The 55924-nt window shown below is 63.5% G+C and carries 60 protein-coding genes and 1 tRNA gene (2 of these 61 running past the window's edge); 19 read left to right on the forward strand and 42 right to left on the reverse strand.

The window, feature by feature from the left end:
* From hemA to RP6297_RS13130, 6 genes are all read left to right on the forward strand, one after another.
* Positions 1-1185, forward strand: partial view of a glutamyl-tRNA reductase gene (hemA, locus tag RP6297_RS13105; protein WP_009241981.1) — the 3' portion only. The gene continues 123 nt to the left of window position 1, outside the view; the window shows 1185 of its 1308 coding nt (coding positions 124-1308); its start codon lies off the left edge, out of view; it ends in the stop codon at positions 1183-1185.
* A gap of 108 nt (positions 1186-1293) precedes the next feature.
* Positions 1294-2376 (forward strand): peptide chain release factor 1, encoded by a 1083-nt coding sequence (gene prfA, locus RP6297_RS13110; RefSeq protein ID WP_037028146.1) that lies wholly within the window; start codon positions 1294-1296, stop codon positions 2374-2376.
* Between the two features lie 181 nt (positions 2377-2557).
* A complete protein-coding gene (locus RP6297_RS13115; RefSeq protein ID WP_009241979.1) occupies positions 2558-2926 on the forward strand; it encodes a hypothetical protein in 369 nt (122 codons plus the stop codon).
* A 97-nt stretch (positions 2927-3023) separates the two neighbouring features.
* Positions 3024-3926, forward strand: coding sequence for a peptide chain release factor N(5)-glutamine methyltransferase (gene prmC / locus RP6297_RS13120; RefSeq protein WP_009241978.1), 903 nt, complete (start codon positions 3024-3026; stop codon positions 3924-3926).
* Between the two features lie 68 nt (positions 3927-3994).
* Positions 3995-4306 (forward strand): Grx4 family monothiol glutaredoxin, encoded by a 312-nt coding sequence (grxD, locus tag RP6297_RS13125; RefSeq protein ID WP_009241977.1) that lies wholly within the window; start codon positions 3995-3997, stop codon positions 4304-4306.
* 19 nt (positions 4307-4325) lie between these two features.
* Positions 4326-4949: a UbiX family flavin prenyltransferase gene (locus tag RP6297_RS13130; RefSeq protein WP_009241976.1), complete on the forward strand. Its 624-nt coding sequence runs from the start codon at positions 4326-4328 to the stop codon at positions 4947-4949.
* Between the two features lie 22 nt (positions 4950-4971).
* On the opposite strand, the gene RP6297_RS13135 is transcribed toward RP6297_RS13130, so the two are convergent.
* Both RP6297_RS13135 and RP6297_RS13140 read right to left on the reverse strand, forming a co-directional pair.
* Positions 4972-5142, reverse strand: a complete 171-nt coding sequence (locus RP6297_RS13135; protein WP_004634685.1) for a hypothetical protein — start codon at positions 5140-5142, stop codon at positions 4972-4974.
* A 121-nt stretch (positions 5143-5263) separates the two neighbouring features.
* Complete coding sequence (locus tag RP6297_RS13140) at positions 5264-6004, reverse strand: hypothetical protein (protein ID WP_009241975.1); 741 nt, start codon at positions 6002-6004, stop codon at positions 5264-5266.
* Positions 6005-6309: 305 nt separating this feature from the next.
* Between RP6297_RS13140 and RP6297_RS13145 the strand changes: the two genes are divergently transcribed.
* From RP6297_RS13145 to RP6297_RS13165, 5 genes are all read left to right on the forward strand, one after another.
* On the forward strand, positions 6310-7902 hold the full coding sequence (locus RP6297_RS13145) for a glucan biosynthesis protein G (protein ID WP_009241974.1): 1593 nt from the start codon (positions 6310-6312) through the stop codon (positions 7900-7902).
* Entirely contained in the window at positions 7875-10463 is a 2589-nt protein-coding gene (gene mdoH / locus RP6297_RS13150; RefSeq protein ID WP_009241973.1) for a glucans biosynthesis glucosyltransferase MdoH, read from the forward strand. Before RP6297_RS13145 ends, mdoH begins: the two co-directional genes overlap by 28 nt.
* A 190-nt stretch (positions 10464-10653) precedes the next feature.
* Entirely contained in the window at positions 10654-10977 is a 324-nt protein-coding gene (locus tag RP6297_RS13155; RefSeq protein ID WP_009241972.1) for a hypothetical protein, read from the forward strand.
* 162 nt (positions 10978-11139) lie between these two features.
* A complete protein-coding gene (locus tag RP6297_RS13160) occupies positions 11140-11628 on the forward strand; it encodes an aminoacyl-tRNA deacylase (RefSeq protein WP_004634675.1) in 489 nt (162 codons plus the stop codon).
* Between the two features lie 9 nt (positions 11629-11637).
* Positions 11638-11862, forward strand: coding sequence for a CDGSH iron-sulfur domain-containing protein (locus tag RP6297_RS13165; RefSeq protein WP_004634673.1), 225 nt, complete (start codon positions 11638-11640; stop codon positions 11860-11862).
* On the opposite strand, the gene ettA is transcribed toward RP6297_RS13165, so the two are convergent.
* From ettA to RP6297_RS13205, 8 genes are all read right to left on the reverse strand, one after another.
* On the reverse strand, positions 11859-13526 hold the full coding sequence (gene ettA, locus RP6297_RS13170; protein WP_009241971.1) for an energy-dependent translational throttle protein EttA: 1668 nt from the start codon (positions 13524-13526) through the stop codon (positions 11859-11861). The genes RP6297_RS13165 and ettA overlap by 4 nt on opposite strands.
* 148 nt (positions 13527-13674) lie before the next feature.
* On the reverse strand, positions 13675-14043 hold the full coding sequence (locus tag RP6297_RS13175; protein WP_004634669.1) for a cytochrome o ubiquinol oxidase subunit IV: 369 nt from the start codon (positions 14041-14043) through the stop codon (positions 13675-13677).
* Entirely contained in the window at positions 14043-14684 is a 642-nt protein-coding gene (cyoC, locus tag RP6297_RS13180) for a cytochrome o ubiquinol oxidase subunit III (protein WP_009241970.1), read from the reverse strand. The genes RP6297_RS13175 and cyoC overlap by 1 nt, the downstream gene beginning before the upstream one ends.
* A 3-nt stretch (positions 14685-14687) precedes the next feature.
* Positions 14688-16667, reverse strand: coding sequence for a cytochrome o ubiquinol oxidase subunit I (cyoB, locus tag RP6297_RS13185; RefSeq protein WP_009241969.1), 1980 nt, complete (start codon positions 16665-16667; stop codon positions 14688-14690).
* Positions 16668-16676: 9 nt separating this feature from the next.
* Entirely contained in the window at positions 16677-17639 is a 963-nt protein-coding gene (gene cyoA / locus RP6297_RS13190) for a ubiquinol oxidase subunit II (RefSeq protein ID WP_086003206.1), read from the reverse strand.
* Positions 17640-18296: 657 nt separating this feature from the next.
* Entirely contained in the window at positions 18297-19940 is a 1644-nt protein-coding gene (locus RP6297_RS13195; RefSeq protein WP_009241967.1) for an Nramp family divalent metal transporter, read from the reverse strand.
* 46 nt (positions 19941-19986) lie between these two features.
* On the reverse strand, positions 19987-20193 hold the full coding sequence (locus tag RP6297_RS13200) for a hypothetical protein (RefSeq protein WP_009241966.1): 207 nt from the start codon (positions 20191-20193) through the stop codon (positions 19987-19989).
* Positions 20194-20425: 232 nt separating this feature from the next.
* Positions 20426-21877: a carbohydrate porin gene (locus tag RP6297_RS13205; protein WP_009241965.1), complete on the reverse strand. Its 1452-nt coding sequence runs from the start codon at positions 21875-21877 to the stop codon at positions 20426-20428.
* A 661-nt stretch (positions 21878-22538) separates the two neighbouring features.
* On the opposite strand from RP6297_RS13205, the gene RP6297_RS13210 reads away from it, so the two are divergent.
* Entirely contained in the window at positions 22539-22868 is a 330-nt protein-coding gene (locus tag RP6297_RS13210; protein ID WP_009277669.1) for a hypothetical protein, read from the forward strand.
* A gap of 76 nt (positions 22869-22944) precedes the next feature.
* Here RP6297_RS13210 and RP6297_RS13215 read toward each other — a convergent pair.
* The 6 genes from RP6297_RS13215 to petA all read right to left on the reverse strand — a co-directional run bounded on the left by RP6297_RS13215 (position 22945) and on the right by petA (position 27174).
* Positions 22945-23020 (reverse strand) — tRNA-Thr (locus RP6297_RS13215).
* Between the two features lie 29 nt (positions 23021-23049).
* Complete coding sequence (locus RP6297_RS13220; RefSeq protein WP_009241963.1) at positions 23050-23547, reverse strand: ClpXP protease specificity-enhancing factor; 498 nt, start codon at positions 23545-23547, stop codon at positions 23050-23052.
* Between the two features lie 72 nt (positions 23548-23619).
* Positions 23620-24231 carry a glutathione S-transferase N-terminal domain-containing protein gene (locus RP6297_RS13225; RefSeq protein ID WP_004634649.1) on the reverse strand — a complete coding sequence of 204 codons (612 nt, stop codon included), beginning with the start codon at positions 24229-24231 and terminating at the stop codon, positions 23620-23622.
* Between the two features lie 150 nt (positions 24232-24381).
* Entirely contained in the window at positions 24382-25125 is a 744-nt protein-coding gene (locus tag RP6297_RS13230; RefSeq protein ID WP_009241962.1) for a cytochrome c1, read from the reverse strand.
* Positions 25126-25162: 37 nt separating this feature from the next.
* Positions 25163-26566 (reverse strand): cytochrome b, encoded by a 1404-nt coding sequence (locus RP6297_RS13235; RefSeq protein WP_037028792.1) that lies wholly within the window; start codon positions 26564-26566, stop codon positions 25163-25165.
* Positions 26566-27174: a ubiquinol-cytochrome c reductase iron-sulfur subunit gene (gene petA / locus RP6297_RS13240; RefSeq protein ID WP_009241960.1), complete on the reverse strand. Its 609-nt coding sequence runs from the start codon at positions 27172-27174 to the stop codon at positions 26566-26568. Before petA ends, RP6297_RS13235 begins: the two co-directional genes overlap by 1 nt.
* A gap of 245 nt (positions 27175-27419) precedes the next feature.
* On the opposite strand from petA, the gene mscL reads away from it, so the two are divergent.
* Complete coding sequence (mscL, locus tag RP6297_RS13245) at positions 27420-27848, forward strand: large conductance mechanosensitive channel protein MscL (RefSeq protein WP_009241959.1); 429 nt, start codon at positions 27420-27422, stop codon at positions 27846-27848.
* Between the two features lie 12 nt (positions 27849-27860).
* On the opposite strand, the gene RP6297_RS13250 is transcribed toward mscL, so the two are convergent.
* Positions 27861-28607, reverse strand: coding sequence for a Nif3-like dinuclear metal center hexameric protein (locus RP6297_RS13250; protein ID WP_009241958.1), 747 nt, complete (start codon positions 28605-28607; stop codon positions 27861-27863).
* Positions 28608-28626: 19 nt separating this feature from the next.
* On the opposite strand from RP6297_RS13250, the gene RP6297_RS13255 reads away from it, so the two are divergent.
* Complete coding sequence (locus tag RP6297_RS13255; protein ID WP_009241957.1) at positions 28627-29841, forward strand: Do family serine endopeptidase; 1215 nt, start codon at positions 28627-28629, stop codon at positions 29839-29841.
* Between the two features lie 443 nt (positions 29842-30284).
* On the opposite strand, the gene RP6297_RS13260 is transcribed toward RP6297_RS13255, so the two are convergent.
* Both RP6297_RS13260 and RP6297_RS13265 read right to left on the reverse strand, forming a co-directional pair.
* On the reverse strand, positions 30285-31409 hold the full coding sequence (locus RP6297_RS13260) for a porin (protein WP_037028139.1): 1125 nt from the start codon (positions 31407-31409) through the stop codon (positions 30285-30287).
* Positions 31410-31742: 333 nt separating this feature from the next.
* Positions 31743-32885: an ABC transporter substrate-binding protein gene (locus tag RP6297_RS13265; RefSeq protein ID WP_009241955.1), complete on the reverse strand. Its 1143-nt coding sequence runs from the start codon at positions 32883-32885 to the stop codon at positions 31743-31745.
* A 120-nt stretch (positions 32886-33005) separates the two neighbouring features.
* Between RP6297_RS13265 and RP6297_RS13270 the strand changes: the two genes are divergently transcribed.
* From RP6297_RS13270 to RP6297_RS13290, 5 genes are all read left to right on the forward strand, one after another.
* Positions 33006-33707, forward strand: a complete 702-nt coding sequence (locus RP6297_RS13270; protein WP_009241954.1) for a response regulator — start codon at positions 33006-33008, stop codon at positions 33705-33707.
* The gene (locus tag RP6297_RS13275) at positions 33704-35233 is read left to right on the forward strand and encodes a sensor histidine kinase (protein WP_009241953.1); all 1530 of its coding nucleotides are present in this window, start codon (positions 33704-33706) and stop codon (positions 35231-35233) included. Before RP6297_RS13270 ends, RP6297_RS13275 begins: the two co-directional genes overlap by 4 nt.
* Positions 35234-35355: 122 nt before the next feature.
* Entirely contained in the window at positions 35356-36462 is a 1107-nt protein-coding gene (locus RP6297_RS13280) for an ABC transporter substrate-binding protein (protein ID WP_009241952.1), read from the forward strand.
* Positions 36463-36556: 94 nt separating this feature from the next.
* A complete protein-coding gene (locus RP6297_RS13285; RefSeq protein WP_037028138.1) occupies positions 36557-38368 on the forward strand; it encodes an ABC transporter permease in 1812 nt (603 codons plus the stop codon).
* Positions 38361-39446 (forward strand): ABC transporter ATP-binding protein, encoded by a 1086-nt coding sequence (locus RP6297_RS13290; protein ID WP_009241950.1) that lies wholly within the window; start codon positions 38361-38363, stop codon positions 39444-39446. Before RP6297_RS13285 ends, RP6297_RS13290 begins: the two co-directional genes overlap by 8 nt.
* Positions 39447-39533: 87 nt before the next feature.
* Here RP6297_RS13290 and tatC read toward each other — a convergent pair whose 3' ends face one another.
* The 23 genes from tatC to mlaE form a co-directional block, all read right to left on the reverse strand.
* Positions 39534-40337, reverse strand: coding sequence for a twin-arginine translocase subunit TatC (tatC, locus tag RP6297_RS13295; protein WP_009241949.1), 804 nt, complete (start codon positions 40335-40337; stop codon positions 39534-39536).
* Positions 40338-40398: 61 nt separating this feature from the next.
* Positions 40399-40911, reverse strand: coding sequence for a Sec-independent protein translocase protein TatB (gene tatB / locus RP6297_RS13300; protein WP_009241948.1), 513 nt, complete (start codon positions 40909-40911; stop codon positions 40399-40401).
* 20 nt (positions 40912-40931) lie between these two features.
* On the reverse strand, positions 40932-41189 hold the full coding sequence (gene tatA / locus RP6297_RS13305) for a Sec-independent protein translocase subunit TatA (protein ID WP_009241947.1): 258 nt from the start codon (positions 41187-41189) through the stop codon (positions 40932-40934).
* A 62-nt stretch (positions 41190-41251) separates the two neighbouring features.
* Positions 41252-41626, reverse strand: a complete 375-nt coding sequence (locus RP6297_RS13310) for a DUF4870 family protein (protein WP_009241946.1) — start codon at positions 41624-41626, stop codon at positions 41252-41254.
* Positions 41627-41657: 31 nt separating this feature from the next.
* Positions 41658-42032, reverse strand: a complete 375-nt coding sequence (locus RP6297_RS13315) for a phosphoribosyl-ATP diphosphatase (protein WP_009241945.1) — start codon at positions 42030-42032, stop codon at positions 41658-41660.
* Positions 42025-42447, reverse strand: coding sequence for a phosphoribosyl-AMP cyclohydrolase (hisI, locus tag RP6297_RS13320; RefSeq protein WP_009241944.1), 423 nt, complete (start codon positions 42445-42447; stop codon positions 42025-42027). The genes RP6297_RS13315 and hisI overlap by 8 nt, the downstream gene beginning before the upstream one ends.
* Positions 42444-43220, reverse strand: coding sequence for an imidazole glycerol phosphate synthase subunit HisF (hisF, locus tag RP6297_RS13325; protein WP_009241943.1), 777 nt, complete (start codon positions 43218-43220; stop codon positions 42444-42446). The genes hisI and hisF overlap by 4 nt, the downstream gene beginning before the upstream one ends.
* 47 nt (positions 43221-43267) lie before the next feature.
* Complete coding sequence (hisA, locus tag RP6297_RS13330; RefSeq protein ID WP_004634607.1) at positions 43268-44011, reverse strand: 1-(5-phosphoribosyl)-5-[(5-phosphoribosylamino)methylideneamino]imidazole-4-carboxamide isomerase; 744 nt, start codon at positions 44009-44011, stop codon at positions 43268-43270.
* A gap of 73 nt (positions 44012-44084) precedes the next feature.
* Positions 44085-44738 (reverse strand): imidazole glycerol phosphate synthase subunit HisH, encoded by a 654-nt coding sequence (gene hisH, locus RP6297_RS13335; protein WP_009241942.1) that lies wholly within the window; start codon positions 44736-44738, stop codon positions 44085-44087.
* 8 nt (positions 44739-44746) lie between these two features.
* Entirely contained in the window at positions 44747-45370 is a 624-nt protein-coding gene (locus RP6297_RS13340) for a MarC family protein (RefSeq protein ID WP_009241941.1), read from the reverse strand.
* 54 nt (positions 45371-45424) lie between these two features.
* Positions 45425-46015 carry an imidazoleglycerol-phosphate dehydratase HisB gene (hisB, locus tag RP6297_RS13345; protein ID WP_004634601.1) on the reverse strand — a complete coding sequence of 197 codons (591 nt, stop codon included), beginning with the start codon at positions 46013-46015 and terminating at the stop codon, positions 45425-45427.
* Positions 46012-47136 (reverse strand): histidinol-phosphate transaminase, encoded by a 1125-nt coding sequence (hisC, locus tag RP6297_RS13350; protein WP_009241940.1) that lies wholly within the window; start codon positions 47134-47136, stop codon positions 46012-46014. The genes hisB and hisC overlap by 4 nt, the downstream gene beginning before the upstream one ends.
* 16 nt (positions 47137-47152) lie before the next feature.
* Positions 47153-48481, reverse strand: coding sequence for a histidinol dehydrogenase (gene hisD / locus RP6297_RS13355; protein WP_009241939.1), 1329 nt, complete (start codon positions 48479-48481; stop codon positions 47153-47155).
* The gene (gene hisG / locus RP6297_RS13360) at positions 48478-49167 is read right to left on the reverse strand and encodes an ATP phosphoribosyltransferase (RefSeq protein WP_009241938.1); all 690 of its coding nucleotides are present in this window, start codon (positions 49165-49167) and stop codon (positions 48478-48480) included. The genes hisD and hisG overlap by 4 nt, the downstream gene beginning before the upstream one ends.
* A 7-nt stretch (positions 49168-49174) precedes the next feature.
* Positions 49175-50440 (reverse strand): UDP-N-acetylglucosamine 1-carboxyvinyltransferase, encoded by a 1266-nt coding sequence (murA, locus tag RP6297_RS13365; RefSeq protein WP_009241937.1) that lies wholly within the window; start codon positions 50438-50440, stop codon positions 49175-49177.
* 98 nt (positions 50441-50538) lie between these two features.
* Complete coding sequence (locus RP6297_RS13370) at positions 50539-50775, reverse strand: BolA family protein (RefSeq protein WP_009241936.1); 237 nt, start codon at positions 50773-50775, stop codon at positions 50539-50541.
* Positions 50776-50834: 59 nt separating this feature from the next.
* On the reverse strand, positions 50835-51623 hold the full coding sequence (locus tag RP6297_RS13375; protein WP_009241935.1) for an ABC transporter permease: 789 nt from the start codon (positions 51621-51623) through the stop codon (positions 50835-50837).
* The gene (locus tag RP6297_RS13380; RefSeq protein ID WP_009241934.1) at positions 51620-52585 is read right to left on the reverse strand and encodes an ABC transporter ATP-binding protein; all 966 of its coding nucleotides are present in this window, start codon (positions 52583-52585) and stop codon (positions 51620-51622) included. The genes RP6297_RS13375 and RP6297_RS13380 overlap by 4 nt, the downstream gene beginning before the upstream one ends.
* Before the next feature lie 249 nt (positions 52586-52834).
* Entirely contained in the window at positions 52835-53146 is a 312-nt protein-coding gene (locus tag RP6297_RS13385) for an STAS domain-containing protein (protein WP_009241933.1), read from the reverse strand.
* A 73-nt stretch (positions 53147-53219) separates the two neighbouring features.
* Positions 53220-53855 carry an MlaC/ttg2D family ABC transporter substrate-binding protein gene (locus RP6297_RS13390; RefSeq protein WP_009241932.1) on the reverse strand — a complete coding sequence of 212 codons (636 nt, stop codon included), beginning with the start codon at positions 53853-53855 and terminating at the stop codon, positions 53220-53222.
* 152 nt (positions 53856-54007) lie between these two features.
* On the reverse strand, positions 54008-54811 hold the full coding sequence (locus tag RP6297_RS13395; protein ID WP_009241931.1) for an MlaA family lipoprotein: 804 nt from the start codon (positions 54809-54811) through the stop codon (positions 54008-54010).
* A complete protein-coding gene (mlaD, locus tag RP6297_RS13400) occupies positions 54808-55335 on the reverse strand; it encodes an outer membrane lipid asymmetry maintenance protein MlaD (protein ID WP_009241930.1) in 528 nt (175 codons plus the stop codon). The genes RP6297_RS13395 and mlaD overlap by 4 nt, the downstream gene beginning before the upstream one ends.
* 37 nt (positions 55336-55372) lie before the next feature.
* Positions 55373-55924 carry the 3' portion of a lipid asymmetry maintenance ABC transporter permease subunit MlaE gene (mlaE, locus tag RP6297_RS13405; protein ID WP_009241929.1) on the reverse strand. The gene runs 216 nt beyond the window's last position, so only the last 552 of its 768 coding nucleotides appear in the window; the start codon falls outside the window, past its right edge; it ends in the stop codon at positions 55373-55375.

Here is a 55924-nt window from a genome sequence, read left to right on the forward strand (position 1 = left end):
CTCCGAAGCACGGCAGAAGCCGCCATTCTCTCCACCTGCAATCGCACCGAAATCTACTGCGCCACCGACGGCAACCTGCCCGAGCAGACCGCGCACGAGCATGCGATTCGCTGGTTGGCACAGCACCACAACATCGACCCCGGCGAACTTGCGCCCCATGTGTATTCGCTCGGCCAGTCGCTGGCGGTACGCCACGCGTTTCGCGTGGCCAGCGGGCTCGATTCGATGGTGCTGGGCGAGACCCAGATCCTCGGGCAGATGAAAGACGCCGTGCGCACCGCCACCGAGGCGGGCGCCCTGGGCACGTACCTGAATCAGCTGTTCCAGCGCACCTTTGCCGTGGCCAAGGAAGTGCGCGGCACGACAGAGATCGGCGCGCATTCCGTGTCGATGGCCGCTGCCGCCGTGCGCCTGGCGCAGCGCATCTTTGAGTCGATCGCCGATCAGCGCGTCCTGTTCATCGGCGCCGGCGAGATGATCGAGCTGTGCGCCACCCACTTCGCCGCGCAGACGCCACGCGAAGTGGTGATCGCCAACCGCACGCTGGAACGCGGCGAGAAGCTCGCCGAATCGCTGTCGAACCAGGGCCTGAATGCCCGCGCCGTGCGTCTGGCCGAACTGCCGACCAAGCTTGCCGAGTTCGACATCGTTGTGTCGTGCACCGCCAGCACGCTGCCCATCATCGGCCTGGGCGCCGTGGAGCGCGCCATCAAGCAGCGCCGCCACCGCCCGATGTTCATGGTCGACCTGGCGGTGCCGCGCGACATCGAACCCGAGGTTGCACGCCTGTCCGACGTGTTCCTCTACACCGTGGACGACCTTGGCGCCATCGTGCGCGAGGGCAACGCGCTGCGGCAGGCCGCCGTGGCGCAGGCCGAGGCCATCATCGAAACGCGCGTGCTGAACTTCATGCACTGGCTCGATGCGCGCAGCGTGGTGCCGATCATCCGAGATCTGCACGCGCAGGCTGAAACGCTGCGCCAAGGTGAACTGGAACGCGCTCAGCGCATGCTCGCGCGCGGCGACGATCCGGCGCTGGTGCTCGAAGCGCTGTCGCAGGCGCTCACCAAGAAATTCCTCCACGGCCCGACGCATGCCCTGAACCATGCGCAGGGCGAAGGCCGCGAACAGCTCATCGACCTGTTGCCGGCGTTGTTCCGCCAGTCCAGCCACTCCGAGCGCTAGCGGCCAGCGCTTCGCTCGCGCGCCGCCCGCTTTCACTCCGGCACGCAACCTCTGGCGCGGTATCATGCGCCGCCTTCGCTTCCAGCGTTTCCCTCCGCGACTGCCCGAATGAAGCCCAGCATGCTGTCCAAGCTCGACCAACTGGCCGAGCGCATCGTCGAAATCAACGCGCTGCTTGCGCGTGAAGACGCCACCGCCAACCTCGACCAATATCGCAAGCTCACGCGCGAACATGCCGAGCTGGAGCCGGTGGTCGCGCAATTTGCCGCATGGAAGCAGGCGGAGGAAGACATCGCCACCGCGCAGGAGTTAGCGGCCGATCCTGACATGAAGGCGTTTGCCGAAGACGAACTGCGCGCCGCGCGTGAGCGCATGGAATCCCTCGAAGGCGAGCTGCAACGCCTGCTGCTGCCCAAAGACCCGAACGACCATCGCAATATCTTCGTGGAAATCCGTGCCGGTACTGGCGGCGATGAGTCCGCGCTCTTTGCCGGCGACCTGCTGCGGATGTACACACGCTACGCCGAACGGCAGCGCTGGCAGGTGGAGATCGTAAGCGAATCGGCGTCTGACCTGGGCGGCTACAAGGAAGTAATCGCGCGGCTGGTGGGCGAAGGTGCGTACTCGCGCCTGAAGTTTGAATCGGGCGGCCACCGTGTGCAGCGCGTGCCGGCCACGGAGGCACAGGGGCGCATCCACACATCAGCCTGCACCGTGGCGATCATGCCCGAGGCCGACGCGCTGGCCGACATCCAGATCAACCCGGCGGATTTGCGCATTGACACGTTCCGCGCGTCCGGCGCGGGTGGCCAGCACATCAACAAGACGGATTCGGCCGTGCGCATCACCCACCTGCCGACCGGCCTGGTGGTGGAGTGCCAGGACGACCGCAGCCAGCACCGCAACAAGGACCGCGCCATGCAAGTCCTGGCTGCGCGCCTGAAGGACCGCCAGGAGCGCGAGGCGCAAGCCAAGGAAGCCAGCGCGCGCAAGAGCCTGATCGGCTCGGGCGACCGCTCCGACCGCATCCGCACGTACAACTTCCCGCAAGGCCGCGTGACCGATCACCGCATCAACCTGACGCTGTACAAAATCGACGCGATCATGGACGGCGACATCGATGAACTCGTCGGCGCCTTGGCGGCTGAGCACCAGGCAGAACAGCTTGCAGCGCTGGGTGAAGACTCCTGAGCGTTCAATCGTTAAAAAGCGCGCGCTCCGTAACATTCGCTTGCGTTTGATACAGCTTGGCACGATGGCGGGCCGGTCCGGCGTTCCTATAATCGATCTCGATCACGCCAAGTGCATCGCCGGTCGCATCCGGCACGCACTCACCCACAAGCGCGGCAACATCACGATTAGGAGAATCGCAATGCGTACCCAACTGCTGGCCATTACCGTCGCCACCACCCTCGCACTCGGCCTGGCCGCCTGCGGCAAGAAAGACGACGCCACCGACCAGGCGGCCAAGAGCGCGATGGAGCAATCGAAGGACGCCGCCAAACAGGCGCTCGACAACGCCGGCACCGCCGTGACCAAGGCCGCGGACGCTGCCAAGGTGGAACTGTCGCAAGCGGCTTCGGACGCGCAAGTCTCCGCCTCGGGCGCGCTGGCGCAGGCCAAGGAGGCCGCCAAGACCGCGGCCGACAAGACGGCCGACGCGGCCAAGGTTGCTGCAGACAAGACCGCTGACGCCACCAAGGAAGCGGCCAACAAGGTCAAGGACGCGACCAAGCAATAAGCGCTGCTTAACCGCACCGACCCGCTCGCGGGCCCGCGCCACATCGGCCGGGCCCGTGTTATTTTGTGCGCCCGATCTTCGCTGCTGGTCTGTTGCCGTGTCGTCTTCCCCCGTCATTCCGCCCGAAAACCTGGCTCGCGTGTCCGATGCGCTGACGGCGCTGGCACGCGCGGGCTTGCCTGCGCTTGAAGCGCGCATGCTGGTTTCGCATGTGACGGGCCTGTCGCGTGTGCAACTCATCACGCAAGACGCCTGCGCCATCGACGTGGCCGCGCGCGCGCGTATCAGCGAACTCGCGGCGCGCCGCTTGGCCGGCGAGCCGATGGCGTATCTGCTCGGCGAACGTGAATTCTTCGGCCGCACCTTCAAGGTGACGCCCGCCGTGCTGATCCCGCGCCCTGATACCGAATTGCTGGTCGAACAGGCGCTGGACCACCTCGAGGAGTGCGATGCGCCGGCCGTGCTCGACATGGGCACGGGCAGCGGCATCATCGCCATCACGATTGCGCTGGCGCGGCGCGATGCGCGCGTATGGGCCACCGACGCCTCCACCGACGCGCTGGCCGTGGCGATCGACAACGCCAAGGCGCTCGGTGCCACCAACGTCCAGGCTGCGCTGGGCGACTGGTACGGCGCGCTGGCCGGAACCGAGGCGCCACCCGCCTTCGACCTGATCGCCAGCAACCCGCCCTACATCGCCGCCACCGACGCGCACCTCGACCAGGGCGACCTGCGCTTCGAGCCCGCCAGCGCCCTCACCGACCACGATGACGGCCTGCGCCACCTGCGCAGCATCGTCGCCGGGGCGCCGGCGCGGCTTGTCTCCGGGGGATGGCTGCTGGTCGAACACGGCTACGACCAAGGCGAACCTGTGCGTGCGCTGCTGGGCGGCGCGGGATTCGCCAACGTCTTCACCGCGCAAGACCTGGCCGGCCACGACCGGTGCAGCGGTGGGCAATGGCCGGATCAAAACGCCGGTGCGCGTTCCTCGCTAAAATAGAGGGGTTTTCCAATGTGGATGTCAGCTCGGGAACCCGGCTGCCGCCCCTCACCCAATCGAGTCTCCCCATGAGCACCACGCACGAAAAGATCGACCAGATCGTCAAAGGCCACCCCGTCGTCCTCTTCATGAAGGGCACGGCGCAATTCCCGATGTGCGGCTTTTCGGGCCGCGCCATCCAGATCCTGAAGGCCTGCGGCGTGGACCGTCCGCACACCGTCAACGTGCTGGAAGACGATGAAATCCGCCAGGGCATCAAGGACTACGCCAACTGGCCCACCATTCCGCAGCTCTATATCAAGGGCGAGTTCATCGGCGGCTCGGACATCATGATGGAGATGTACCAGAGCGGCGAACTGCAGCCGCTGCTGGCTGCTTGAGCTGCGTTCTCGTTTCAGCGTGACCCAGACCGCGAACTCCACCGCTCAAACGCCCGCCGTGCGCCGCATCATCGTGGCGATCACAGGGGCGTCGGGGGCAATCTACGGCGTGCGGCTGCTGCAGATTCTGCAGAGCCTGCGTGAGTCAGCGGGGGTGGAATCGCACCTGCTGATGTCGCCCGCAGGGCTGATGAACGTGCAGCACGAGCTGCACATGGCACGCGAAGAAGTGGAAGCGCTCGCGCACGTCGTGCATAACGTGCGCGATATCGGCGCGACCATCGCCAGCGGCTCGTTTGCGGCGGAAGCAATGGTGGTGGCACCCTGCTCGATGAAGACGCTGGCGGCCGTTGCGCATGGCCTGTCGGACAATCTCATTGCCCGCGCAGCCGACGTCACGCTTAAGGAGCGCCGCCGCCTCATCCTGATGGTGCGCGAAACGCCGTTGAATCTGGCGCATCTGCGCAACATGACAGCGGTCACGGAGATGGGCGGAATCGTATTTCCACCCGTGCCAGGGTTTTACCAGCGCCCCAAGACGATCGACGACCTGGTCGACCACACCGTGGGGCGCGTATTGGACCTTCTGGGCTTGCCGCAGACGTTGGCACCCGGCTGGCCGGGCTTGCGCTCAACGGACTAAGCGCCAATCAGCCGACCGCCAATCAACGGTGGTGGTAATTGAAGTACACCGACGGCCCACCCCAATAGCCGCCGTAGTAGGCGGGATAAGCCGGTGCCGCATAGACCGGCGCAGGCGCCACAGCCACCGGTGCCGGATACACGGCACAACCCCCAAGCGTCGCGGCCAACAAGGCCAGAGCCACGATTTTCATGATTAGTGTCCTTTGGCCTCGCTAGTGAGGCCGTGTGGACGTTATAAGCCGGCGCGGGCGACGTCGGCGTCATGCGGGTGTAAGCGTTGTAACCGAAGACTACGAGCGTGTGTCCGTAAGTTCACTGCTTAGGCGTTGGTTTGCCGGCGGGTGGCTGCGCTGCCGCGGCGGGAGCCGAAGCCGACACACCAGATGCTGAAGCCGGTTTGGATGCGTTCGGGTCGACTTCGGCACGCATTTGGTCCATGACGGCCCCCGCGCGCGGCGCCCAGAGGAATTCCACTGTGCCGTTCTGCGGCTCTTCCGGAATCGCATACATGGTGATGACCGTCTGATGGGCCGCCCAGCGCGCGCGCAGCGAATCGACCGTCTTGCCGGACTTCAGCTTGAGCGGCGCCTTGCCCTCCTGCGCGGGCTTGCCATAGCGGTCGGACAGGGCCTGGAAGACGCGCTGCTCGGTCTCCACGCCGCGCGTGGGCACGAACATGCCGGCGATGTTGCCGTCCTGGTCGATCAGCACCACGGCCTGCGGGCCATCCATCAGCTCCGGGCGCGATGCCTGCGGTATCCCGAGCGATCGGGTGCGGCCATGCGATTCCAGAGCGTCGGAGCAGTATTCGGCGACGTCCTTGCCGCCATTGGCGCGTACGTCTTCGCATGAGGGCAGCTTGCGCAGCGGCTTGCCGAGCGGAAAGACATCGAGCAGCACCGCCACGTCGCCAGGGTCGCGCACCGCCTTGGCGGGTGCTGCGGCCTTGGGGGCCGCCTTGGCTGCGGGTGCGGCAAACGCCACGGACGCGAGCAACGAGGTCGAGATAGCAAGCGCAGCAGTTGCAGTGGCGCGTCGCGTCCAGCAGGTCATGCGAACTCCAGTGAGAAAAGAGCCGAAAGTGTGCCACGCGGGAATCCGGGCGCACAGGAAAGGGGGTCTGACTGCCGGCAGGCGGCCCGCGTTCCCGTCAACCTAATGGCTGAGCGCCTCGAAACCCCCTGGTTACACGCCATTTGACGCGGATACCGGCCCGATGCCGGCCGGAAACATTATCAAAATGTTGCCGGTTTTGATCTCGTAAAGGTACGGCGGGTAAAATCTCGGCGGCACAGACGAATGACCGGCAGGACCGAAGCGTCACGTTCCTCGGCCCGCCGCATAGACGCGATCTCATTTTGAACATTCCCTCCGCTGTTTCCTCCCGCACGCCGTCAGCCGCCCGCGCTGTATGCGCCCCTTCGGTAGCCCGCTATGCGCGGCTGACCGTCGGCCTGCTGGCGCTGGCTTCGGCGCATGCGGCGCTGGCCTTCGGTTTCAACGATGTGGCCGCACGCGCCAAGCAACTGGCTGCAAAACCGTACCAGGCGCCCGCCGATACCCTGCCCCGCGAACTGCGCGAGCTGCGCTACGACCAGTACCGCGAAATCCGCTTCAAGTCTGACCAGGCTTACTGGCGCCGTGACAAGCTGCCGTTCGAACTCGGCTTCTTCCACGAGGGTTCGTACTACGACCAGCCTGTGAAGATCAACGAGGTGTCGCCCGCCGGCGTGCGCGAAATCCGCTTCGATCCGCGCCTGTTCGACTACGGCCCGGTCAAGCTCGATCCGAAACAGGTGCAGAAGCTCGGCTTTGCCGGCTTCCGCGTGCACTATCCGATGAACACGCCCAAGTACAAGGACGAAGTCATCGTGTTCCTGGGCGCGTCGTACTTCCGCGGCATCGGCAAGGGGCAGGTCTACGGCCTGTCCGCGCGCGGTCTGGCCATCGACACCGCGCTCAATTCGGGCGAGGAATTCCCCCGCTTCACCGATTTCTGGATCGAACGCCCCGCCGCCAACGCCAAGGAGTTGACGATCTACGCGCTGCTGAACTCGCGCCGCGCCACGGGTGCCTACCGCTTCGTCATCAAGCCGGGCAGCGATACGGCGGTCGACGTGAAGGCGCAGGTGTACATGCGCGAAAACGTGAGCAAGCTGGCCATCGCACCGCTCACCAGCATGTTCTTCTTTGGCGAGAATCAGCCGGCGCCTGCGCTGGATTTCCGCCCCGAGGTGCACGACTCCGACGGCCTGTCGGTGCTTTCCGGCACGGGTGAATGGATCTGGCGTCCGCTGACGAACCCCAAGCGCCTGCTGGTCAGCTCGTTCGGGACGACCAATCCGGGCGGCTTCGGCCTGATGCAGCGTGACCGCGCGTTCTCCAGCTACCAGGAAATCGGCGACCGCTATGAACTGCGCCCGAGCGCGTGGGTCGAGCCCGTCGGTAAATGGGGCGCGGGCCGCGTGGAGCTTGTGCAGATCCCGACGCCCGACGAGACGAACGACAATGTGGTCGCCTACTGGGTGCCCGAGAACCCGCCCAAGCCGCATCAGCCGTTCAACCTTGAATACCGCCTGCTGTGGCAGAAGGATGCCGACAAGAAGCCAGCGCTGGCATGGGTTACGCAGACGCGCCGCTCGCACGGCTGGACCACCAAGCGCCCCGACGAGCGCAAGCCCGACGATACGATCGCCTTCGTGGTCGACTTTGAAGGCCCCGCACTGGCCAAGCTGGCGCCGAATACACCGGTTGAGCCGGTGTTCTCGGCAGATGCCAACGGCAAGATCGAATCGATCTTCGGCCAACCCAACACCGCGACCGGCGGCTGGCGCGTGACCGTGCGCCTCAAGCGGGTCGACGACGATAAACCCGTTGAACTGCGTGGCTACCTGCGCAGCGGCGGCACCGGACTCTCCGAGACGTGGAGCTACCTGTTACCTCCGGGCTGAACGTGACGACAGCCCAGACTGGCCGTGCTCCCGGCACGGCCCCCTCCACCAGCCCCGCTACAGCGCAGTCTGTGGCAGACCATTACCTTGAAGCGCTGCCGCTGGCGGCCGATGCGCGTGCTGCGCTGCTGCACAACGCGGGCATCACCGCTGGCGACGACGATGCAGCGGCGCTTGCCAAGCTGCATCGCGCACTGGCCCGGCTCGACCCGGCGCAGACAACCTCGCTTGACGCCGATGCGCCGGCCTACGCCTCCGTAGGCTCGCGTCTGGACGCCGCTTATGGCGCCACACGCGCCAATGCCGCGTCGACCGAGCCTTCTGCCGAACCCGCACCGCCGCTTGAGCACGACAGCCAAGGCCGCATCCATCTGGACACGGGGCCCACCCCTGCGCGTCGCTCGATGGTGCCGTGGCCGTGGGTGCTTGGGCCGATCTGGCGCGCGCGCAAGGCCATCGACCGCTGGATGCACGGCGGCCAGAAGCCGGTGCCGTATGAAGCGCCCGACTCGCCCGACCCGAAAGGCATCTGGCGCTTCGTGGGGGCGCGCCGCCGCCTGACGCTGCTCGCACTGATGATCGCGCAGACCATCGCTGCCACCTGGGCGATGAGCACAGTGCTGCCGTACCACGGCGCCGACTGGCTCGAAGCCATCATCATCGTGCTGTTTGCGGTGCTGTTCTGCTGGGTGTCGGCGGGCTTCTGGACGGCCATCACCGGCTTCCTGCTGCTGGCCTTCCACGGCGACCGCTTCGTCATCTCGCGCCGCGCCACACCCGACGCCACGATTCCCGACGACGCACGCACGGCCATCGTCATGCCGATCTGCAATGAAGACGTGCAGCGCGTCTTCGCGGGGCTGCGCGCGACGTACGAATCGTTGCAGCGCACGGGGCATCTGGAGCACTTCGACTTTTTCGTACTGTCGGACTCCGGCGACCCGGACATCCGCACGGCAGAGGCCGATGCCTGGCTGCACATCTGCCGTGCACTCGATGGTTTCGGTCGCATCTTCTACCGCTGGCGCCGCCACCGCGTGAAGCGCAAGAGCGGCAACATCGACGATTTCTGCCGGCGCTGGGGCGGCCGGTACCGCTACATGATCGTGCTCGACGCCGACAGCGTGATGAGCGGCGATTGCCTGACGCGCCTCGTGCAGTTGATGGAAGGCGCGCCCAGCGCGGGCATCATCCAGACCGCGCCGCGCGCCGCCGGCCGCGACACGCTGTACGCGCGTATCCAGCAATTCGCCACGCGCGTGTACGGGCCGCTGTTTACCGCCGGCCTGCACTACTGGCAACTCGGCGAATCGCACTACTGGGGCCACAACGCCATCATCCGGCTGGACCCGTTCATCAAGCACTGTGCGCTGGCGCCGATTCCTGGCAAGGGCTCGCTTTCCGGCGAGATCATGTCGCACGACTTTGTCGAAGCCGCGCTGATGCGGCGCGCCGGCTGGGCCGTGTGGATCGCCTACGACCTCGACGGCAGCTACGAAGAAATGCCGCCCAACCTGCTCGACGAACTGGGCCGCGACCGCCGCTGGTGCCACGGCAACCTCATGAACTTCCGCCTGTTCGGCGCGCCGGGCTTTCACCGTGTGCACCGCGCGGTGTTCATCACCGGCGTGATGGCGTATTTGTCGGCGCCGCTGTGGTTCCTGTTTCTGATCCTGTCGACAGCCCTGCTGGCCAAGCACACGCTGATCGCGCCGGAATACTTCACGCAGCCCCGCCAGCTCTTCCCGATCTGGCCAGAGTGGCATCCGGAAAAAGCCGCCGCGCTGTTTTCTGCCACCGCCACCGTGCTGTTCCTGCCGAAGATCCTGAGCGTGCTTGTACTGTGGGCGCAGGGGCCGAAACGCTTTGGCGGGGCGATCCACCTGGCGTTGTCGATGGCGATCGAGGCGGCATTCTCGGTGCTGGCGGCGCCGGTGCGCATGCTGTTCCACACGCGCTTTGTGACCGCCGCGTTCCTCGGCTGGAAGGTGCATTGGAAATCGCCCCCGCGCGAAGACGCACAGACGCATTGGGGCGACGCCGTGCGCCGCCACGGTCTGCACACCGTCATCGGCATCGTCTGGGCTGCAATCGTGTATTGGCTGAACCCGAGCTTCCTGTGGTGGCTGTCGCCGGTCGTGGGTGCGCTCATCGTGTCGATCCCGCTGTCGGTGTTCTCCAGCCGCGTGAGCCTGGGCCGCCGCATGCGCCGGCTGCGCCTGTTCATGATCCCCGAGGAAGTGCGCCCGCCGCGTGAGCTGCGCGCCACGCGCAAGCACCTGCGCAATGCGCCGCCGATGCCGGATTTCCGCCAAGCCGTGGTCGACCCCGTCACCAACGCGCTGATGTGCGCGATCGGCACGGCGCGCTTTCCGCACGACCGGCGCCTGATTGCCGTGCGTGAGGCACATGTGCGCCATGCGTTGGAGGTTGGCCCGGACAAGCTCACGGGCAAGCAGAAGCTGGTGTTGCTGTCGGATCCATTCTCCCTGTCGGCGCTGCACCTGGCGGTGTGGTCGTCACCTGCACAGCGTGCGGCCTGGGAAGCTGCACAGGGCTGAACGCGCCACCCCACTTGAAGTGCCGCGCCCCACCAGCGTCTTGCCGGTGGGGCGTTTTACTTCCCGTTACATCCGTAGGATTTGCGTATCACCTGAAGCGCCCGACGGTTCATAGAATGGCATCACGAACTTGATTCACGAAGTCGACGGCACAGTAGCCCCCGGCCTCGCAACCGTAAGGAGAAGCATCATGAAACGCACACTGCTCGCATTCGTTCTGGGTGGCGCCGCGCTGTGCGCCTCGACGGCGGCGCTGGCGCATGTGGATGTCGGCGTGGCGATCGGCGTGCCTGCGCCGGTGTATGTGGCCCCGGCACCTGTGTATGCACCCCCGCCCGTGGTATATCGCCCTGCCCCGGTCTATGCCCCGGCCCCGGTGATCTATGGCGGCTACTATCGTGACCGCGACGACTGGCGTGAGCGCGAATGGCGCCGCCACGAGTGGCGCGAACGCGAATGGCACGAACACGAAGGGCACCACGATCACGGCTGGCACCGCGGCTGGGACCGCTAACGCCTAGCGGCAACAGGCAGCTACATCGGCAACGGGCCGCTCACACGAGCGGCCCGTTGCTTTTGTACGCTCGAATGCCCGCGCAATCTGCAAACCGACCTATGCTGACGTAGTGGCCCCCTGCAATCCCGCCGCCGGCCGCACAGCACACGGGAGGACGCCATGTCGATCTCCAGCACCCTCGACGGCTGCCTGCGCAGCAAGGGCTGCCTGTACGAGGTGATTCGCCATCCGCATACCCATACCAGCACGGAGACCGCGCAGTCTGCACATGTCCCGGGCGACCGTCTGGCCAAGACGCTGCTGCTCGAAGACAAGCTCGGCTATGTCGCGGCCGTGTTGCCATCGACGTATCACCTGCATCTGTCGGAATTGCAAAAGGAAACTGGCCGCCTGGACCTGACACTGGCGGATGAATCCGAGTTGCGCGAAGTCTTTCGGGACTGCGATGCCGGCGCCGTACCACCCGTTGGCATGGCTTACGGCATGCCCACCTACATCGACAGCAGTCTGATGGCCCACGGCGACGTCTACTTCGAAGCCGGCGACCACGAAAATGTCGTGCATATGGACATGGATCAGTTCATGGCTTTAATGCGCGACGCCAAGCCCGGACACTTCGCGTATCGCATGCAGGGCATGCTCTTCTGAGGACCCGCCATGGCAGACGACGTTGTCATCACGGTCCGCAACAACGGGCCGTACCATATCAAGGGAACCTTCCGGGTCGCCACCCAAGGCGGGCGCGAGTTGGCCGTAGAAGAAGGCCAGGCATGGCTGTGCCGCTGCGGGCACTCCTTGAACAAGCCGTTCTGTGACGGGTCGCACAAGCGCGTCGAGTTTGACAGCAACCTCGACGCGCCTGTGCCCGATGCGCCTGCTTAACGCGTAACGGGCTTGTAGCGGATGCGCTTGGGCTTCGCGCCCTCTTCGCCCAGACGCTTCTTTTTGTCGGCTTCGTATTCCTGATAGTTGCCCGGGAAGAACTCGACGTGCGAATCGCCTTCGAACGCGATGATGTGCGTGGCGATGCGATCGAGGAACCAGCGATCGTGCGAGATCACCATCACGCAGCCCGCGAACTCGAGCAGCGCATCTTCCAGCGCACGCAGCGTTTCGACGTCGAGGTCGTTTGACGGCTCATCGAGCAGCAGCACGTTGCCGCCCGAGATCAACGTCTTGGCCAGATGCAGACGCCCGCGCTCACCGCCCGACAGGGTGCCAACATGCTTCTGCTGATCGCCGCCCTTGAAATTGAAGCGGCCGATGTAGGCGCGCGATGGCGTCTCATACCGGCCCACCGTCAGGATGTCCGAGCCGTTCGAAATCTCTTCGAAGACGGTCTTGTCTGCGGAGAGGGCATCGCGGCTCTGGTCAACGTAAGCCAGCTTCACCGTCGGGCCGATCTTGATGGTGCCCGAATCCGGCTGCTCCTTGCCCGTGATCATGCGGAACAGCGTCGACTTGCCGGCGCCGTTCGGGCCAATGATGCCGACGATCGCGCCCGGCGGAATCGTGAAGCTCAGGTTGTCGATCAGCAGGCGATCGCCATAGCTCTTGCTGACGTTCTGAAACTCGATCACTTCATTGCCTAGACGCTCGCCGGCCGGGATGAAGATTTCCTGCGTTTCGTTGCGCTTCTGGTATTCCTGGCTGTTCAGCTCGTCAAAGCGGGCCAGACGCGCCTTCGACTTGGCCTGGCGGCCCTTCGGGTTCTGGCGCACCCATTCCAGTTCTTTCTTCAACGCCTTTTGGCGCGCCGATTCGCTCGACTCTTCCTGCTTCAGGCGCGTCTCTTTCTGATCGAGCCAGGAGCTGTAATTGCCCTTCCAGGGGATGCCATGGCCGCGGTCGAGTTCGAGAATCCACTCGGCGGCGTTGTCGAGGAAGTAGCGGTCGTGGGTGACGGCCACAACGGTGCCAGGAAAGCGCGTGAGGAACTGTTCAAGCCAGTCCACCGATTCCGCATCCAGGTGGTTGGTCGGCTCGTCGAGCAGCAGCATGTCAGGGCGGGAGAGCAGCAGCTTGCACAGGGCAACGCGGCGCTTTTCACCGCCCGAGAGGTGCTCGATCTTGGCATCCCACGGCGGCAGGCGCAGTGCGTCGGCGGCAATTTCGAGCTGCAGTTCGACGTTGTCACCGGAGCCGGCGGCGATGATGGCTTCCAGGCGCGCCTGTTCTTCGGCGAGCTTGTCGAAGTCGGCACCTTCCTCGGCGTATGCCGCGTAGATGGCTTCGAGCTGCTTTTGCGCATCCATCACTTCGCCCAGGCCGCTCTCGACCTCTTCACGCACGGTCTTGGCGGGATCGAGCTGCGGCTCCTGCGGCAGGTAGCCGATGTTCAGGTTGGGCATCGGCGTGGCTTCGCCTTCGATGTCCTTGTCGAGGCCGGCCATGATCTTGAGCACGGTCGACTTGCCCGAGCCGTTCAGGCCCAGCACGCCGATCTTGGCGCCGGGGAAGAAGGACAGCGAGATGTCCTTGAGGATCTGGCGCTTGGGCGGAACGATCTTGCCCACGCGGTTCATGGTGAAAACGTACTGTGACATGGCGGAATTGCGGGGGGAAACGCAGAAATGGGGAATCCGGCGAGTTTAACAAAGCCGGGGCACGGCAAGCCCAGGGCTCAAGGCCGCTCGAGCAAAAGAAAAGGCGCCCACCAGGGGCGCCCTTCCGATGCAGCGGCAGGCTGGCTCGTTACATCGTCATCATGTTGGCGTTCATGTTATGCATGACCCACAGCGAGCCGACAACGACGATCGCCAGGATCAGCAGCGTGAACAGGAAGGCCATCACGTTCCAGCGCTGGGCAGACGAGCCATCCAGGTGCAGGAAATAGATCAGGTGCACGACGATCTGCACGACCGCCAGAGCCATCACCGTCACCAGCACCGTCTGGTGCGAGTAGCCGCCGTCCATCACCATCTTGAACGGGATGGCCGTCAGGATCACCGCCAGCACGAAGCCGATCAGGTAGCCCTTCACGGTGGCATGGCCGGCGCCACCGGCTGCATGACCGTGATCCTCGCCGTGGGCGATGGCGGATGTTGCGTTGGTCTGTTCCATTACATCGCTCCCAGCAGATAGACGACGGTAAACACGCCGATCCACACCACGTCCAAGAAGTGCCAGAACAGGCTCAGGCACGACAGTCGAGTCGATTGGGTCGGAGTCAGGCCTTTGGCACCGATCTGCCACATCAGGACGATGATCCACAGCATGCCGCTCGCCACGTGCAGGCCGTGCGTGCCGACCAGCAGGAAGAACGACGACAGGAATGCGCTGCGGCTCGGGCCTGCGCCTTCAGCAATCAGGTGATGGAACTCGTTGATTTCCATGCCGACGAACGCGGCGCCCAGCACCAGCGTGATGCCGAGCCACAGCATCACTTGATCCTTGCGGCCGTTCTGCAGGCTGATCATCACCATGCCATAGGTGATGGACGACACCAGCAGGATGCCGGTTTCAATCGCCACGTACGACAGGTCAAAGAGCTCCTTGCCCGTCGGGCCACCCGCCGTCGCACCGCGCAGGACGCAGAACGTGGCGAACAGCGACGCGAAGATGATCAAGTCGCTCATCAGGTACACCCAGAAGCCGAAGACCTTGGTGTCTGCGGCATCGTGGTGGTGCGCATGGTCATGCGCGTGGTCGTGGCCGTGCGCGTGACCGTGCGCGGCGTGACCGTCTAGAACATTGGAAGCCATGGTTTAAGCCTGCGAACCGATACGTTGGAAGTAGGCCGACTCGGTCTCGTGAACCTCGTGAGCGGGCACGTAGTAATCGATGTCGTCGTTGTTGCTGCGGAGGATGAAGCTGCCGATCATGCCGACCAGACCCAGCACGGCCATCCACCAGATGTGCCAGATCAGCGCAAAGCCCATCACGATCGAGAACATGCCGATGAAGAAGCCGGCGCCGGTGTTCTTCGGCATGTGGATCTTCTCGTAGCTCGGTGCAACCTGCGTCAGCACCTCGCCGCGCGCCTTCATGTCGGCAAAGGCGTCGATGTCACGGATGACCGGCACGCGAGCGAAGTTGTAGTGCGCCGGCGGCGACGACGTCGCCCACTCCAGCGTGCGGCCGCCCCACGGATCACCGGTCAGATCAGCCAGCGCGTGACGGTTGCGGACGCTCACGAAGATCTGGATGAGCTGCGAAGCGATACCGCAGGCGATGATCGCGGCGCCGATCACGGCGACGATCAGCCACGGCTGCCATGCCGGGTTGTCGGTATGGTTCAGACGACGCGTCATGCCCATGAAGCCCAGCACGTACAGCGGCATGAAGGCGGTGTAGAAGCCCACGAACCAGCACCAGAAGGCGCGCTTGCCCCACTTCTCGTCCAGCTTGAAGCCGAAGGCCTTCGGGAACCAGTACGTGATACCCGCGAGGTAACCGAACACCACGCCACCGATGATGGTGTTGTGGAAGTGAGCGATCAGGAACAGGCTGTTGTGGAGCAGGAAGTCGGCGCCCGGCACAGCCAGCAGCACACCGGTCATGCCGCCGATCACGAAGGTGATCATGAAGCCGATCGTCCACAGCATCATCGAGTTCAGCTCGACGCGGCCGCGGTACATCGTAAACAGCCAGTTGAAGATCTTCACGCCCGTCGGGATCGAGATGATCATCGTCGCGATGCCGAAGAACGCGTTGACGTTCGCCCCCGAGCCCATGGTGAAGAAGTGGTGCAGCCACACCAGGAACGACAGCACGGTGATGGCGGCAGTCGCCCACACCATCGACGTGTAGCCGAACAGCTTCTTGCGCGAGAACGTCGAGACGATTTCCGAGAACATGCCGAAGGCCGGCAGGATCAGGATGTACACCTCGGGGTGGCCCCAGATCCAGATCAGGTTCACGTACAGCATGGCGTTACCGCCGCCGTCGTTCGTGAAGAAGTGCATGTCCAGATAACGGTCGGCACCCAGCAGCGCCAGCGCAACGGTCAGCACCGGAAACGCAGCCACGATCAGGATGTTGGCGCACAGGGCGGTCCAGGTGAAGATCGGCATGCGCATCAGCGTCATCCCCGGCGCGCGCATCTTGAAGATGGTCGCGACGAAGTTCACGCCGGTCAGCAATGTCCCGAGGCCCGATATCTGCAAGGCCCAGATGTAGTAATCGACCCCCACGCCCGGGCTGTAGGCCAGCTCCGACAGCGGCGGGTACGCCAGCCAGCCGGTGCGAGCGAATTCGCCCACGCCCAGCGACACGTTGATCAGCACCACACCTGCAGCAGCCAACCAGAACGACAGCGTGTTCAGGAACGGAAATGCCACGTCGCGCGCGCCAATCTGCAGCGGCACGATCAGGTTGATCAGGCCCGTCATCAACGGCATGGCCATGAAGAAGATCATGATCACGCCGTGCGCGGTAAAGATCTGGTCGTAGTGCTCAGGCGGCAGATAGCCGGCACCGCCGCCCGAGGCAACTGCCAGTTGCGAGCGCATCATGATGGCGTCGGCAAAGCCGCGCAGCAGCATCACGATGGCCAGAATGCAGTACATCACGCCGATCTTCTTGTGGTCGACCGAGGTGATCCACTCATTCCAGAGGTAGGTCCACTTCTTGAGATAGGTGATCAGGCCGAACAGGCCCGCGCCACCCAGCAGAATGGCCGACACCGTCACGACCACGATGGGCTCGTGCAGCGGAATGGCCTCCAGACTCAACTTGCCAAACATCGTCAACTCCTAGGAATTCTTGGCCGCGCTCTTGGGCGCAGGCAGGGCGGACTGCACCGGCAGCGGGCGCGTTGCCGCCTCAGCCGTGGCCGTCGTGCAGTTGGCGCCTTCGAGCGCCTCGTCGAGCGTCAGGACCTTCTCCCCTTCGCCCATCTTGTCCATGTATTTGTGCAGGATGCTGTGATACAGCATCGGGTCGACCGATGCGTACGCCGCGGGCGGCACCTTCTCGCTCGGCTTGGACAGCTCGGCGTAGCCTTCCTTGGTCAGGTTCTGCGACGAGGCGCGCACCTGTTTCACCCAGGCATCGAACTCTTCGTTCGTCATGGCCGTGGCCTTGAACTTCATGCCCGTGAAGCCCGAGCCGCTGTAGTTCGACGACATGCCGTCAAACACGCCCGTCTCGTTGGCGATCAGGTGCAGCTTGGTCTGCATGCCGGCCATGGCATACACCTGGCTACCCAGCTGCGGGATGAAGAACGCGTTCATCACCGTGTCGGACGTGATCTTGAAGTTGATCGGGGTATTGGCCGGGAATGCGAGCTGATTGACCGTCGCGATCTTCAATTCCGGATAGATGAACAGCCACTTCCAGTCGAGCGAAACCGCCTCGACCGTGATGGGCTTCACATCCGATTCGATCGGCTTGTACGGATCGAGCGCGTGCGTGGACTTGTAGGTGATCACGCCCAGCACGATGATGATCAGGCAGGGAATCAGCCACACCACGGCTTCGATGGCGTTGGAGTGCGACCAGTCCGGCTCGTAGCGGGCCTTGGTGTTGGACGCGCGGTACTTCCACGCAAACACCAGCGTCAACACGATCACGGGAATGACCACCAGCAGCATCAGGCCGGTCGCCACCAGGATCAGCGTCTTTTCTTCAGCCGCAATCATCCCCTTCGGGTCCAGGACCGTCAGGTTGCAACCCGCCAGCAGGAGCGGGAGGCTTGCGGCGAGGAGCCGCTTCATATGTGGAACGAGTGTGTTCTTCATGTCTTGCACAATTGCGCCGGCGATGCGCACCAACATCACAGGAGCCCAGCAGCCCGGACAGCGGCCACAAGGGGAGAAACGCGGGAAGTGAGAGAAGACCGAACTACCGGCGCCTCGAGTACAGCTGAGGTGCAGCAGCGGATCTTCGGTCACATCAGGCGCCGGTCAGGGAGAAACTGAACCCAACGCCCTCAGTTGGCGAGGCGGGCTTCGCTCGTGCCGGGCACGGGCGAGGTCGAACTCCGCCGCGTCGCACAAAGCGGCGGACGACAGATCGGGGGCGTGAAAGGTCGGAGCAGGCACTGCGTCATGCGCCCGTCGGGGGAGCGCGATTGGAAGTGGAATGCGGGCGCGATCTTACCGCCAGACGGCGCTTTTGATCGCGCTATCCGCTCAGGCAAATAGAAAACGACGTCGATTGACAAGTGGTTTCCTAGCCGCAGGGCTAGGGTTTACGTGGCTTTGCGGGTAAGCCAATCGAAAGCGCCTGTTGTTGCACTGCGACAATCAGCCACAGTGGCGCGCAGCCGACGTTGTCACCAAATGTGCGCCCAAAGATTGAGCTGATAATAAGAACAATTCTCATCTGAGAGAGGCCTCCGAGGCGGCCTCCCTGTGCTTTTCCCTACGACCTCATTGGGCGAGCAACCCGGCAATCCGCACCAGCACCAGCCCCGCAGCCACCACGAGGTAGCCGCGCAGCACAAACATCCACGTGCGCTTGAGCGGCGTCCAACGGGCAGGCGTGAGCTGCTCGAGCGGCGGCATCGTCCAGTGATTGCGATCCAGCACGCTCACGCGCTGTGGATGGTGCGGCCGGTGCCTGCGTCGCTCGATGCGCCATAGCACCAGCGACATGACCACGGCGATGAGCGAACCGCCGATCAGGATGGCGCCGATCTCGAATTCACCGATCCCCGGAAACAAAACAGCCGCCGTCAGGATGACCGAGAGCATCACCAGCACCGCCACCACAGCGCCGGTGAAGAGGTTCATCGCGCGGCCGTTCGTCCACGGGCCCAGCACGGCCTTGTCGTTGCACAAAAGCAGCAGGAACACTGTCGCGCTTGGCAGCAGCACGCCGGCCAGCGATTGCACTGCATTGGTCAACAAACCGAGCGGCACGCCGGGCGTCAGCACCAATCCTGCGGCCAGCAAGGTCAGCCCGAAGTAGATCGCGTAGAAGCCCTTGGCTTCCGTCGGCTTGCGATGCAGCGAATGCCGTACGGCAAACACATCGCCAATCGCATACGCGGTCGACAAAGACACCGCGCAGGCGCCGATGATGCTGGCGTCCAGCAGCGCAATCGCAAACAGGACACCGGCCCAGCGGCCCGAGTGGCGCTCCAGGCCATGCGCCGTGCCAAGCGCATCGGTGTAGTTGCCGAACTCCGGCGTGCCGTGAAAGGCCTGCGCGCTGAAGGCGATCATCGCCACCGCGCCGGCAATCACGAGGACGATGCCCAGCCACAGATCCGCGCGTTCATAGCGGATGAAACGGGCGGTGATGCGCTTGTCGATCACGTAGCTCTGCTGGAAGAACAATTGCCACGGCGCCACGGTCGTCCCGACGATGGCGATGATCAGCAGCATCACTTCCGCCAAGGGTGTACCGGCCGGTAGAGCAGGCACGAAGAAATCGCGCGCCACCTGCCCCATCGGCGGATGCACCAACAGAAAGATCGGAATGAGCGTGAGACTGCCCGCCACCAGCGCAAGTGCAAAGCGCTCGAACCGTCGGAAGTCACCCGTGGACGCGGCCAACATCACCAGCGCCGCCGCTGCACAAACGCCCCAATGTCGCGGGATGCCGAGGTACTCCAGCGCCAGGCTGATGCCGATGAACTCGGTCACGAGCGTCAGCGCATTCACCAAAAACAGGTCGATGACGGAAAAGCTGCCCCAGAACTTGCCGAAGCGCGCAAAGATCAACCGCGCGTGCCCGACGCGTGTGACGGCACCCAGGCGCAGCACCATCTCCTGGTTCACGTACAGCACGGGGATGAGCAACATGAGCGTCCACAATAGCGTGGTGCCGTAGTTCTGCCCGGCTTGCGTGTACGTGCCGAAGGCTCCGGCGTCGTTGTCGCCGACCATCACGATCAGGCCAGGGCCGAGGATGGCCAGGAGCGTGCGCAAGCGTGCACGCCAGCCGTCACGCGCGCCGGTATCGTGGTGCGCAATGGTGCCGAGCGCACCACGAATGTCGCCCACATGCGCCTCATCAAGCGCGGCATGACGTGGTGGTGCGTCGATGCCAGTAGCAATTTGGGTCATATCGACCTCCGATTTGTTATTGGGTGAGGGATTACCTGTCGTTGGATTACCAGTAGGTGCGCGACAGCCGGATGGCAGCTGCTGCGTAGCCGTGGTTCGAGAGCGATTGGCCACCGTCATCAGCACGGCGGTCCGACGTGGCCGGTGCAGTGTTGGCACGCTCCGGCGCACCAGCGCGGACTTGCACGAACGGCGAGCTGAACGGCAGCGCAATGGTCGAGAAACGACGGGCGGGAATGGTGAATTTGCGCATAACAACTCCTGACCGCATGGGCACAACGCGTGCGCGGCATGCGGCAATCGCCGCGCATGGGTTGTCGTACCCAAGGCGGCCGATTCAGACAATCAAGGAGCGATGCAGACACCGCTGCCTTGCCGGGGCGGCAAGTCAGCAGCAGGGAACAACCGTGCGGCGGACTCGCCTAGTAGGAAAGAAATGTCGGATAAGGTCGACTCGGACTGTCCATATGGGTCCTCCGTAAGTCTTAGAACTCGGCGTGGACGCGCATGCCGTAAAACTTGGCAGGGCCGCGGTCCCGGTTGTAGCCAGGGTTCTGGATCAATTGAAAATCGGGGCTGAGCATAAGGCCCTTGACCGGCTGAAAGCTGTAAAACAATTCGAGTACGCGCTCGTGGCCGTAGTTCAACGCGCCATCCCCCAGGAACGCGCCACTGCCGCCCGCCGCCAGGTAGGCGCGGTGATCCGGGCCCAGCATATTCAGCGAAAATGCCGCACCCACCACATCATTGGGGCGCCCCCACGCCGTGCCCTTGAGCAGACCGCCGAACGACACGTTTCGCCCCGCCTCGGTAAAAGCATAGGTCTCCGTCTTATCGTCCGACCAGTTCAATCGAGTGAAGAGGCCCAAGTTTTCACCCACCTTTTGCTCGAAGGACAAACCCACGCCAACCTTGGCGTGCTCACGCCGCACCAGACTCAAATCGGGCTGGCCCGCAGTGGCTTGACCGAGCGCAAGAGCATCGTCAAAGCGGCCCATACGGGCGAAGTTTCGCCATCCGAGCAGGCGGACTTTGCCCTCCTGGCCGAGCAGCGTGTAGCTCTTCTCCAGTTCGAGCATGTCGCCGTAATGCTTGAGAAGACGCGTGTCGAGCGGCAAGCCGTTGGACTCCACCGGCTGGAGGAAACGGCCCGCGCGCACCGCCCAGCCAAGCTCGCTATCGATGTACTCGAGCGCAAGCCCCCAGCTGTAGCCGCGCGCATCCGCTGCATAGTCGAACGACGGATGCGTCATGAACGACCAGTTCAGGAACTGCGTGCGCGGATCGTGGGCGTACTCCACCGCATCGAACACGTCGAGCACGGGCAAATTGCCCACGGTCAGTACCACGCCACGCTTGTCCACCACGTCGGCGAACTGGTTGAAGTCGGCGTCGACCTTTTCGGTGTCGCCGCCCAGACCCCAGGTCTGGCGCAGGAACACGCGGGCGCGGTAGAGCGTCGGATCGGTACCGGTGACCTTGGCAAGTTCCCCGTTGGTTGGGCCGCCAAGCCCGTGCAGATCGGAGAAAGCCTTGCCCATCACGACTTCTGGATTGAAGTGGACCTCGGCGCCCTTCCACAACCGCATGCCCAGATCGAGCGTGGTGCTGAACGAGTAGCTGATCGCGCGGTCGCCGGTCAGGCTGTTGTCGCCACTGTACGGAGACTTGAACGCGGGCTTGGCTTGCCAAACCCAGGTCGATTGACCGTGGAAACCGAAGCGGTCATCCAGTTCACCGCCAGCAATCGGCAGTGCATCTGCAGCCGGCGCGGAAGCCGGGGCTTCTTGCGCTTGAGCTGCATGGGTGAAAACAGAGAACGAGGTCATCGCGGCCAGCAGGGCCGGACGACGGAACGGACGCAGTGCGGCGGCACGCACCAGAACGAGCGGACGCACTGCGACCCATACGTATTGCAGCATCGAGAGAAACAGCATGAGACCTCCCCCGTTCGTTTCTATGACGAACGTAGGCATGAGCCGACCACGATCCTCCCAGGAAACCACGAACGCGAACGCGCACGCAGCTACATGGCCGTGTCGGTAAAACAATCGAATTGTGGGAATGGGCTTGAACGGAGAACCCGCGCAAGTGCCACTACCCGCCGTGCAATGCGGCTAGGCAGTGGATGGCGCAAAGCGAAAACGATGCGCCGAGACTGTCTAGCCGTTCAGAGTGCGATCGAAGATCGACTAGAACAACTGTCCATGGAGAACATCTCCGTAGTGATGACGGGGCGCAGAGTAACAAAGTGTTCTCGGACTCGGCAAGCGTTTTTTGGAGGGGGTGAAAGGCGCTTTGCGGGCCGGCAACACGCGCATACCCCGCAAACCCACGACTGGTGCGGAATTGGCTTGCGGGCGCCATTTGCAAGCATCTTGGTCACATCAGAAAATACTCCCCCTAAGTACGCTCGTCACCGCACAATGCACGTGCCTTTTTGCGATGTGCTGAACACATGTCGTGGGCATTCGCACCCGGCTGCCGCGCCTGCTTAAATGACCCTGTAGATAGGCTTCCGCGACAGACCGAGCGCACCGCGCTGCTCACGCATCGCACTCGGCCGCACAACACTTCAAACATCGAAAGAGAGGTTGTATGGCGCGCATTGCATCGATGCTCATGGCAGTTGTCGCCCTTGCAAACCTGGCCGGATGCTCGACGACCGGCAGAGAACAAATCCAGAACGGAGGCGAGGCATCCATGGCTGAATACACCCCACCGGCGGGCACATGCCCGGCCGCCTCTGGTCCAGACGACACACTCATCGGCAAATCCGAGCAGGACGCATCGACGCTGCTGAACGGCTGCCTGTGGCGCGTCAGCGAACGGGACGGCAAGGCGTTGCCGGGCACGATGGACTATCGGGGAGAACGCCGTAATCTGGGTATCCAGGACGGCAAGGTGATTTGGGTGCGACGGGGTTGAGGTTTCCCCTCGCGCCGCAAGGCATTGTGGACGGACAAAGAAAAAGCGGCTTCCTTTCGGAAGTCGCTTTTGCATTTGGTGCCGGCTGCAGGACTCGAACCCGCCACCTGATGATTACAAATCAACTGCTCTACCAGATGAGCTAAGCCGGCAAAGAATCACGATTCTAACCTAACACGCGTTACTTGACGACCTTTAGCGCAGGCTTTCCACCGATGCGTGGCACGTTTGGCGGGGTGGGCTCGTCCTCCGGGCCCGTTTCCGCTTCGGCAGGGACGGATGCAGATGCCGATTCCGAATCCACCGCGGCCAGCTTGGGCGGCGGGTTGTTCTCGCGTTCGGTCGCCGCCTGTGTCGTCGGGGTGCTGCGCTCCACCGGGAATGCCATACCTTGACCGTTCTCGCGCGCGTACACGGCGAGCACGTTTTCGATTGGCACCTCGATCTTGCGCGACACACCAGAGAAGCGTGCGTGGAACGTGATCCACTCGTTGCCCATGTCGAGCTGGCTGGTCGCGTCAAAGCTCACGTTCAGCACGATCTCGTCGTTCTTGACGAACTCGCGCGGCACGTTGGTACTGTTGTCGACGAAGACAGCGATGTACGGCGTAAAGCCGTTATCCGTACACCACTCATAGATGGCTCGGATCAGATAGGGCTTGGTGGAGGTTTCCGACATGATGAAATCAGTGACCGTTGGGCTCGGCCGCGCGCAGGCTCAGCCCGGGCACGGCCCGCGACCCGGCGGCGATCAGCGGCGCATGACCTTTTCGGACGGCGTCAGCGCTTCAATATACGCCGGACGGCTGAAGATACGCTCGGCGTATTTCATCAGCGGGGCGGCATTCTTCGAGACCTCAATACCGTAGTGGTCCAGGCGCCACAGCAGCGGCGCGATCGCCACGTCGAGCATCGAGAACTCTTCGCCCAGCATGTACTTGTTCTTCAGGAAGATCGGAGCGAGCTGCGTGAGGCGGTCACGGATGGCCGCACGGGCCTTCTCGTGATTCTTCTCGGCAGCCTTGCCCTTTTCGTTCTCCAGCACGGACACGTGCGTGAACAATTCCTTTTCGAAGTTGAACAGGAATAGGCGGGCGCGGGCGCGTTGCACCGGATCAGCCGGCATCAGCTGCGGGTGCGGGAAGCGCTCGTCGATGTATTCGTTGATGATGTTCGACTCGTACAGAATCAGATCGCGTTCAACCAGGATGGGCACCTGGCCGTACGGGTTCATCACCGCGATATCTTCCGGCTTGTTGAAGAGATCGACGTCGCGAATCTCGAAATCCATGCCCTTTTCGAACAGGACGAGGCGGCAACGCTGCGAGAACGGGCAAGTGGTGCCCGAGTACAAGACCATCATGGTTGTAGTTCCTTGGCGCATGGGCCGGGGGCGGCCCGATGACGGTACAACCGCGGCGACAAACAGCGTCTCCGCGGCACAAACTGCGAAAAGGCAAAGGGCTAGAACCAGTTCCCCACCGGCCTAGCCCTTGCCCGGAAAACACGGATTTTACTTGATGTCCTTCCAATAGGCCGCATTCAGGCGCCAGGCCAGCACGAAGAACACGCCAATGAACAACAGTACCCAGACGCCGAGACGCTTGCGCAGGTTGCCGGCGGGCTCAGCCATCCAGTCCAGATAACTGACCAGATCAGCGACTGCCTGGTCATATTCGACCTTGTTCATCTTGCCCGGCACCGACACCTCGAAGCCGACCAGCTTCTTCTCGGCCTCGCCGTGCTCGGACTTCACTTCGGCGTACTTGGGCACTTGCTGACCCTGCAGCTCCCACAGCACATGCGGCATGCCGACCTTGTCGAAGACAAGGTTGTTCCAGCCGGTCGGACGCGTGTCGTCACGGTAGAACGTGCGCAGGTAGGTGTAGAGCCAGTCGCTGCCACGTGCCCGGGCAATCACCGACAGGTCTGGCGGCACGGCGCCAAACCACTTCTTGGCGTCCTCGCGGTCCATGGCGATGTGCATCGTGTCGCCGACCTTGTCTGATGTGAACAGCAGGTTCTGCTTGATCTGCTCCTCGGTCAAACCGATGTCGCGCAGACGGTTGTAGCGCATGGCGCTGGCGCCGTGGCAGTTCAGGCAATAGTTGACGAACAGCTTGGCGCCGCGCTGCAGCGCAGACGTGTCGCTGGACTGGTTGGGCGCCGGATCGAGCGGGACTCCGCCCTCATTGGCCATCACGGGCGCGGCAAACACGAGACCGGCCAAGGCGAAAATCGCAAGCAGCTTTTTCATTCTTGTGTCCTTCATGGGTCCTTGTGCGCGGGCTCTATCAGTGCGGCGTGAACGTGACGCGCTCAGGCACTGGCTTGAACGTCCCGATCTGGCTCCAGATCGGCATCGCGAGGAAGAACGCGAAGTACAGAATGGTGCCGATCTGCGAGATGATCGAACCAACCGGGCTCGGCGGCTGGATACCCAGGTAACCCAGCACCGCGAAGGCGATCACGAAGAGGATCAGCAGCGTCTTGTGGAAGCCCGGGCGATAGCGGATCGACTTGACCGGCGACTGGTCCAGCCACGGCAGGAAAAAGAAGATCACCACCGAGCCGCCCATCACGACCACGCCCCAGAACTTCGCGTCAATGAAGGCAAAGCCCAGCGCCAGAATCACGGCAACAGCCACCGCCACGCCCTTGACCTTCATGCTCTTGGAACGCACGAACAGCAGCCCCAGCATGATTGCGATGAAGCCCCACAGCCATGGCAGGAAGTCCGACGTGGTCGCGCGCAGCATCGAGTAGAACGGCGTGAAGTACCAGACCGGTGCAATGTGCGGCGGCGTCTTCAATGAGTCTGCCGGGATGAAGTTGTTGGCTTCGAGGAAGTAGCCGCCCATTTCGGGCGCGAAGAACACGATCGCGCTGAAGATGAACAGGAACACCGCCACGCCCACGATGTCGTGCACCGAGTAATACGGGTGGAACGGAATGCCGTCGAGCGGAATGCCGCGCTCGTCCTTCTTGGCCTTGATCTCGACGCCGTCCGGGTTGTTCGAACCCACTTCGTGGAGAGCGATGATGTGCGCCACCACCAGGCCCAGCAGCACCAGCGGCACCGCAATAACGTGGAACGAGAAGAAGCGATTCAGCGTCGCGTCCGACACCACGTAGTCGCCGCGGATCCACAGCGACAGGTCCGGGCCGATCAGCGGGATGGCCGAGAACAAGTTCACGATCACCTGCGCGCCCCAGTACGACATCTGGCCCCATGGCAGCAGATACCCCATGAAGGCCTCGGCCATCAGGCACAGAAAGATCAGACAGCCGAAGATCCAGACCAGCTCGCGGGGCTTACGGTACGAGCCGTACAGCATGCCGCGGAACATGTGCAGATACACGACGATGAAGAACGCCGAAGCGCCGGTCGAGTGCATGTAGCGCACCAGCCAGCCCCACGGCACCTCGCGCATGATGAACTCCACGCTCGCATAGGCGACGGGGATGCCGGCGGCGTTGAGTGTGCCGTCCGGCTTGTAATTCATCACCAGGAAAATGCCCGTGACGATCTGGATCACCAGCACCAGCAGCGCCAGCGACCCGAAGAAATACCAGAAGTTGAAATTCTTCGGCGCGTAGTACTCGGACAGATGCGCCTTCCACAGCTCCGATGCCGGGAAGCGTGCATCGATCCAGCCCAGCAGCCCGGTTGTCTCCACCTTCTTCTCGGCCATGATCAAGCCTCTCCTTTCTCGTCTTTACCGATCACCAGCTTCGTGTCGGACAGGAACATGTACGGCGGAACGTCGAGGTTCTGGGGCGCGGGCTTGTTCTTGAACACGCGGCCAGCCAGGTCGAACGTGGAGCCATGGCACGGGCAGACGAAGCCGGGGTCTCCAGCGAGCTGCACGTTGGCACCTGCGGGAAACGGACCAGACGGGGAGCAGCCGAGATGGGAGCAGATGCCGACCACGACCAGCAGGTCCTTGTGCTCGGCACGGGAGCGGGTTTCGTTCTTGCAATAGTCCGGCGTCTTCATGGTGAAGGGCACGTCGGACTTGGGGTCTGCAACTTCGTTATCGGTCTTCTTGAGCGACTCCAGCATGTCGGGCGTGCGTTTGAGCAGCCAGACGGGCTTGCCGCGCCATTCCACCACCTTCATCTGGCCCGGGGCCAGGTCGCTCACGTCCGCCTCTACGGGCGCGCCCGCTGCACGGGCTTTTTCAGATGGTGCGAATGTGCAAACGAAAGGGGCCGCAACTGCAACCCCTCCCACACCACCAGCCACGGACGTCGCAATCAATAGATTGCGGCGACCCTTGTCCACGTTTTGCTGGTCACTCATTCAAGACCCCAGGGTGAGAAATCAAGATAGATTCGCGTCAACCAAAAATTATACCCGAGCGTACCTGGCCGACGGTAGCGGTCGCGGGGGGCGTCCGTTGCGGATATAGTGGACGCACCGATTGCCCGCCAGCCCAGTCCAGGCAAGGCTTCGGCATGTCTCTTGCAACCTCGCTTTCAACAATTCAGGTCAACCGTTCGCCAGCTTGACCGTTTGTCTCGAATCAAACAATCCGGAGAAAACCGATGGCACTGATGCAAGACTTCAAGAAATTCGCGATGCGCGGCAACGTGATCGACCTGGCAGTGGGTGTGATCATCGGTGCGGCGTTCGGCAAAATCGTGGATTCGCTCGTCAATGATCTGATCATGCCGCTGATCAGCCGCATCGTCGGCAAGCTGGATTTCTCGAGCCTGTTCATCCAACTCGCAGAGGCGCCCGCTGGTGTGCCGCACACCCTGGCGGATCTGAAGAAGGCAGGCGTGCCGGTCTTCGCCTACGGCAATTTCGTCACCGTGGCGGTCAATTTTCTGATTCTCGCGTTTATCGTATTTCTGATGGTGCGCGCCATCACGCGCATGATCGACGCCAACCCACCGGCAGCGCCCGCCGAAACACCCGAAGACATTCAACTGCTGCGCGAGATTCGCGACAGCCTGAAGAACAAACCGTAATCACACGTCCGATCACACCGGATTCGGAATATCGATGAAGGTGTGACGCACACCGAAGCGCTCGGCCAGATGAGTGCCGAGCGCCCGAACGCCACCGCGCTCGGTGGCGTGGTGACCCGCACCGATATAGGCAACACCCGATTCACGCGCAAGATGCGTGGTCTGCTCCGACGCTTCACCGCTCAGATACACGTCTACACCGGCGGCCACCGCAGCATCAAACCAGCCTTGCGCCCCGCCTGTGCACCAGCCGACCGTACGCACCGGACGATCCTCCTCACCGATCACGAGAGGCACCCGGTTGAGCCTTGCCGACACCGTCTGCGCAAAGGCACGCAGCGTGGTAGGTGCGGCGAGCGCGCCAATCCAACCCAGTTCATCGTCGCCGAACCGGCCTTGGGGCGAGATGCCCAGCAAGGCCCCTAGCTGCGCGTTGTTGCCCAGGTCAGGGTGCGCATCGAGCGGCAAGTGATATGCGAACAGGTTGAGATCGTGCGTCAGAAGTTGCTTCAAGCGCGCATGCTTCTGCCCCACGACACGGCCATCCTCGCCCTTCCAGAAGTAACCATGATGCACGAGGATGGCGTCCGCACGGGCTTCGATGGCAGCCTCGATCAAGGCCAGGCTGGCCGTCACGCCCGTCACGATATGGGTAACGCTTTCGCGCCCTTGCACCTGCAGACCATTGGGGCAGTAGTCCCGAAAACGGGCCGCCTGCAACAGGTCGTTCAAGTACAATTCAAGTTCTTTTCGATCCATTTGGACTCAACTTCGCTCTATGTTGCGCCGCTTTTGGCTGTTTTTTGCGCAAGCCGTCACGGTCGTCCTGGCCGTCTGGTTTGTGATCGCCACGCTCAAGCCTGATTGGCTGCAGCGCGGCAGGGTCGCAGTGCAATCCGGCTCGCCCATCGTCGCGCTGAAGGAAGTCGCGCCGATCGGCCACGGCGGCACCTCCAGCAACTCCTACGCAGAAGCGGCCAAGGTCGCGATGCCGGCGGTGGTCAACATCTTCAGCAGCAAAAACGCGCCGAAGCGTGGCACCAACCCTCAAGCCAGCGCCGATCCGTGGTTTCGCTTCTTCTTCGGCGACCGCGCCCCCGAGCAGCGCCAGGAACCCACGGCCAGCCTCGGCTCAGGCGTGATCGTCAGTTCAGAAGGCTACATTCTAACGAACCACCACGTGGTGGACGGCGCTGACGAAATCGAGGTCGCCCTGACCGACGGCCGCAAGGCCAACGCCAAGGTGGTCGGCTCCGATCCCGAGACCGACCTAGCCGTCCTCAAGATCAATCTGCCGAATCTGCCTGCCATTACGCTGGGCCGGCTGGAGAACGTGCGCGTGGGCGACGTGGTGCTGGCGATTGGCAACCCGTTCGGCGTGGGCCAGACGGTGACGATGGGTATTGTCTCCGCGCTGGGCCGCAGCCATTTGGGCATCAACACCTTCGAGAACTTCATCCAGACCGACGCCGCGATCAACCCGGGCAATTCGGGTGGCGCCCTCGTTGATGCCGACGGCAACCTCCTCGGGATCAACACCGCGATCTACTCGCGCTCGGGCGGCTCGCTGGGCATCGGCTTCGCGATTCCGGTATCGCTGGCTAAGCAGGTGATGGAGTCGATTATCTCGACCGGTAGCGTGGTCCGCGGCTGGATCGGTGTTGAACCGCAAGATGTGACGCCGGAAATTGCCGAGTCGTTTGGCCTGTCGCGCAAAGATGGCGCGCTGATTGCCGCCGTGGTCCAAGGTGGGCCGGCGGACAGGGCGGGCCTGCGCCCGGGGGACATTCTCACGAGCGTGAATAGTCAGCCGATCCTGGATACGACGGCGCTGCTGAACAGCATCGCGCAGCTGAAACCCGGTGCGGAAGCCAAGGTGACAGTGTCGCGCAAGGGCAAGGCGGTAGAACTGACCATCGTTGTCGGCAAACGTCCGCCGCCAACGCGCCGCAACGTACCGATGCCCTCGCAGGACGACGAAGAACAGCAGTAAGCAGCAGGCTTCGGAATAAAAAACGGCGGCCAAATGTGCCGCCGTTTTTTTTCGCGCACGCTTGAGCGTCAAGCCGGCATATTGATGAGGTGAGAAGCCACCTCGATGCCGCCCTCCGCCCGACCGGCGATTTGGCGTACCAACAACTGCGCTGTGTGGATAGGAGCGCCTTGTCCTGCGTGGCCAGACAGGCGGCGCGTCTGGGCGTATGCCGAAACACGGCAGTGAGCGTGACGCCCCGCCCCCGCTTCGCCCGCGTCAGCACCATCAGCGGAGACATCTTGCACATAGGCGACAGTCACGTCGGCATCAGCCAAGCCAACCCCGGATACCGCCTCAGTCATATAGAAGCACGCGAATCGTTCGCACAAAGAAAAACGCCGACCCCTTTCGGGATCGGCGTTTAACCGTTTAATTCGATGCGCCCTTACGAGCGCGTCAAATTAGAACTTGTGGCGGATACCAACGGTAGCGCCGAACTGGTTGGCGTTGCCAACTGCCGGGCTCGAGTACACGTTTTGGTTGCCGAAGTTGGTGCTACCCAGCGTCGTGCCAGCGTACGAATCGGTCGTCTTCAGGTTGAGCACGCCCAGGCCCGAACCGCTGCTGTTCTTAGCATAGGCCAGGTTGAAGTACGCGTCGGTGCGCTTCGACAGAGCGTAGTCGGTGCCGACCACGAACAACCACGGGTTACCCGCGTTGCTGTTCTTGAACTGTTGGTAGTAAGCCGTACCCGTCAGCGTCAGAGCCGGCGTAGCTTGGTAGCCAGCGCCCAGCCAGTACAGGTTCGAGCGCAGGTTGCCGTTGCCAGCAACGGTTGCGAAGTTGGCATGGTACCAACGGTAGCCAGCGTACAGCTTGGCCGGACCAAAGGCGTACGTGCCAGCGATCGTGGCGCGTTGTTCCTTGTTGTCTGCCGTAGCAATGGTCGTCTGGTTGGATTGGTCGTACACAGCACCAACCGAGAACGGGCCACCAGCGTAGTTGGCACCCAGGCTCCACTCACGGCCCAGCTTAGGCAGACCAGGTTGCTCGTTGCCATCGCGGTTGAACGAGTACAGAGCCGAGACGCTCAGGCCACCGAACGTGCCGATGTACTTGACGGCGTTGTCAGCGCGGCCAGAGAAGAACGCGTCTTGGTTAGCCAGACCGTAGCGCGAAGCGATCGCCATCGGGTCATAGATCAGCGAGAAGTCGTACAGCAGGTTCTGCTGACGACCCAGGGTCAGTTGACCCCACTGGCCTTGCAGACCAACGTAAGCGTTACGACCGAACAGGCGGCCACCTTGGGCCGACTTGCCGTCGTCGATGGTGAAGCCGCTTTCCAGGTTGAAGATACCCTTCAGACCACCGCCCAGGTCTTCAACACCACGAAGGCCCCAACGCGAGCCCGACAGGCCGCCCGAATCCAGGCCAACGCGCGAGCTACCGCCGCCGTTGCCGTTCGGCACCTTGTTTGCGTAGGTCAGACCAGCGTCGACCACGCCGTACAGGGTCACGGAGGATTGTGCATAGGCGCCACCGGCGGCCAGAGCTGCGACAGCAGCTGCAAACAGTTTCATCTTCATATCGACACTTTCCTTGTCAACTGATTGGGAAATCTTGACTGTCCTTATGGACGACGCAGATACCTCACGTCTGACCGCATTATGTGCCAGCGTTGACTGATTCCGGAAACCCTTTCTGGCTCTGGGCCGCGATTTGCGGCCAAGTTGTTGCTCATGGGCAACACGCGCCCAGCCCCATTGAGAGGGGGACGCGACCCGCTTGTTGCGCGGTGGCACAGGGGTTGGCGGGCGATTGTCACCCTCTTCCTGCGCAACAAATTTGGCAGTCGGTGACAGTTCTGAATTGTCGCCTTCGCACCACGTTACGGCAATCAGTGCTTCTTTATCCTCTTTTTATCGGCCGAGTGCGGCGTGCCATCGCTTTAGGAAATCGGCACGGCGGAGCTGATCTTGATGGGCGAGTAAACCCGGGCCAACGGGAATGGGCCGATGCGTGTTTCCCAGTTCGGCGAGCAGGCGCTTGGCGGTGAGCCCGGTCTCAACGTCCTGGCGCAGCGAAAACAAGAACGCACGGTCCGCCATCACGCTCTGGCCATCGCGGGAGAGCATGAAGTCGAGCCAGAGGCGCGCGGCGTTCGGGCGGGCAGCGCGCCGCGCAATAAAGGCGACGCGCGTCGCGACCAGCGTGTAGTCGGTCGGCATCTTGATGGCGAGCGCCGGATTGCGATCGGCGTAACGCGCGGCATAGGATCCGATCACGTCGTACGCGAGCAGGCTTTCGCCGGAGGCGACGCGCTCCAGCATCGCGGCCGTGGTGATGTACAGGTTGACGTTGACGCCACCCAATGCCTTGGCAACATCCCAGAACACCGGCGTTGTGCGCGCATCTTCGGCGGCGAACAGGAAGGCGGAGCCGGAGTGTTCGATGTCGTAGGAGGCGACCCGACCGCGCAGCAAGTCACGATGGCTATTCAGAATGCGAGCGAAGTCGGCGTGGGTGGATGGAATCAACTCCGGCGGCAGCTGCCGCGTGTTGTAGACAAAGACGACCGGCTCGTAGCTCGTGCCGTACGCCTCGTTCTTCCAGATCGCCCATGATGGCAGGTAAGGCCGCTCGGGCGATGCGTAAGGAAGTGCGTGGCCGTCGTTCACGAGCTTGAACTGTTCGGGCATGGCCGAGCTCCAGACCACATCGGCGCCCGGCGACTTGGCGGCGAATTCTGCGAGGAAGCGGCGGTAGATATCGTCACTGTTCTGCTCGCGGTAGTCGACGGTGATGCCGGGGTAGCGCGTTTCGAAGGCGCGGATCAGCGGGTAGGCGGCAGAGAAATCCGTCGTGGAATACACAGTGACGCGGCCTTCGCGACGCGCGGCGTCGATCATCGCACCGTAATCGCGCGGGTAGTACGACGGCAGCTCCGGGGCTTGGCGGGCCAGCCATTGCCCGTGCGCCCCGCGCGCGACGGCGCCGCTTGCAGCCAGCAATGCGGCGGTCTGACAAAGCCAGCGGCGACGGGAATTGGGGATGGACGACATGCCGGTTGGAGCGCATCTGTGCGACGCGTCAGGTGGACGGAGTGATCGGCGATGTGGCCGAGATCAAGGCGCCACGCATTATCATGAAAAAGTAGCCAGAACGATATTGAGAGACACCCGATGCGGATTTTGCTGGTGGAGGATGAGGAAGAATTGGCCGCATGGCTGGCGCGCGCGCTGGCGCAAAGCGGCTTCGTGATCGAGCGCGCCGCTGATGGCGTCATCGCCGAAGCCTTCCTGGGCTCCGGAGAATTTGACGCAGTGGTGCTGGACCTGCGCTTGCCGCGCAAGGATGGCTTTGCCGTGCTGGCCGACATGCGCGCGCGCGACGATCGCACGCCGGTATTGATCCTCACCGCGCAGGGCGCACTGGATGAACGCGTGCGCGGGCTCAATGCCGGCGCGGACGATTTCCTCACCAAGCCGTTCGCGTTGTCCGAGCTGGAAGCGCGCTTGATGGCGCTCATCCGCCGCAGCCGCGGCCGGGCGTTTCCGCGTCTGCGTTGCGGGCCCCTGGAGTTCGACACCGGACGCAAGGCATTCCTGCTGTCGGGCGAGCCGCTGGCGCTCACGCCGCGTGAGCACGCCGCGCTGTCCGCACTGCTGCACAAGACCGGCCAGCCGATCAGCAAGGTGCATTTGTTCGACAAGGTCTTCAACCTGGACAGCGATTCGAGCCCCGACGCGGTGGAGGTGGTCGTGCACCGCCTGCGCAAGAAGCTGGCGGGCACGGGCGTGCAGATCGTCACAGTACGGGGGCTGGGTTACCTGCTCGAAGCCGGCGATGGTGAAGCGCCCGCCGCCGGCAACAGCAGCGCATGATGCAGCGGCCCGCCTGGCTTCGGCTGCCGCGCAGCCTGAAACTCACGCTGCTCTGGTTGCTGCTGCCGGGACTGGTAGGTGTGCTGGCCATCGACATCGTCTCGGCGTACCAGGCGCTGCGTGGCGCGACTGATCGCGCGTACGATCGCGCGCTGCTCGGCTCGGTGCGCGCCATCGAGAACGGCGTGACGATCGAGCGCGGGCAGGTTCAGGTCAACGTGCCGTACGTGGCGTTGTCCATGTTCGAATCCACCGCGCAGAGCAATGTCTATTACCGCGTCGCTTTCGAGCCCTTGCCGGGCAAGGCGCCCGAAGCCGCGCTGACCGGCTACGACGATCTGCCGTTGCCCGTGACGCGGCTGGAGAACGACACCCCGCTCTTCTACGACGCGACGTACCACGACGAGCCCGTACGCGTGGCCGCCGTGGCCAAGCCGCTCTATCAACCGGGGCTGCCGGCGCGCATCGTCATTCAGGTGGCAGAAACCATCGAGACGCGGCGCGCGCTGCAGCAGGCGGTGTGGCGCGGCACGCTGCTGCGCGATGCAGCGCTGGTGGCGGTCAGCGCCGCGCTGCTGTGGCTCGGCGTAACCGTCGCGCTGCGGCCGCTCAATCGCCTGGCACGCAGCATCGGCGTACGTGCATCGGACGACCTCCGCCCGCTCGATGCCACGGACGTGCCCGCCGAAGTCCGCCCGCTGGTCGATGCGATCAACCACCACATTCATCGCTATGCCGAACTTGCGGAGGCGCAAAGCCAGTTTCTGGCCGATGCGTCGCACCAGTTGCGCACGCCGCTGGCCGTGCTGCTCACGCAAGCGGAATACGCACTGCGCGAAACCGACCCGGTGCGCGTGCGCGAAAGTCTGTCCGCCATCATCGCGCGCCTGCAGTCGACGAACCGGCTGACCACACAGCTGCTCGCCCTCGCCCGCGCCCGGCATGCGGGGCAGGATGCGCCAGCCGAAACCTTCGACCTGGGTGATTTGGCACGCGACGTGGTGGTCGATGCGCTGCCATTGGCGCGTGAAAAACAGCAGGACCTCGGGTGGGATGACGGCGGCCTCGTCATGGCGCTGCCCGTCATCGGCTATCCGGCCTTCCTGCGCGAGGCGCTCTCCAACCTCGTGCACAACGCCATCCGCTACACGCCGGCCGGCGGCCGCATCACCGTGCGGGCAGCGGCTGACGGCGATACCGCACTGGTCTGCGTGGACGACACCGGGCCTGGCATGAGCGCCGAAGAGCGCGCGCATGCGTTCCAGCGTTTTCGCCGCGCACACGAGGGCGGAAGTCGCCAGGGTAAACCCAAGGACGCGCCTAAAGATGCCCGTTATGCCGCCGAGGGCTCCGGCCTAGGACTGGCCATCGCGCGTGCCTATGCAGCGCGTAGCGGCGGGCACATCGAATTGGCCGATGGGGAGCCGAACGCGCACGGCGGCGTCGGCTTGTCGGCGCGCATCCGCGTACCGCTCGCGGGGGCAACTGCGTCCATCGAGCATGCTGCGATGCAGCAGCCGCAATGAAAGCGTCACGAAAGCGCGCGATTTCTATAATCCGCCGCACCTGGGGCCATCCGTCCGAGCTACACGCACCACGCCATAAGTAGCCGGCCCCACACCATCACAAGCAAACAGGAGACAAACCCATGCTTCGTGGCCGCTTTACGCCCGCGCACGCCGCTCTCGCTTCAATTGCCGCTGCCGCACTGACCCTCAGCACCACCGCCCTCGCACAAGTACCGGCTGGTTATCCCGCCAGCTACGCCGACACCATCGCCGCCGCCAAGAAGGAAGGCAAGGTGGTGGTCTATGCGACGACCGACACCAAGGCTGCCGATCCGCTGATCAAGGATTTCGAGTCGCTCTACCCGGGCGTGAAGGTGGAGTACAACGACATGAACAGCAGCGAGTTGTACAACCGCTTCATCAGTGAGCAGGCTGCCGGCGGCGCCTCCGCTGACATGATGTGGAACTCGTCGATGGACTCGCAGCTCAAGCTGGCGCAGACCTACGCGATGAAGTACGACTCGCCGGAAGTGCCGAACGTGCCGAAGTGGGCTGTCTACAAGGGCCTGGCCTACGGCACGACGTACGAGCCCGCCGTGTTCCTGTACAACAAGCGCCTGATCAAGGATTCGGAAGCGCCGCAAACGCACGCCGATTTCGCCAAGCTGGTCGCCAGCCAACCCGAGCGCTTCAAGAACAAGGTCACGACGTACGACATCGAGAAGTCGGCCGTGGGCTTCATGATGGCTGCGCAGGACAATCTCGATTCGCCGCAGTACTTCGACTTCGTCAAGGCAGTGGGCCCGAACCTGGTGCTGCAGTCCTCGACCGGCACGATGATGGAGCGCGTGGCCTCGGGCGAAAACCTGGTGGCGTACAACATCCTGGGCTCGTACGCGATTGCACGCGCCAAGAAGGATCCGTCGATCGGCATCGTCTATCCGAAGGACTACACGCTGGTGGTGTCGCGCGTGGCGATGATCGCCAAGAAGGCGAAGAACCCGAACGCGGCCAAGCTGTGGCTGGACTACATCCTGTCCAAGCGCGGCCAGGAAATCCTCGCCAACAAGTCGGATCTGCACTCGCTGCGGGACGACGTGACGGGCGAAGCCACCGCCGCCGGCCTGAAGAAGATTCTCGGCAACAGCATCAAGCCGATTCCGGTCGACGAATCGATCCTGGCGTTCCTGGAACCCAAGAAGCGCCTGGACTTCATCAAGCAATGGCGCACCGCCGCCGGCCGTTGATCTGAGACCTGATCCGCAGTTCACCGGCACACCTATCATCTGACCGACCTGCCGGCGCCATCCGTATCTGGCGCCGGTTCCTCCTGGAGGCACCATGCGTTCTCTAGCGCAAGACCGTGCCGCCGCTCGCCAAGCCACCCTCAAGCGCTCGCCCTGGACGCGTGTGGGACAGGCTTTGCCGCGCGGCGTGGTCATTCTGCTTACCGCGCTGGCGATTTTCACGCCGCTGGCGCTGATCTTCTACCAGAGCTTTCTGTCTGCGCCGTTCTTCATGCCCGACGCGCTGGCGGGGCTGGATGCGTATCGCTTCATCTTTACGGATTCGGACTTCTGGCACGCCTTCGAGAAATCCACCGCGCTCGCTTTCGGGCTGGCGGTGATCTCGGTACCGCTGGGCGGCATCCTGGCGTTCCTGATGGTGCGTTCGGACCTGCCGGGCCGCCGCATTCTCGAACCGCTGCTGATGATTCCGGTGTTCGTCTCGCCGATGGTGCTGGCGTTCGGCTACGTGGTGTCCGCCGGCCCGGTGGGCTTCTACACCGTGTGGTTCAAGAGCCTGTTTGGCGGTGCGCCGTGGAACGTGTATTCGTTCACCAGCATCATCATCATTGCGGGCCTGACGCACGTGCCCCACGTGTATCTGTATGTCTCGTCAGCGCTGCGCAGCCTCGGTTCGGATGTGGAAGAAGCCGCGCGTATCGCGGGGGCATCGCCGCTATCGGTGGCGCTCAACGTGAGCCTGCCGATGGTGCGCCCCGCGCTGCTTTACGCAGCCGTGCTGGTGATCTTCCTGGGCTTCGAGGTCTTCGGGCTGGTGCTCGTGTTGGGCGATCCGGAAGGCCATCTGGTGCTCGCCACGTACCTGTACAAGCTGACCAACAAGCTCGGCACGCCGGCCTATCACCTGATGGCCGCCGTGGCGGTCTGCCTGGTGATGGTGACGTTCCCGCTGGTGCTGCTGCAACGCTACATGCTGCGCTCGGCCAACCGCTTCGTCACCGTCAAGGGCAAGGTCACGCGCAGCCGCCCGCTGCCGCTGGGCTCGTGGCGCTGGCCGGCCTGGGCTGTCGTGGTGCTGTGGTTCTTCGTGACGGTGGTGGTGCCGCTGTCGGGCATCGCGCTGCGCGCCTTCGTATCGAACTGGGGTGAAGGGGTGTCGCTGGTGGAAGCGTTCTCGACCACCGCGTTCCAGCAGATCTTCGAGCAGCCGCAATTCCTGCGCGCGATGGTCAACACGGTACTGATCGGCGTGATCGGTGGCGCCATCGCCGTGGCTTGCTACACCTGCATCGGCCTGGCCATGCACCGCAAGCCGGATGGCTGGACGCGTTTCCTCGATTACAGCGTGCTGGTGCCCCGTGCCATTCCGGGTCTCCTGGCTGGCCTGGCGTTCCTGTGGGTGTTCCTGTTCGTGCCGAACTGGATCGAGACCGGCCTGACCGACAGCGGCCTGCCGTTCGCCAACTGGATCATCGAGAACGTTGTGCCGAGCCTGCGCGACCTGCGCAGCACGATCTTCAGCGTGTGGATCGCCTACACGGTCGTGTGGCTGGCCTATGGCCTGCGGCTGATCTCGGCTGCGCTGCTACAAGTCGGTCCGGAACTGGAAGAGGCGGCACGCTCGGTCGGCGCCACCCGCGCCCGCACCACGCGCGACGTGACGGTACCGCTCACGCGCTACGGCCTGCTCGGCGCGTGGCTGCTGATCTTCCTGATTTTCGAGCGCGAGTACTCGACCGGTGTGTATCTGCTGTCGCCGGGCACCGAGACGATCGGCTCGATGCTGGTTTCCCTGTGGGCGGGCGGCGCCATCGATATCGTTGCCGCGCTGTCCTTCGTCAATATCGTGCTGGTGGCCGTCGGCCTCGGCATCGCACTGCGTTTCGGAGTGAAGCTCCATGATTGAACTCACTGTCAACGACCTGCACCTGCAATACGGCAACAACCCGGTTCTCAAGGGTGTCTCGATGCAGCTGCACAAGGGCGAGGTCGTCTCGCTGCTGGGCCCATCCGGTTCGGGCAAGACCACGCTGCTGCGTGCTGTCGCCGGCCTCGAGCAAGCGAGCCAGGGCACTGTCCAGATCGGCGATCGCGTCATGTTCGACGGCGCCAAGAAACTCGACGTGCCGGCCGAAGGGCGCAACCTGGGCCTGGTGTTCCAGTCGTACGCGCTGTGGCCGCACAAGACCGTGGCGGAGAACGTCGCCTACCCGCTCAAGCTGCGCAAGACGCCCGCCTCGCAGATCAAGGAACGCGTACAAGCCGTGCTGCAGCAACTGGGCCTCGGCCATCTGGGCGAGCGTTTCCCGAGCCAGCTCTCCGGCGGCCAACAGCAGCGTGTGGCGATCGCCCGCGCGCTGGTCTACAACCCGCCCGTGATCCTGCTCGACGAGCCACTCTCGAACCTCGACGCCAAGCTGCGCGAAGAAGCACGTGCGTTCCTGCGCGAGCTGATCGTCCGCCTGGGCCTGTCGGCCCTGATGGTCACGCACGACCAGAGCGAAGCGATGGCCATGTCCGATCGCATCCTGCTGCTCAACAACGGCGTGATCGAACAGCAAGGCACGCCCGAAGAAATGTACGGCGCGCCGCAGACGCTCTTCACCGCCGAGTTCATGGGCAGCAACAACCGTGTCAACGGCAAGATCGCGGAAGTGCGTGATGGCATGGCCCGCCTGGTAGACGAAACGGGAGGTTGGTCGCTATGGGGCGTGGCGCGCGGTGATCTGAAGCCGGGTGCTTCAGCACACGGCGTGATCCGGCTCGAACAGGTTCGGGTGGGCATCGACAACGCCGACAACACCATCCACCTGCCGCTCGCCACGCGCATGTACCTGGGAGACCGGTGGGAATGCCTCTTCCGCGCCACCGACGACAGCGGCGCGACGGGCACAGGCCTGCGCGCCTACTCCGCCAGCGCGCCCAGCGACGGCAAGTACGCGCTGACCTTCCCGCGCGAACAGTTCTGGCTGTACGCCGCTTGAAGCAACAGCAGTAACCGCCGATTCATCGGCAACAAAAAAAAGGCAGCCTCGGCTGCCTTTTTCTTTGGCTGATACTGGACCGGTCGGTCAGTCCTTCACCACCGGCAGGTGCTCCGGATTGTTTTCCGGTGCCGTGGTGTTACGGATGAAGATGGCCGCCAAGATCAGCCCCAGCTCATACAGCAGCCACAGCGGCACCGCCAGCAGCAACTGCGACATCACGTCCGGCGGCGTCACAACAGCGGCGATCACGAAGGCGCCGACCACCACGTACGGCCGCGCCTGCCGCAGCTTCTCCAGGCTCACGATGCCAAAGCGCACCAGCACCATCACCACCACCGGCACTTCGAAGGTGATGCCGAAGGCAAGGAACGTCGTCATGGCGAAGCTCAGGTACTTGTCGATGTCGGTGGACATCTCGGCACCCAGCGGCGCGTTGTAGTGCGCCATCACCTTGAACACCGTCGGGAAGACCAGGAAATATGCAAACGCCACGCCGCACAGGAACAGCACATAAGTGCTCACCACCAGCGGCATGATCATCCGCTTTTCGTGCGTGTACAGCCCCGGCGCTACAAAACGCCAGATTTGATATAGCACCCAAGGCAGTGCGATGAGGAAGGCAGCCAGCAGCGTTACCTTCATCGGCACGAAGAACGAGCCGGTGACGTCCGTCACGATCATGTGACCGTTCTTGGGCAACGCCTGGATCAGCGGCCGCGAGAACAGGTTGAAAATATCCGGCGCCCAGTAGACCAGGCCCAGAAAAATCAGCAGCACGCCGGCACCCGCCTTGACGATGCGCTCACGCAGCTCGACCAGGTGCGAAATGAAGGTTTCCTGCGCGCCGTCCTCGGGCGACTCTTGCGGATCGAGCGGAGCGGCACTCATGTCGGGTGGAAAAGAGAGAAGTCAGGACACGGCACCGCAGACACGGCTCGCGCCAGGAAGATCATTCGAAGAAGGAACGCGCACGCGACTGTGCGGCAACGATGGGCGGACGATGGCGCTTGACGCGTGCCGCACCCGATTGCGCCCACATGCGCACGCCCTGCTTCTGGCGGTACCACTTGGGCATCGAGAGCTGCTTGTTGCGCCAGCTGTTACGGCCGTTGCGCGACTTGCCCGGCGCGGGGCGCCAGTCGGGCGCGGAGGTCGACGTCTGGGCCGGGTCACCCAGCGCCTCGTTCAGGCGCTCGTTGATCTCCGTCGTGTGTTTGCTGACCTCCTGGTGGATGGTCTGCTCCACATTGCGCGCGGCCTGCTCGAAGTCGGTGCGCATCTTGCGCAGTTCCTCGAGCTCGATTTCGCGGCTGACCTCGGCCTTCACATCGGCAATGTAGCGCTGTGCGCGGCCAAGCAAGGCGCCAGCGGTACGCGCCACCTTGGGCAGACGCTCGGGCCCGATGACGACGAGCGCCACCATGCCAATGAGCGCCAGCTTGGAAATGCCGAGATCGATCATCGGTCAGCGGGCGTCTGTATTCAGCCTTGCTTGGACTTGTCGCGCGCTTCGACGTCGATCGTCGTCGAATCGTGCAGCTCGCGCGGCGGCTGGCCGGCGGTCTGTTGTGGTTGTTGCGAACCGGCCGGCTTGTCTTCCTGCCCTTCGCGCATGCCGTCCTTGAAGCCCTTCACCGCGCTGCCCAGATCCGAACCGATGTTGCGCAGCTTCTTCGTGCCGAACACCATCATGATGATCACCAGCACGATCAGCCAGTGCCAAATGCTAAAGGAACCCATGTCCTACTCCCACGTAAATACGGCTGGCGGTGCCGCAACGATGGCGGCGCCATTGGTTGAGTTTACGGATTTGCGTACATCGGCTTGCTGTCATTCAGATACAGCCAACCTTTCACAATACGATACAGCATCCAGATGCCCAGAGCCCACAGCACGGCAAAGCCGATGAAGGCGACGGGAATGAGCAGCACGCCGACAACACCCCAGAGTACGCACCACCAGAACGAACGGATCTGCCAGCGGAAGTGCGACTCATACAGCGTGCCGCGCACATCGTCACGCTTAACATAGCCGACGATGATGGCAATCAATGCAGTGATACCGCCGGTCAGCCAAAAAATGGCGTAGAGCGCATACAAAATATGCGTGAGACGACGCAGCCCGGCTAGGCGCTCCGCGTCGTCCGTCACCACCACTGCCGCTGCGTATTTGTCCACGCTGCCTCCCTGCGACGATTCGCCACCGTAGTCAGTCACCCGCCGCGTCGCGCGCCTGGGACTTGCGCAGTGCCTTCTCTTCGAGACCCGAAAGCCCCTCTCTGCGGGCCAGTTCGCTCACCACGTCATCCGGCGTGAGGTCGAAGTGCGATAGCAGCACCATGGTGTGGAACCACAGGTCGGCTACTTCGTAGACGACTTTGCTGCGCGCCTCGGCGGTCATGCCCGCGGCCCGGGCATCCTTGGCGGCCATCACGGTCTCGGTGGCCTCTTCGCCGATCTTTTTTAGGATGGCATCGTCGCCCTTGTTGAACAGGCGCGCGATGTAGCTCTTTTCCGGGTCGCCGCCGTTGGCGAGCTTGCGGGATTCGAGCACCTCGCCCAGGCGGCGCAGGGTGTCACTCATGATTGTGGCCGGGCTTGCCGGCGTAAATGTCGTCGGGGTTCTTGAGCACCGGCTCGACGGTGTGCCAATCGCCGTCTTCCACATTGCCTTCGAACTTCTGGAAAAAGCACGCGTGGCGGCCAGTATGGCAGGCGATACCGCCAATTTGTGTGACGCGAAGCAAGACGACGTCTTCATCGCAGTCGAGGCGGATTTCGTGCACCTTCTGGATGTGGCCGGACTCCTCGCCCTTGTGCCACAGGCGCTTGCGCGAGCGCGACCAGAACACGGCCTCGCCGCTTTCAACCGTCTTCTGCAGCGCCTCGCGGTTCATGAACGCGAACATCAGGACGTCATTGCTGCCCTGCTCCTGCACGATCACCGGCACCAGGCCGTTGTCGTCCCAGTGGACCTTGTTCAGCCACTTCTTGCTCATGATCCGATCCGTACTGGAATGGCTTGCTCTGCCATGAATTGCTTGGCCTGGCCAACGGTGTATTCGCCGTAGTGGAAGATGCTGGCGGCCAGCACCGCATCGGCGTGACCTCGCTGAATGCCGTCAGCCAGATGCTGCAGGTTGCCCACGCCGCCCGAGGCGATGACCGGAACCGGCACTGCGTCCGACACGGCGCGCGTGAGTTCCAGGTCGAAGCCGGCCTTGGTGCCGTCCCGGTCCATGCTGGTGAGCAGGATTTCGCCGGCGCCGCGCTGCGCCATTTCGCGCGCCCATGCCACGGCGTCCAGGCCCGTGCCCTTGCGGCCGCCGTGCGTGAAGACTTCCCAGCGCGGCGCTTCGCCTTCGGCCGACACCTTCTTGGCGTCGATAGCCACGACGATGCACTGCGCGCCATGGCGGGCACTGGCGTCCGACACGAGCTGCGGATTCGCCACCGCCGAGGAGTTCATGCTGATCTTGTCCGCACCGGCATTGAGCAGCCGTCGCACATCTTCCAGCGCACGCACACCGCCGCCCACCGTCAGCGGAATGAACACCTGCGACGCCACCGCTTCAATGATGCCCAGCATCAGGTCGCGCCCGTCGGACGTGGCCGTGATGTCGAGGAAGGTGATTTCGTCGGCGCCCTGCTCGTCGTAGCGGCGTGCGATTTCTACGGGGTCGCCGGCGTCGCGCAATTCGACAAAGTTGACGCCCTTGACCACCCGGCCGTTGGTCACGTCCAGGCAGGGGATGATTCGTTTGGCTAGCATGATGGGTCGGACGCCGGAGCGCCCGTTGTGCACGGCTGGATCAACGATCAGGCCGCGCCGAGTTTGTCCGCGAGGGCTTGCGCTTCCTTGAAGTTCAGGTCGCCCGAATAGATGGCGCGGCCGCAGATCACGCCTTCCACGCCATGCTCTTCGACCGCGCACAGGTGGTCGATGTCCTTCAGGTTCGACAGGCCGCCGCTGGCAATGACAGGAATCTTCACCGACTGCGCCAGCTTGACGGTGGCATCGATGTTGATGCCCTGCAGCATGCCGTCGCGGCCGATGTCGGTGTAGATGATGCCTTCGACGCCGTAATCCTCGTACTTCTTGGCGAGGTCAACGACTTCATGGCCGGAGAGCTTGCTCCAGCCGTCGGTCGCCACCTTGCCGTCCTTGGCATCGAGCCCGACGATGATATGGCCGCCGAATGCCGTGCATGCGTCCCGCAGAAAGCCCGGGTCCTTGACCGCCGCCGTGCCGATGATCACGTACGACAAGCCGTCGTCGAGCCAGCGCTCGATGGTGCCCAGATCGCGGATGCCGCCGCCGAGTTGCACGGGGATCTCGTCGCCCACCTCGGCGAGGATGGCCTTGACGGCCGCCTCGTTACGCGGCTTGCCCGCGAAAGCGCCATTCAGGTCGACGAGGTGCAAGCGGCGCGCACCCTGCTCGACCCAATGCCGCGCCATGGCAGCGGGGTCTTCCGAGAATACGGTGGCTTGATCCATATCGCCTTGTTTGAGGCGCACACACTGACCGTCCTTCAGGTCGATGGCCGGGATGAGCAGCATAGTCGTAACGACAAAGTTGAGGGGGTGAGGTTAAACGGGCAAAAGGGATTCGGTTGCGACTGTGAGCCCGAGTTCACGGGTTCCAGTGCACGAAGTTCCGGTAGATCTGCAGACCGGCTTGCGCACTTTTTTCCGGGTGAAACTGTGTTGCAAAAATATTATCCCGGGCGATGGCGGAGGTAAACCGCACGCCGTATTCGGTCTCTCCGACCGATTCGTCGGCATTCGCGAGCCGCGCGTAGTAGCTGTGCACGAAATAGAAGTAGCTCTGGTCCGGCACACCTTCCCAAAGGGCGTGGGCACGACTCTGGTGCACGCGGTTCCAGCCCATCTGGGGCACTTTGTACCGCGAACCGTCCGGCTGCAACTTGCCGTCCAGATCAAAGCGGACCACATCGCCCTTGATGAGGCCCAGCCCTTCGGTGTATTGCTGCCCGGGGCGCGCCTCGGTGCTGCGCTCCAGCAGCATCTGCTCGCCGACGCATACGCCGAGCATCGGCTTGCTGCGCGATGCCTCGAGCACAGCGTCGCGCAGGCCGGACTGGTCGAACGCGGCCATGCAGTCGGGCATGGCGCCTTGCCCTGGCAGGACGACGCGGTCGGCGGCGCGGATTTCATCCGCTTGCGCACTGATGCGCACATCGGCCTCCGGAGCAACGGCCATCAGGGCTTGCGCCACCGAGCGCAGATTGCCCATGCCGTAATCGACGATTGCGATCTTAGTCATGACTCAATTTAGGCCCGAAGTACGGGCAACAGGGTTTTCAACCCATCAACGATGAATTCCACGGCCAGCGCCGCCAGGATCAGGCCCATCAAACGCGTACCGACGTTGATGCCGGTGCGCCCGATCACACGGGCGATCGGCTCGGCCGCGCGCAACACGATCCAGACCACGGCTGCGATCGCCACACCGACACCCGCCAGGAGAAGCAGGTCCCACCAGTGCTTGGTCTTACCGGCATAGACGATGACCGTGCTGATCGAGCCTGGGCCCGTGAGTAGCGGAATCGCCAGCGGCACGACCGCAATGCTGGCCTTGGCGCCGGCCTCGTCCTCTTCCTCGGGCGTGGCCTTGGTGCGGCTGGTCTGCGCATTGAGCATGTTCAACGCGATCATGATCATGATGATCCCGCCACCGACCTGCAGCGAACCCACCGAAAACCCGAAAAAGCTGATGATCTGCTCGCCCAGCAACGCCGACAGGCCGATCACGATCGCCACCGAAATCGATGCCACCTTGATGGTGCGGCGCTTCTCCTCATCCGTCTGGCTCTCGGTCAGGCTGATGAAGAACGGGATCGCCCCGATCGGGTTGATCAGCGCGAGCAGCGAGAAAAAGCTTTTGGTCAGATCCATCGGATCGGCGGCCGGTTTGGAGTCGGATAGGCGCGGCCAGGCCGACGCGGTGATTTACAGGGCGCCCTTGGTCGACGGAATCGTGCCGGCGGCGCGCGGATCGATTTCAACCGCCATGCGCAGCGCGCGGCCGAAGGCCTTGAACACGGTTTCGATCTGGTGGTGCGCGTTGACGCCGCGCAGGTTGTCGATATGCAGCGTCACGCCGGCATGGTTGACGAACCCACGGAAGAATTCGATGGACAGGTCCACATCAAAGTTGCCCACGCGAGCACGCGTGAACGGTACGTGGAACTCCAGGCCCGGACGGCCGGAGAAGTCGATGACTACGCGCGACAGCGCTTCGTCCAGCGGCACGTAGCTGTGGCCGTAGCGCACGATGCCCTTTTTGTCGCCGATGGCCTTGGCGACGGCCTGGCCCAGCGTGATGCCGACGTCTTCCACGGTGTGGTGATCGTCGATATGGGTATCGCCGGTGGCCGAGACGTCCAGGTCGACCATGCCGTGACGGGCGATCTGGTCGAGCATGTGGTCGAGGAACGGGACGCCGGTGTTCAGCGTCTGCTTGCCCGTGCCGTCCAAATCAAGGGCGACGCGGATCTGCGTTTCAGAGGTGTTGCGAGTGACCTCGGCACGGCGGCTCATGGGGCTTCCTGCATCGATGCGACAAAGGCATCGATAAATTGCGCGTTTTCTTCGGGATTACTGACCGTCACGCGCAGACAGTTGGCCAGCAACGGGTGCATTTTACTGACGTTTTTGATGAGAACACGCCGTTTTAGCAGGCGATCGAACATTCCCGCTGCATCGGGTACGCGCACCAGGATGAAGTTGGCGGCGCTCGGGAAGACTTCAACACCCGGCAGCGCAGCCAGCGCGTCGATCAGCTTGGTGCGCTCGGCCCGTAAAGTCGCTGCCTGGGCATCGAGCACATCCACGTGTTCGAGCATGAACTGGGCGGTGGCCTCGGTCAGCACATTGATGTTGTACGGCGGGCGCACCTTGTCCAGCTCGGCAATCCACTTCGGGTGGCCGGCTACGTAGCCCAGACGAATGCCCGCCAAGCCGAGCTTGGAGACGGTGCGCATCACCAGAAGGTGATCGAAATCGCGCAGACGCGGCATCCAGCTATGTTGCGCGAACGGCTGGTACGCCTCGTCGACGACCACCAGGCTCTGGCAGACCGGGCCGCGCGCGGCGCGGATGATCGCGTCCATGTCGGCCGCGTCGAACAGGTTGCCCGTCGGGTTGTTCGGATACGCCAGATAGATGACGGCAGGCTGGTGCTCGGCCATGGCCGCCAGCATCGCTTCACGGTCAAGCGTCAGGTCCGCCTTGAGCGGTACGCCGACAAAGTTCAAGCCCAGCAGCTGCGCCGACATCGCGTACATCACGAAACCCGGCACCGGCGCCAGCACGGTCGCGCCCGGCTTGGCCGCCGCAATGGCGATCAGGCTGATGATCTCGTCCGAACCATTGCCCAGCAGCACCTCGGCACCGGCCGGCACATGCATCACCTGCTTGAGCTGCGCCTTTAACGCGTCGGCCGTCGGCACCGGGTAGCGGTTGAGCGCGACTTCGGCCAGGCGCTTGCCCAGCGCGTCGCGCAGCATCGCCGGCAGTGGATACGGGTTCTCCATCGCGTCCAGCTTGACCATGCCGGTCGCGTCGGGCACGTGGTACGCGCCCATGGCGCGAACGTCGTCGCGCACGATGCGGGCGAGCAGGTCATCCAGAGAGGCTTGGGCCGGAGCGGTGGCGGTCATCGTCGTGCGGCGGATGTTATTCGGACGTGGGGCGTTGCAGGCGATATTCAGCGCTGCGGGCGTGCGCCTGCAGCCCTTCGCCGTAGGCCAGCTCGGCGGCAATCTCGCCCAGCATCTGTGCGCCGGCTTCGCTCACCTCGATCAGGCTGGAGCGCTTGATGAAGTCGTACACGCCCAGCGGCGACGAGAAACGCGCCGTGCGCGAGGTCGGCAGGACGTGGTTCGGGCCCGCGCAGTAATCGCCGAGCGATTCGCTGGTGTATTTGCCGAGGAAGATCGCGCCGGCGTGGCGGATGCGCTCGGCCCACTGGCGCGGGTTTTCCGCCGAAACCTCCAGATGCTCCGGCGCGATGTCGTTGGCGATGTCGCACGCCTCTTCCATGTCGCGCACCTTGATGAGCGCACCTCGGCCCGACAGCGATTCTGCGATCACGCTCCGGCGCGGCATGTCTTCCAGCTGGCGGTTGATGCTGGCTTCCACCTGCGCGATGAACTCGGCGTTCGGGCACAGCAGGATCGACTGGGCCAGCTCGTCGTGCTCGGCTTGCGAGAACAAGTCCATCGCCACCCAGTCCGGATCGGTCGTGCCATCGCAGATGACGAGGATTTCCGACGGACCGGCAATCATGTCGATGCCCACTGTGCCGAACACGCGGCGCTTGGCGGCCGCCACATAGGCGTTGCCCGGGCCGACGATCTTGTCGACGGCGGGGACGGTGTCCGTGCCATAAGCCAGCGCACCCACGGCCTGCGCGCCGCCGATGGTGAACACGCGGTCCACCCCGGCAATGCAGGCCGCAGCCAGCACCAGCTCGTTGCGCACGCCGCCCGGCGTGGGCACCACCATGATGATTTCCTTGACCCCGGCCACGCGCGCCGGAATCGCGTTCATCAGCACCGACGACGGGTACGCCGCCTTGCCGCCTGGCACGTAGATGCCCACGCGGTCGAGCGGCGTCACCTTCTGGCCGAGCACCGTGCCGTCGGCTTCGGCGTATTCCCAGCTGTGCGTGCCGCACTCGATCTTTTGCTTCTCGTGATACGCACGTACGCGGGCGGCGGCGGCTTCCAGAGCCGCGCGGCGCTTGGGCTCCAGGCCGTCCAGCGCGGTCTGCAGCACGGCGGGCGACAGCTCCAGCGCGGCTACGCTCTCGGCTTCGATGCGGTCGAAGCGGCGGGTGGCTTCCAGGACGGCGGCGTCGCCGCGCGCCTTCACATCGGCCAGGATCTGCGCAGCGGCGCGGTCGATGGCTTCGTCTTCGCTCGCTTCGAACGCGAGCACCTGGCGCAGTTGCGCCGCGAATCCGGCGTCGGCCGAATCCAGTTTACGGATGGTCAGGCTCATGCGGCTTCCCCAACACGCGCGTCCGTCGCGGAGGCGCGCTCGAAAGCGTCGAGGATGGGCGCCAGCCTGTCACGCTTGAGTTTCAGCGCAGCCTGGTTGACGACCAGTCGGGACGAGATCTGCACGATCTCTTCCACCTCGACGAGGTTGTTTGCGCGCAGCGTGCCGCCCGTGCTGACCAGGTCGACGATGGCATCAGCCAGGCCCACCAGCGGGCCCAGCTCCATCGAGCCGTACAGCTTGATCAGGTCGACGTGCACACCCTTCTTGGCGAAGTGTTCGCGCGCGGTATTCAGATACTTCGTCGCCACCGACAGGCGCGCACCCTGGCGCACCGCGTTGGCGTAATCGAAGCCCTTGGGCACCGCCACCGACATGCGGCAGCGGGCGATATTCAGGTCGATGGGCGCATACAGGCCCGCCATGCCGTGCTCCATCAGCACGTCGCGGCCGGCCACGCCGAAATCCGCCGCGCCGTATTGCACGTAGGTCGGCACGTCGGAGGCACGCACGATGATCACGCGCAGCGCGGGGTCCGACGTCGGCAGAATCAGCTTGCGCGAGGTTTCCGGGTCTTCGGTCACCTCGATGCCGGCAGCCTTCAGCAACGGCAGCGTCTCTTCAAAGATGCGCCCTTTGGACAACGCCAGCGTGAGCTGGTTGGAGGCGGACTGGAATGCGTTCATGGCCGGCTTACCCCTGGATGCGGCGGATCTTGGCGCCGACGGCGGACAGCTTGTCTTCGATGCGGTCGTAACCGCGATCAAGATGATAGATGCGGTCGACCAGCGTCTCGCCCTGCGCGATCAGCCCGGCGATGACGAGGCTGGCCGAGGCGCGCAGGTCGGTTGCCATGACGGTCGCACCCGACAATTGCTCGACGCCCGTCACCACCGCCGTCTTGCCTTCGATCACGATATTGGCGCCCAGGCGGTTCAGTTCCTGCACGTGCATGAAGCGGTTTTCGAAGATGGTCTCCGTCACCGTGGCAGAGCCCTCGGCGATGGCGTTGAGCATCATGAACTGCGCCTGCATGTCGGTCGGGAACGCCGGGTATTCCGACGTGCGGAAGCTCACGGCCTTGGGGCGGCCGGTCATCTGCACACGGATCCAGTCGTCGCCCGTGGTGAGCGTTACGCCGGCTTCGCGCAGCTTGTCGAGCACGGCATCGAGAATGCCGGGCGGCACGGCGCGCAGCGTCACGTCGCCACCGGCCGCAGCCACGGCACACAGGAATGTGCCGGCTTCAATACGATCGGCAATCACCGTGTGCGCGGCGCCGTGCAGCGCTTCAACACCCTGGATGACCAGGCGGTCGGTGCCGATGCCTTCGATGCGCGCGCCCATCTTCACGAGCAGATTGGCGAGGTCGGTGACCTCAGGCTCGCGCGCGGCGTTTTCCAGCACGGTCTCGCCGTCGGCAAGCGCGGCTGCCATCAGCAGGTTTTCCGTACCCGTGACCGTCACCATGTCGGTGACGATGCGCGCGCCGCGCAGACGCTTTGCGCCATCGGCAAGCTTGGCTTCAATGTAGCCGTGCTCGATGACGATCTCGGCGCCCATCAATTGCAGCCCCTTGATGTGCTGATCCACCGGACGCGCGCCGATGCCGCAACCGCCCGGCAGCGACACACGCGCATGGCCGAAACGCGCCAGCAGCGGGCCCAGCACCAGGATCGATGCACGCATCGTCTTCACCAGGTCGTACGAAGCTTCAGGCGTGTGGATGGTGGCAGCGTCGAGCGTGAGGTTGTGACCGTCGAGCACGCCTTCCACGCCCATCTGGCGCAGCAGCTTGAGCATCGTGCGCACGTCCTGCAGATTCGGCACGTTGCTCAGCGCCAGCGGCTCGGCCGTCAGCAGCGCGGCACACATGATGGGCAGCGCGGCGTTCTTGGCGCCAGACACGCGGATTTCGCCCGAGAGCGGGCCATTGCCCTCGATCAGCAGTTTGTCCATGAGCGAGACGTCTCGTCGATCACTGTGGAAGGGGCGCTCGGCGAGCGCAAGGTCGGAATGGGTTGAAACGGTAACCGGGGTAGGATCAAGCTCGGCCATCAGGGCTGCCACTCCGCCGGGGTGAGCGTCTTCATGGACAGCGCGTGAATTTCGGCGCGCATCCGCTCACCCAGCGCGGCGTAGACGAGCTGGTGACGCTGGATCAACCGCTTGCCTTCAAATTGCGCGCTGACGATGGTGGCAAAAAAGTGCTGGCCGTCGCCCTCGACTTCGAGGTGCTCGCACGGCAGGCCGGTTTCGATGTACTGCTTGACTTGTTCGGGTGTGGGCAACATGGCCGTCCCTTCTCCTGCAAAACGTTAGGGTGAGCGTCGTTCGTTTTCTTATCGACGCATCAATGGCGCAGCTTGTAGCCCGTGCGCAGCATCTGCAGGGCCACACCCCCCACCACGACCAGCGCGATCAGCATCACGCCGAGGCTCGTCGCCACCGGCACATCGGACACGCCGAAGAAGCCGTAGCGGAAGCCGTCGATCATGTAGAAGAACGGGTTGGCGTGGGACACCGCCTGCCAAAACGGCGGCAGTGAATGAATCGAATAGAACACGCCCGCCAGGAAGGTGGCCGGCACGATCAGAAAGTTCTGGAACGCTGCGAGCTGGTCGAACTTTTCAGCCCAGATACCGGCGATTAGCCCCAAGGTGCCCAGCACGCTCGCGCCCAGCACGGCAAACACGATGATCCACAGCGGCTGCGCGAAGTGCAGGTGCGCAAACAAGGTCGTCACGACGAGCACGCCAGTCCCCACGGCCAACCCGCGAATGATGGAGGCGCACACATACGCGCCGAACATCTCCCAGTGCGACAGTGGCGGCAGCATGATGAACACCAGGTTGCCGGTGATCTTCGACTGGATGAGCGACGATGAGCTGTTTGCGAACGCGTTCTGCAGCACGCTCATCATCACCAGGCCGGGCACCAGGAAGGCGGTGTAGCTCAACTGGTCGAACACCTTGACGCGGTCTTCCAGCACGTGGCCGAAGATCAGCAGATACAGCAGCGCGGTCAGCACCGGCGCGGCCACGGTCTGGAAGCTCACTTTCCAGAAACGCAGGACTTCCTTGTACAGCAGCGTACGGAAACCGACCCAACGGCCCGGCATGCTCTCGGGAATGACGTTCATGCGGCGGGCTCCAGAGCAGAATCAGGAATGGCAGGCGCCTGAGGCCCGAGGGGCAATCCGCTTTCGCGCCGCATGATCTGCACGAACACGTCTTCCAGATCGGCCTTGGCGACTTCCATGTCGTCGATCTCGCAGCCGGCAAGGCGGCACGTGGAGAGAATCTGTTCGACCTCGCCGTAGCCCGACAGGCGCAGACGCACGCCGCGCTCGCCATGGTTGCCCGGCAGGCGAAGGCTTTCGAGCGATGCCGGCAACGCACCCTTCGCAAAGCTCAGCACCAGCTGCAACCCGGCAAATTGGGACAGCAGATTCGCCGTGCGATCGAGCGCCACCACCTCGCCAAACTTGAGCATGGCAATGCGGTCGCACAGGGATTCGGCCTCTTCCAGATAGTGCGTGGTCAGCACGACAGTGTGGCCCTCGCGATTTAGGCGGGAGATGAATTTCCACAGCGTCTGGCGCAGCTCGACGTCCACGCCGGCAGTCGGCTCGTCCAGCACGATCACGGGCGGCCGGTGTACCAGCGCCTGCGCCACCAGCACGCGGCGCTTCATGCCACCGGAGAGCGCACGCATGTTGGCGTCGGCCTTGTTGGTCAGGTCCAGATTGGCCATGACCTCGTCGATCCAGTCGTCGTTCTTGGTCAGGCCGAAGTAGCCCGACTGCAGGCGCAGCGTTTCGCGCACCGTGAAAAACGGATCGAACACCAGTTCCTGCGGCACCACGCCCAGCTTGCGGCGCGCGGTGCGGTAGTCGGAAACGACGTCGTGGCCGAGCACGCGCACGCTGCCGGAATCAGCACGATTCAGGCCCGCGAGGATGGAGATCAGCGTGGTCTTGCCCGCGCCGTTGGGGCCCAGCAGGCCGAAAAACTCGCCCTGCTCGACAGACAGGCTCACGCCCTTGAGCGCTTGCAATGACTTGTAGCGCTTGCGGACGTCAGCGATTTCGATGGCTTTCATGGCCGACAAAGTGAACTACCCTGCGCATATCGTGGCCATGAATCGACGTGGCGATCACGGCAGCGGACGCCGCACACGGCGGCGGCAGAGCGACAAACCCAGAATTATAGGGGAACTGGACCAACTCACGGCGTCACCACTGAAGACGCCGAACCGCGAATGACAGGGGTGCGCACGACCCCGGCCCGGAGCGCGGCGTCGCGATGACGGGTTCGGAGCAATCACCCCGCGCCCGCACCGGACGCCGCCTCAATGTCGAGCGTGATGGTGCGCAGCAGGGGCGGGCGCGATAGCCAGCAGAGATTCCAGGCCGTACAGCGTGGCGAGATTGGACAGCGCCTGCGGAGCGCCTGCGATATCGAGTGTGATACCGGCATCCTGCGCCGTGCGCTGCCACGACAGCAGCACCGCCAGCGCTGACGAATCGACCTGCGACAAGCCGGCGCAATCAATGTGCAGCGCGGCATTGCCGGCTTCGCGCGCTTGGCCGAGCTGAGCCTCGCCCTCGCGCAGAACGCGCGGCGCTTCGCGGTGAGTCAGCGGGCCGGACAAGGTCAACATGATGGGAATGGGGGCACTGAAAAAGAAACAGCGGCCAGAGTTGACCGCTGCGAGAATTCTACCGGAAGGTGGCTTACTTTGCCGGACCCTTCTCGAGCTGCGAGTTGCGCTCGTTCAGGAAGCTCACCAGCCCAGCCACGCCGCCGCGCTTGCTGATGACATCGGCAAACTGGTTCTTGTACGTCTCCGACAGCCAGAGGCCGCTGATGTTGATGTCGTACACCTTCCAGCCACCGGCCGTCTTTTCCAAACGGTAGTCCAGGGCCACTGGTTCGCCGTTGTTGTTCACGGTCGAGCGCACCACCACATCGGTGTCATCTGCGGCCGCCCGGAACGGCTTGTACGAAACGGTCTGGTTCTTCACATTCGACAGCGCGCCGGCGTAAGTGCGGATGAGCAGCGTTTTGAAGCCTTCCTGGATCTGTTGCTGCTGCTCCGGCGACGCCTGGTTCCAGAAACGGCCCATCGCGATCTGTGTGGTGCGCTTGAAATCGGCGCGCGGCACGATCTTCTGGTCGACCAGCTGGTACACCTTGGTCATGTTGCCGCCACGCAGTTCCGGATCGCTCTTGATGGTGCTGAGCACGTCGTCCACAGCCGTCTTGACCGTGGCTTGTGCGTCGGCGTCCTGGGCGTGGACCGGCGCAGCTGCCACGACAGCCGTCAGCGTGAGACCGGCGAGCAGGGAGCGGAGAAGCTTCTTCAACATATCGCGTCCTTATAGTGTGATTTTTGGGTCGCTTGCTGCGCATGCGCGGCAATCTTGTTGGCGATTAGAACAGACCGCCCGCAGCCAAGTTCGTGCGGGCCGGCCACTTTTACGCCTTGTCACCTTTGAGGCGAGCTTGTTACGTGTGCCGATCAGCGGCGGAACACCGGCCAGTTGGGGGTGAAGCGATGGTACGGCGAGACCGTCGCGTCACCGGTATCCGGCGACTTCGTGTTGTCCTGGTCTTCCGGCAGGTTGCCGTCATAGATCAGGTAGCGGCGGCGCTGCAAATAGGCATCGCGCAGGAAGGTGTACTTGTCGACCGCGGCCTGTTCGAACACATTGCTGGCTCCAAGCAGGTTCGCGCGCACGTCAACCACGCGCAACGCGGCCAGCGAGTAGGTGATCGCGCTGTCGTGCCAGTACGTGAGCGGGTCCATCTGCCAGTCGACCAGGAACCCCACGGTGTCACGTGCAGTGCTCGGGCCGAGCAGCGGCCACACGACGTACGGACCCGACGGCACACCCCATACGCCCAGCGTCTGGCCGAAGTCTTCCTTGTGCTTGGGCAGGCCGGCGTCCGACGCAATGTCGATCAGGCCACCCAGACCCAGCACGGTATTGATCGCCACGCGCATGGTGTCTTCCAGCGCGGCGGTGCCCTTCAATTGCAGCAGGTTGTTGACGGCCGAATAGACATCGCCCGCATTCGAGAAGAAATTCGACACCGCCGTGCGCGCTGGCGACGGCACCACATCGACATACGTTTGCGCAACCGGCTTCAGCACGCCCTTGTCGAGGTCTTCGTTGATGCGGAAGACTTCGCGGTTGAACGGTTCGATCGGGTCAGCCGGATTGGCATTCGGCCCCGTCGCACAGCCGGCCAGCATCGTGGCGCCTGCAGCCACAGCCAGCGCAAAGCCGCGCAGCATTTGGATGGATGTTGTTATTTTCATGGCTTAGTGCTCCCGCTGCCCTCGGCCGGCTTGGTTCCGCCGGCACTGCCATTCGCGCTGCCGGCACCGGCATCCGCGGCCTTGCTATAGAGGAACTGGCTGATCAGGTTTTCCAGCACCACCGCCGACTGCGTCATGGTGATCTTGCTGCCGCTGGCAAGCATGGCCGAGTCGCCGCCCGGTTCAATGCCAATGTATTGCTCACCGAGCAGACCCGAGGTCAGGACCTTGGCCGAACTGTCTTTCGGAAACTGATAGCGCTGATCCATGTCGAGCACCGCGATGGCCTGGTAGCTCTTGTCATCGAACAGGATCTGCGACACACGGCCGACCACCACACCCGAACTTTTGACCGGCGCCCGCACCTTCAACCCGCCGATATTGTCGAAGGCCGCCTTCACCTGGTAAGTCTTGGCAAACGAGAACGAACTCATATTGCCCGCTTTGAGCGCCAGGAACAGCAGCGCAATGATGCCCACCAGAACGAACAGGCCGACCCAGAAATCGAGGACGCTTTTACGCATGATCTTTTCTCGTTGAACGCTAACGACAACCGGCGGCTCAGCTGAACATCAGCGCCGTGAGCACGAAATCCAGCGCCAGCACGGTGAGCGACGCGATCACCACCGTGCGGGTGGTCGCGCGCGAGACGCCTTCTGGCGTGGCCTTGGCCTCATATCCCTGATACAGGGCAATGAAGGTGACCGCCACACCAAACACGAAACTCTTGATGACGCCGTTGAGCACGTCGTCCATGACATCGACGCCGGCCTGCATCTGCGACCAGAACGCGCCGGGGTCCACACCAATCAGTCCGACCCCGACGAAGTATCCGCCCAAAATACCCACCGCACTGAAAATCGCGGCCAGCAACGGCATGGCGATGAAGCCCGCCCAGAAACGCGGCGCCAGCACGCGGGCCAGCGGATCGACTGCCATCATTTCCATGGCGATCAGCTGCTCGCCGGCTTTCATCAGGCCAATCTCGGCCGTGAGCGACGTACCGGCGCGACCGGCAAACAGCAGGGCCGTCACCACCGGCCCCAGCTCGCGCACCAGCGACAGCGCCACTAGCAAACCCAGCGCCTGCTCGGAGCCGTAGCGGTTAAGCGT

The sequence above is a fragment of the Ralstonia pickettii genome (assembly GCF_016466415.2).
Lineage (GTDB): Bacteria > Pseudomonadota > Gammaproteobacteria > Burkholderiales > Burkholderiaceae > Ralstonia > Ralstonia pickettii.

Bases quoted from the DNA above. Each gene is read 5' to 3' on its own strand.
- prfA (WP_037028146.1), top strand. From the start codon at position 1,294: ATGAAGCCCAGCATGCTGTCCAAGCTCGACCAACTGGCCGAGCGCATC.
- RP6297_RS13115 (WP_009241979.1), top strand. From the start codon at position 2,558: ATGCGTACCCAACTGCTGGCCATTACCGTCGCCACCACCCTCGCACTC.
- grxD (WP_009241977.1), top strand. From the start codon at position 3,995: ATGAGCACCACGCACGAAAAGATCGACCAGATCGTCAAAGGCCACCCC.
- RP6297_RS13135 (WP_004634685.1), bottom strand. From the start codon at position 5,142: ATGAAAATCGTGGCTCTGGCCTTGTTGGCCGCGACGCTTGGGGGTTGT.
- RP6297_RS13140 (WP_009241975.1), bottom strand. From the start codon at position 6,004: ATGACCTGCTGGACGCGACGCGCCACTGCAACTGCTGCGCTTGCTATC.
- RP6297_RS13155 (WP_009241972.1), top strand. From the start codon at position 10,654: ATGAAACGCACACTGCTCGCATTCGTTCTGGGTGGCGCCGCGCTGTGC.
- RP6297_RS13160 (WP_004634675.1), top strand. From the start codon at position 11,140: ATGTCGATCTCCAGCACCCTCGACGGCTGCCTGCGCAGCAAGGGCTGC.
- RP6297_RS13165 (WP_004634673.1), top strand. From the start codon at position 11,638: ATGGCAGACGACGTTGTCATCACGGTCCGCAACAACGGGCCGTACCAT.
- ettA (WP_009241971.1), bottom strand. From the start codon at position 13,526: ATGTCACAGTACGTTTTCACCATGAACCGCGTGGGCAAGATCGTTCCG.
- RP6297_RS13175 (WP_004634669.1), bottom strand. From the start codon at position 14,043: ATGGAACAGACCAACGCAACATCCGCCATCGCCCACGGCGAGGATCAC.
- cyoC (WP_009241970.1), bottom strand. From the start codon at position 14,684: ATGGCTTCCAATGTTCTAGACGGTCACGCCGCGCACGGTCACGCGCAC.
- cyoB (WP_009241969.1), bottom strand. From the start codon at position 16,667: ATGTTTGGCAAGTTGAGTCTGGAGGCCATTCCGCTGCACGAGCCCATC.
- cyoA (WP_086003206.1), bottom strand. From the start codon at position 17,639: ATGAAGCGGCTCCTCGCCGCAAGCCTCCCGCTCCTGCTGGCGGGTTGC.
- RP6297_RS13195 (WP_009241967.1), bottom strand. From the start codon at position 19,940: ATGACCCAAATTGCTACTGGCATCGACGCACCACCACGTCATGCCGCG.
- RP6297_RS13200 (WP_009241966.1), bottom strand. From the start codon at position 20,193: ATGCGCAAATTCACCATTCCCGCCCGTCGTTTCTCGACCATTGCGCTG.
- RP6297_RS13205 (WP_009241965.1), bottom strand. From the start codon at position 21,877: ATGCTGTTTCTCTCGATGCTGCAATACGTATGGGTCGCAGTGCGTCCG.
- RP6297_RS13210 (WP_009277669.1), top strand. From the start codon at position 22,539: ATGGCGCGCATTGCATCGATGCTCATGGCAGTTGTCGCCCTTGCAAAC.
- RP6297_RS13220 (WP_009241963.1), bottom strand. From the start codon at position 23,547: ATGTCGGAAACCTCCACCAAGCCCTATCTGATCCGAGCCATCTATGAG.
- RP6297_RS13225 (WP_004634649.1), bottom strand. From the start codon at position 24,231: ATGATGGTCTTGTACTCGGGCACCACTTGCCCGTTCTCGCAGCGTTGC.
- RP6297_RS13230 (WP_009241962.1), bottom strand. From the start codon at position 25,125: ATGAAAAAGCTGCTTGCGATTTTCGCCTTGGCCGGTCTCGTGTTTGCC.
- petA (WP_009241960.1), bottom strand. From the start codon at position 27,174: ATGAGTGACCAGCAAAACGTGGACAAGGGTCGCCGCAATCTATTGATT.
- mscL (WP_009241959.1), top strand. From the start codon at position 27,420: ATGGCACTGATGCAAGACTTCAAGAAATTCGCGATGCGCGGCAACGTG.
- RP6297_RS13250 (WP_009241958.1), bottom strand. From the start codon at position 28,607: ATGGATCGAAAAGAACTTGAATTGTACTTGAACGACCTGTTGCAGGCG.
- RP6297_RS13255 (WP_009241957.1), top strand. From the start codon at position 28,627: ATGTTGCGCCGCTTTTGGCTGTTTTTTGCGCAAGCCGTCACGGTCGTC.
- RP6297_RS13260 (WP_037028139.1), bottom strand. From the start codon at position 31,409: ATGAAGATGAAACTGTTTGCAGCTGCTGTCGCAGCTCTGGCCGCCGGT.
- RP6297_RS13265 (WP_009241955.1), bottom strand. From the start codon at position 32,885: ATGTCGTCCATCCCCAATTCCCGTCGCCGCTGGCTTTGTCAGACCGCC.
- RP6297_RS13270 (WP_009241954.1), top strand. From the start codon at position 33,006: ATGCGGATTTTGCTGGTGGAGGATGAGGAAGAATTGGCCGCATGGCTG.
- RP6297_RS13275 (WP_009241953.1), top strand. From the start codon at position 33,704: ATGATGCAGCGGCCCGCCTGGCTTCGGCTGCCGCGCAGCCTGAAACTC.
- RP6297_RS13280 (WP_009241952.1), top strand. From the start codon at position 35,356: ATGCTTCGTGGCCGCTTTACGCCCGCGCACGCCGCTCTCGCTTCAATT.
- RP6297_RS13285 (WP_037028138.1), top strand. From the start codon at position 36,557: ATGCGTTCTCTAGCGCAAGACCGTGCCGCCGCTCGCCAAGCCACCCTC.
- RP6297_RS13290 (WP_009241950.1), top strand. From the start codon at position 38,361: ATGATTGAACTCACTGTCAACGACCTGCACCTGCAATACGGCAACAAC.
- tatC (WP_009241949.1), bottom strand. From the start codon at position 40,337: ATGAGTGCCGCTCCGCTCGATCCGCAAGAGTCGCCCGAGGACGGCGCG.
- tatB (WP_009241948.1), bottom strand. From the start codon at position 40,911: ATGATCGATCTCGGCATTTCCAAGCTGGCGCTCATTGGCATGGTGGCG.
- tatA (WP_009241947.1), bottom strand. From the start codon at position 41,189: ATGGGTTCCTTTAGCATTTGGCACTGGCTGATCGTGCTGGTGATCATC.
- RP6297_RS13315 (WP_009241945.1), bottom strand. From the start codon at position 42,032: ATGAGTGACACCCTGCGCCGCCTGGGCGAGGTGCTCGAATCCCGCAAG.
- hisI (WP_009241944.1), bottom strand. From the start codon at position 42,447: ATGAGCAAGAAGTGGCTGAACAAGGTCCACTGGGACGACAACGGCCTG.
- hisF (WP_009241943.1), bottom strand. From the start codon at position 43,220: ATGCTAGCCAAACGAATCATCCCCTGCCTGGACGTGACCAACGGCCGG.
- hisA (WP_004634607.1), bottom strand. From the start codon at position 44,011: ATGCTGCTCATCCCGGCCATCGACCTGAAGGACGGTCAGTGTGTGCGC.
- hisH (WP_009241942.1), bottom strand. From the start codon at position 44,738: ATGACTAAGATCGCAATCGTCGATTACGGCATGGGCAATCTGCGCTCG.
- RP6297_RS13340 (WP_009241941.1), bottom strand. From the start codon at position 45,370: ATGGATCTGACCAAAAGCTTTTTCTCGCTGCTCGCGCTGATCAACCCG.
- hisB (WP_004634601.1), bottom strand. From the start codon at position 46,015: ATGAGCCGCCGTGCCGAGGTCACTCGCAACACCTCTGAAACGCAGATC.
- hisC (WP_009241940.1), bottom strand. From the start codon at position 47,136: ATGACCGCCACCGCTCCGGCCCAAGCCTCTCTGGATGACCTGCTCGCC.
- hisD (WP_009241939.1), bottom strand. From the start codon at position 48,481: ATGAGCCTGACCATCCGTAAACTGGATTCGGCCGACGCCGGATTCGCG.
- hisG (WP_009241938.1), bottom strand. From the start codon at position 49,167: ATGAACGCATTCCAGTCCGCCTCCAACCAGCTCACGCTGGCGTTGTCC.
- murA (WP_009241937.1), bottom strand. From the start codon at position 50,440: ATGGACAAACTGCTGATCGAGGGCAATGGCCCGCTCTCGGGCGAAATC.
- RP6297_RS13370 (WP_009241936.1), bottom strand. From the start codon at position 50,775: ATGTTGCCCACACCCGAACAAGTCAAGCAGTACATCGAAACCGGCCTG.
- RP6297_RS13375 (WP_009241935.1), bottom strand. From the start codon at position 51,623: ATGAACGTCATTCCCGAGAGCATGCCGGGCCGTTGGGTCGGTTTCCGT.
- RP6297_RS13380 (WP_009241934.1), bottom strand. From the start codon at position 52,585: ATGAAAGCCATCGAAATCGCTGACGTCCGCAAGCGCTACAAGTCATTG.
- RP6297_RS13385 (WP_009241933.1), bottom strand. From the start codon at position 53,146: ATGTTGACCTTGTCCGGCCCGCTGACTCACCGCGAAGCGCCGCGCGTT.
- RP6297_RS13390 (WP_009241932.1), bottom strand. From the start codon at position 53,855: ATGTTGAAGAAGCTTCTCCGCTCCCTGCTCGCCGGTCTCACGCTGACG.
- RP6297_RS13395 (WP_009241931.1), bottom strand. From the start codon at position 54,811: ATGAAAATAACAACATCCATCCAAATGCTGCGCGGCTTTGCGCTGGCT.
- mlaD (WP_009241930.1), bottom strand. From the start codon at position 55,335: ATGCGTAAAAGCGTCCTCGATTTCTGGGTCGGCCTGTTCGTTCTGGTG.